The organism is Streptomyces sp. UNOB3_S3, from assembly GCF_020740895.1.
Lineage (GTDB): Bacteria > Actinomycetota > Actinomycetes > Streptomycetales > Streptomycetaceae > Streptomyces.
Genome location: NZ_JAILXP010000009.1, coordinates 1 through 43,659 on the forward strand (window position 1 = coordinate 1; position 43,659 = coordinate 43,659).

A 43,659-nucleotide genomic window follows, 5' to 3' on the forward strand; every position below is an offset into this window, starting at 1 on the left:
GTGTGAAGCGGCGGGGAAGGCTGGGAAGGGGGATGCGGGCAGGAGCGCGGTGGCGCGCTCAGTGGTGGAGGATCTTCGACAGGAAGTCCTTGGCCCGGTCGCTGCGCGGGTTGCTGAAGAACTGGTCCGGCCGCGCCTCCTCGACGATGCGGCCGTCCGCCATGAAGACCACGCGGTTCGCGGCGGAGCGGGCGAAGCCCATCTCGTGGGTGACGACGACCATGGTCATGCCGTCCCGGGCGAGCTGCTGCATGACCTCCAGCACCTCGTTGATCATCTCCGGGTCCAGGGCCGAGGTCGGCTCGTCGAAGAGCATCACCTTCGGGTCCATGGCCAGCGCCCGGGCGATCGCCACACGCTGCTGCTGGCCACCGGAGAGCTGGGCGGGGTACTTCTCCGCCTGGGCGCCCACGCCCACCCGGTCGAGCAGGGAACGGGCCGTGGCCTCGGCCGACTTCCGGTCCTTCCTGCGGACCTTCACCTGCCCCAGGGTCACGTTCTCCAGCACGGTCTTGTGGGCGAAGAGATTGAACGACTGGAAGACCATGCCCACGTCGGCGCGCAGCCGCGCCAGCTCTCTGCCCTCCTGGGGCAGGGGCTTCCCGTCGATGGTGATGGAGCCGGAGTCCGTCGTCTCCAGCCGGTTGATCGTGCGGCACAGGGTCGACTTGCCCGAACCCGACGGCCCGATGACGACCACGACTTCGCCGCGGGCGATGGTCAGGTCGATGTCCTGGAGCACGTGCAGCGCGCCGAAATGCTTGTTGACCTTGTCCAGGACGACCAGGGCGTCCGCGGCGGGCGCCACGTCCTTGGTCACCGATATCTCGTTCATCGGCGCTCCTCGCTCCGTCCTCCTCGGTTGGGGAGGACCCTAATGAGCGGGGAAGACCAGCGTCATTACATCTGAGCTGAAATTGAGCATAACGATCCGGACTCAAGTGGACACACAGCGTCAGTCAGCCGGAAGTCATCGGTCCGGTGTACCGGCTGGATAACGGATGCCCTCGCGCGGGCAGGAACCCCTTGACGTACCGGGAGCGCATCGGCGTGGATGCGGTGATACCGCACCGAGCCGCGCGGAGGGGGACGATGAGACTGCTGCTCGTGGAGGACGACGACCACGTCGCCGCGGCCCTGTCCGCCGTCCTGGCCCGGCACGGCTTCGACGTCACCCACGCCCGGAGCGGCGAGGAGGCCCTCCGGGCCCTGCTCCCGGACGAACGGTCGCCCTTCGGCGTCGTCCTGCTCGACCTCGGACTGCCCGACCAGGACGGCTTCGAGGTCTGCGGCGGGATCCGCAAGCGCACCACCACGCCCGTCATCATGGTGACCGCCCGCGCCGACACCCGCTCGAAGATCCACGGCCTGAACCTCGGCGCCGACGACTACGTGGTCAAGCCCTACGACACCGGCGAACTGCTCGCCCGTATCCACGCCGTCGCCCGGCGCATCCCCCACCAGGAGAGCGCACCGGGCCAGTCGCGCGCCCCCGAGGGCGACCCGAGCGTCCTCAGCCTGGGCGCCCTGACCGTCGAGCTCCCCAACCGCCGTGTCTGCGTGGACGGCTCGGCCGTCGCCCTCACCCGCAAGGAGTTCGACCTGCTGGCGCTGCTCGCCCAGCGCCCGGGGGTGGTCTTCCGCAGGGAACAGATCATCAGCGAGGTGTGGCGCACCAGCTGGGAAGGGACCGGACGCACCCTGGAGGTGCACATCGCCTCGCTGCGCGCCAAGTTGCGGATGCCCGCCCTCATCGAGACCGTACGGGGCGTCGGCTACAAGATCGTCGTCCCGGTCCGGTAGTCGCGGCATCCCGTGCGTGCCCGACTCCTCCCCCTGCTCATCGTGCTGATGGCGGGCATCCTGATGACCCTCGGCCTTCCGCTGGCCGCCGGCACGGCCGCCGTGCGCCAGCAGCGGGTCGTCGTCGACCGCATCGACGACACCGCCCGCTTCGCCGCCCTCGCCCAGTTCGTCGGCTACCGCACCCCCGGGCCGCCCGAGGGCGGCGACAGCGGCGACCGGCAGCTCAGCCTCCAGCACGAACTCGCCCGCTACGAGAAGCTGTACGGCATCCGCGCCGGCGTCTTCTCCCGTGAGGGAAAGCCCCTGACGGTCGCCCCCGCGGGCTGGGTCCTGCCCCGGAGCGGCAAGAGCTGGGCGGCCTTCCAGGACGCGCTGGCCGGGCGCCGCAGCCGTGACCCCGGACAGATCTGGCCCTGGCGCGAGGACCGGCTCACCGTCGCCTCGCCCGTCATCCGCGACAGCGACGTCGTCGCCGTCGTCGTCACGGACTCGCCCACCGGCCGGCTGCGCTCCCTCATCCTGCGCGACTGGCTGCTGATCGCGGCCGGCGAGACGGCGGCGATGCTCGTGGCGGTCGCGGCGGCGTTCCGGCTCACCGGATGGGTGCTCAAGCCCGTACGCACCCTCGACGTCGCCGCCCACGACATCGCCACCGGCCGGATGAAGTCCCGCGTCGTCGCCGACAGCGGCCCCCCGGAACTGCGCAGACTGGCGCGCTCCTTCAACGAGATGGCCGACAACGTCGAGGACGTCCTGGAACAACAGCGCGCCTTCGTCGCCGACGCCTCGCACCAGCTGCGCAACCCGCTCTCCGCCCTGCTGCTGCGCATCGACCTGCTGGCGCTCGACCTGCCCGAGGGGCACGAGGAGGTCTCCTCGGTGCGCGCCGAGGGCAAACGGCTGGCCCGGGTCCTGGACGATCTGCTGGACCTCGCCCTGGCCGAGCACGCCCCCGGCGACACCCAGCTCACCGACATAGCCGAGCTCGTCACCGACCGGGTGGGCGCCTGGTCCCCGGTCGCCGATCGCGAGAAGATCGCCCTCACCTACCGGGGGCCCGCCGCGGCGACCGGCTGGGCCGACCCGGTCGCCCTCTCCAGCGCGCTCGACGCGATCGTGGACAACGCGCTCAAGTTCACGCCCGAGAACGCCCGGGTCGAGGTCACCGTCGCCGTGTCCGGCGACCGGGTCGACATCACGGTGGCCGACGGCGGCCCCGGCCTCACCGAGGAGGAGCTCACCCGCATCGGCGACCGCTTCTGGCGCAGCGGCCGCCACCAGAACGTCTCCGGTTCCGGCCTCGGGCTGTCCATCTCCCGCGCCCTGCTCGCCACCGGCGGGGCCACCCTCTCGTACGAGCCGAACAGGCCGACCGGACTGCGCGCGACGATCGCCGTCCCGCGCCACGGCGGCTGAGCGGACAGCGTGCGGAGTGGACGGCGTGCGGAGCGGACGGCTTCGCGACCGGAAAGATGTTTACGGCTTGGCCGACAGGTAATAGCGGCGCGCTCCGGAGTGGAGCTCCAGGGGGTCGGTGAAGATGGCCGTGCGGAGGTCCACTTTCTGCGCGGCGTTCACCTTGCTGCCGATGTGGTCGCGGCTCTTTATCACCGTGCGGGTGACGCTCTCGGTGAGATCCGCGTCGGTGTTGTCCATGGTGACGAGGAGGTTCGCGATGGCGATCGTCTGGACGACGCCGGGGGCGTTCAGCTCGGGGTAGGCGTCCGTCGGCATCATCGCCGACCGGTAGTAGCGCGTCTGCCGTCCCATCCGGTGGAGGGGCTCGATGAGGTCCCCGAGCTGGACGAGCCGTATCGGCAGCCGCTCTCCCAGGGCCTTGACCGCGCCGGTGGAGAGCCCGCCGGACCAGAAGAACGCGTCGAGCTCGCCCTTCTCCAGCAGCCCCGGCATCCGGTCGATGCCCACCCGCACCGGTGTGATGTCCTTCTCGAAGTCGAGGCGGGCGGCCTGGAGCAGCCGCCGGGTGATCAGCTGCACCCCCGAGCCGTCCGCGCCCACCCCCACCCGCAGCCGCGCGAGGTCCCGGGTGGACTTCACGGGGGAGTCCTTGCGCACCACCAGCTGCATGTAGTCGTCGTAGAGCCGCGCGCACGCCCGCAGCCGTCCGGCACCCGGCTGCTTGCGGTCCCGGTAGGTGGCCACCGCGTCGGCCGTGGCGAAGGTGAAGTCGGCCTTGCCGCTGGTGAGCTGCCGCAGATTGTCGAGGGAGCCCTGGCTGTGCCGCAGCCGCACCTTCAGGGTCGGCAGGTCCCTGGCCAGGTCCTCCTTGAGGACGTCGCCGTACTTCTCGTACACCCCGGTCGGCACCCCCGTCGCGACCGTGATCTCCCCGGCCGGCTCCGGACCCCGGTCGGGCGGCCACAACGACCACAGCAGCAGGGCGAGCACGGCGGCCGCCACCGCGCCCGCCCGCACGGCGCGGCGCCCGCCCGGGCGCGCGAATCGGGGAAGCACGCTCGGATCCTGCCAGTCCGCCGCCGTGCCGACCAGGCCCCGGCGACGAGTGGCGCGGGGCGGTGATCACCGGGCGGAGCGCGGCGTGGGGGAATCGCGTGGGCGCGGTGTCCGAGCGACCACGTACCCTGGTCGATTGAGATGAGTGCGAAGACATACGAGGTGCGCACCTAGACCTCGGCACTTTCACAAACGGCGCCGTCGGCGCTGCCGTAGCGTCTCCGCAGGTCAGGGCCGGTGCGCACACCGAGCAGGGCTGGCCTCAGCGGTTTACTGTCGAAGTGTGGAGTTCCGCATCACGGCGGGGGAGGAGGCCGTCCTCCTCCTGATCGCCAGCCGTTTGGACGCAGGGGACACTCCGACCGTCGAGGAGCTGTCCGCCGCCGTTGGCCGTGACGTCCGCGTGGAGGTCGCCTCACTGAGCCAAAAGGGCTGGATCGGCGTCCGCGGCGACACGGTCCTCGCGCTATCCCCTATGGCCCTCCAGGCCGTGAGGAACCTGCGCTTCGGGTACCGAGGCGAGGTGTAGAAAAGCCCCGCCCTGCCTAAGCCGGGCGGGCAAGCTCTGGGGAGCTCGGATTCGAACGCGCCGTCACAGGTGGTCCCGAATCAAGCTCTGACCGGTGAATCACACCCTGTATGGGCCCCTTCGGTGCAATCGCTTCGGCAGGCTGGCAGCGATCACTACGGGATGGGGGGATTTGATGCTCATGAGGATGCGTGTCGGTATGGCCGCGCTGGTGGCAGCGGGATCGCTGCTGGTGCCGGTCGCTGCGGGCACCACGGCTCAAGCGGCTATCGCGGGGTGTGCCCACCACACCACGGGCACGTGCAAGGCTGGCAGTCACCACCCGGAGGGGGCTACCGCGCAGTGCAAAGACAAGACCTACTCCTACAGCGCCCACTTCCGCGGGACCTGCTCACACCATCGTGGGGTGCGCTACTGGTACAAGTAGGTACTCCTGACCTTTCCAGCGCCCTGCACTGAGGCAGGTACGCCAAAACCCCGCCTGGGGTGACCAGGCGGGGCAGGAATTGCAGGGCGGTGCTACTCAGCGCGGGTTGAGGAGGCTCTGTTGGTCCTCGGGGGACGGTCCGACCGGAACCGTGGGGGCGCAGTCGGGGCAGGCGCTGATCGTGTGCCCGGGGCCGCTTCCGGTGTCACGCCAGCCGACCGTCACAGGGGCCTCAGTGAGCCTGCCGCAGCGGCAGCAGCGTGTGATGCTCATGCGGTCACCGCCACCGCGTCGAAAAGCGACCCCCTGTAACTGTAGGGGTAGTCCCGGCCCTCCCACGCCGCTTCGACGGCCCGACGGCGCTCGCACCGCTGCCGCTCCTCCTCGGCGCGTTCCCGCTCCCACTCGACCAGGTACCTGGGGATCAGGGGGCGTGTGGCGTGCGGGGTGAGATGGCGTGTGAGGTGGTGGGGCGGGATGACCTGCTGTCGGCTGCACTCCACGAAGGGCGGCTGGGCTGACGGGGTCGGTGTCGGCGCGGTGGGGATGCGGGGTCGGGTGTACCTGTGGGCTCCGCGGGCGGGCAGTAGCAGGCGGAGCGCCCATAAGAGGGCGCGGGCGATACGATCGCGCATGAGTCGTTCAGCTCCCAACAAGCTGGTCGGCTAAGCCCCGATAGACCGATTAGGCCCGGTCTGTCGGGGTGTTTCTGTTTCCGGGTGGTGACGCTACGCTTCTTAGCTAGCCTTGTCCATGCTTCATCACCCTTGACCAGTCTTTATTGGTCATGGCTGGTGATGGTTAGTTGTTTAGGCTCTGCACATGACAGACAGAACGGTCGATCACCGAAGCCCGGTGCCCGTCTATCAGCAGATCGCACGGCACATCATTCGGGATATTGAGGCCGGGGTTCACGAGGTCGATCGCCCCATCCCGTCCATGCCTGATCTCAAGAGGGCATACGGGGTCGCAATGGGTACTGTACGGAAGGCTGTGGAGTACCTGGTTGATGAGGGGTACGTCTTCACGGTCCCCAAGCGCGGCACCTACGTCCGCGACCGGTCCAAGACCGCTGGCGACGACCAGGCCAAGCCGGAGTAGCCCGTAGGGTCAGCACGGCCCCCGCTCGCTGCGCCAGGATGGGACGGAGCCCGGTCGGCGGCCTCTGGTGCGAGCGTGGGGCCGGACATGGGCGAGCCCCGAACCTATTGCGGCGCTGATGAATCAGCTGAGTTCGGGCCCTCGGGCCCTTGTGATGTGGCGCGGGTGAGGGAGAGGCAGCGTCGAGACCTTCCCGCACCCGTCGCAGTTGATATTCAGGAGAAGCCCTCTCCCGATCCCTCGCATGACACTGGGCCATGTTTTACGGCCCTGGCACTCAGCGCATGGCGCGCCGGTGTACTGCTCAATGCCCCTATACAGGGCATTGATCTGATTTGTATTCAAATGTTGTCACCTGCTGGATTCCGGGTTCCACTGGTGCGAGTCCAGCGTCCCACGGAACGGGCTCCGTCTGGGCCGGAATTGCAAGAGGCTCACTAACTGCACACGTGTAGCAGTCTCCTGCGGGTAAAGCCCCGCCCGTACGCCCTGGTGAGGGATGCGCGGGCGGGGCATTGTTCAGTCCCGGTGGCTTAGAACCAGGTGAAGCGAGGTGCCTCGGGGGGCAGGGCAGCAGTCCCGTAGCCCCCGCAGGCGTAGCACCAGATCGGGTTTTGCAACCCGTCTGACGTCGTCATCCGGAACCACCTGGAGCCCTTGCACGCACCGCACGGGACGGTGGCCGGATCGATCGTCGGCAACGGCCTGTGACAGATCACGTCCGAACGGGCGCTCACGAAGAACCATTCATTGCATTCCGCAATGGGGAGCCCCAGATCGGCCCACCGTGACGTCTCGGCCGGAACGAGGACGGGCGCCCTCAGCTGCCGGGCCCGTTGCACGTCGGGCAGTTGAGGTCCCCGATCCACCCCGACCCGCCGCAGTCCTTGCAGTTGGGGTCCGTGCGCACCGGGCTGGGTGTTGCGGAGACGTTCCCTATCCATGTCATCCTTCGGTCTCCTTGGAGGCAGGCGCGGAATCAGAGTCCCACGCATCGGATTGTGTTGACGGTGCTTCTTCCGAACTGTGGTGCACTCGTCCGGCCATCTCGTGGCGTGGCCAATGGCCGGGCGGGCGGGGTGCCCCGCTCCGATCACCCGTGCGGGGGCCGCTTGTGGCAGCCGTGACCGGAGCGGGAGCGGTGGTGCTGCCTCGGCCGCTCGCGACTCGGTCGGGGCGATACCCGCCTCTCTGTGATCCCCGTCGGCACTCGGGGGATGGCATCGACAGAGGGGGCGGGGTGGTGTCCGCTCCTCTGCGACTGCGGCCCCCGTGGGAGTGCGGCACGGGTCGGATGGCATCGGCAGAGAGGCGGACGGATGGGGGCATGCAGTGAGTCGTGCTAGTCGGTGGAGACCGCCCCGATCAGGTCGGTGGCCTCGTTCTCGTTCTGGTCGGTGGACGGGGCGTCCGTCTCGGTGACGGTCTCCGTGGCGGTCTCTTCGGGTTCGGTCTCGTCGGCCGCGGGCATGCGACGTCTCCTTTTATTCGTGTTGGCTCCGGCCCGGGTGAGCTCGGAGTACTCGCCTTTCACGGGGCGAGCGGCCGGCGGGGGCCGGGCCGCCACGTTCAAGGACTTGCTACCGAGGGCCTGATAGGTGGCGTATCGCTGTACTCCGCAGCGGCAGGTGGCGACGCCGCGATCGGTCAGCCATGCCGTCGACGGGTGAGAACAGGGGATCGGCCTGTGGAGGAGGCGGTGCCCCGCGCCCGCCGGGCGCCATTCGACGCAGGGGGACACGGCCGGGATGTCCGGCGGGCGTGGGCGACTACTGGGGGCGGGCTGGTCGAGCGAGTACGCGGTCAGCTTCACGAGCGGGAGGCCGACGGTGATCTCCAGTCTCTTTTTATCGCGCAAACGCTCCATCGCGTGTTCGTACTGGCGATCGTCGGCCGCCCACGACCGCAGGGCCTGAGCTGGGTCCGGGGTACCGACAGGAAGGCCAAGGCGCAACACCCCCAGGCGCAAGGGATCCCCGGGAGCAGGGTCCAGCCGGTCAGCGAGGAGGATCGCGTGCCATCGAAGCCAGCGGACGGCGAGGCGCGGTGTGGTGGTCGGCTCCCCAGCGAGGCTGGTGATGCTCTCGCTGCCGATAGCGGCGATCAGCTCGCACCAGAACCGGTATTCGAGCCTCGGGATACTGGAACGTCCGGGACTACTGGGCTTCGTAATCACCGGAGCCCCCGGTGGCGCGTACGCCAGCTCCTGTCCGCCACGCTGGCCTGAATCTCGATGTCCAGGGATACCGGACCGACATCCGCAGCCTTCACCTTCCACTGCGTGCCAGCCGCAGGCGTCCTCAGTTCGTACTGGAACCCGTCCCAGTCCACTACGACGCCGATGCAGTTACGACGGGAGTCTCGAACAACCTCATCGACCTTGAACAAGGACTCTTCGATCGAGCCACCGGCGGGGACCAGGTAATGGGCGAAGGCGTCGCGTTTTTTCAGCCAGTCGCGCAGGACGATCTTCGCGGCGGGGCGGTAAGCGATCTCGGACTCGTCGGGCGCGATAAGACCTGCGACCTGATAGTTCGTGATGAGCCGTTTGACCTTCGGCCACGACTTCCGGTCCGTACGCGTGGTGGTGACGCTGACGGTGTCGTGGAGCTCGGCGTGCACAACCCAGTCACGAGCTTCAGCCTGCTCGTGCAGGGCCTTCATCGTGGCGTCGAGGTGGAGGTCGGAGGGGGCGCAGGTGTAGAGAACCACCGTCACCCGCTCGCCCCAGCCCGTGGAGGCTGTGGCCAAGGCTCGGCGGCGGTTGATGTCGCTCGGCGTACGGGTCATACGCGTAACCGTCCCGCTACCGAGCCCAGTGGTACAGAAACGCAGCGGACGACTCTGGGAACTTGTCTCTCATGAACTCGTATGCGACGGACGACAGTTGAAGCACGAACGCCAAGCGGTCGTCCGTCACATACCAGTGGAGCCGTTTGGAGACTCGGGTGGTGAGTTCAGAGGGCTGACCTTGCGGTCGCCGGCGGGAATCCGTGCGTCACGCTGGAGCGCATTCCGATGAGTTCCGTGACTCGCCGCAGGCGGGCAGTAGAGGCCTGTCCGACCTTGGCGACGATCACACTCGGGAGAGCCTGGTGGCGAGCCCACTGGGGCGCGCCCGTGAGCGTTGCCTCCAGCGTATCGAGGGAGGCATCCCAGAGGTTCGCGTCGGCCTGAGCCATCGCCTTGTCCATCGCGTACCGGTTCTGGGCTGCTTCGGTTAGCTGTGATACGTCCCTGATCCCCTTGATCAACTTCAGGGCCTTCCCAGTCTGCCCCAACGCCACGTTGATCCCGACTGCCTGAGTAGAGGCTGTGACAGGTCCGAAAAGGGTGCCGTACGCCTTGTGCTCGGAGACCATCCGAGCCCCCGTGGCGTGCGACTGCGACAGGTAGTCCGCGGTGCGTTCCTTGTCCTTGAGGCGGCTGGCAACAACCGCAGCGAAGTTGATGTGACTCCCGTACACGGTGAGCTGTTCAGGGGTGGCTTTGGAGAACCTGGGCTCGGTGTCGGTCGCGGCCTTTTCGGCGAGCTGGAGCGCTGCCGGGAGTCGGGCGTCCCGAAGGTAGATCCACGAGCGCCCCGAGGTCACGATGGCCGGCTGGAGCTCATCGGCGCAGCGCTCGGCCGCGAACTGGGCGTGCCCGATGGCCGCATAGGCGAGATCACGGGCCCCCATGAGGTTGGACACGTACGCAGACAGGCGGTAGGCATCGGCCAGGAGCCCCCAAGCCTCGTCCACGCTACCGGCGGGCTGGTTGTGCCGATGCATGGCGGCCTGCTGAAGGAGCGGGGCGGCCAGGGCGCCAGCGTCGACATAGTGCCCCTTCCAGTACAGCGCCCAGCACCTGTTGATGGCCGCTCGGATGCCCGCAGCTCCGTCGGCTTCCTCAAGGTGATCGGGCAGGAGGCCCGCGGCCGTGTCGTGCACGACCTGCGACAAGGTTCGCACCATCGTTCGGTCAGCTTGCTCCATGGCCCGACGCGGTGCCTGCTGCCCGAGGACCACTGACGTGTCGACGCCTAGCGCGTCCGCGATCAACATGAGCGTGTTGAGCGTCAAGGCCTTGTCCTGCTCGGCCTTCTGGACAGTGACGACGGAGAGTCCTGTCATCTCGGCAAGGGCGGACTGAGTGACATCCTTGCCCCGGAGGATCTTGATCCTTTGGCCGGTGGTGTAGTCGCTCCACTGCATGCTCGGCAACTCCGTTCTGGGACATGTCTGTTCTTGAACGGTACCCGTTTACCTTCAGGTCCTGCGGCCGAAGCCGGGGCCGCAATCACTCCGTAAGAAGCGTGCGCTTCCGCCCTGCGTGAGCCGGCTGGCTTCCCGCGGGCTAGGTCGGCCGAGACCCAAGGGACCCACGGCAAGGTCAGATAGTGGACAGCCCTGATAGGCAGCCCCCTCTTTGAAGAGGGGGTTTCTCATTGTCTTGATTAGTTATATAGGACCGCCCCACAAATAACGTAGGTGTGACCCGGGTGGCTTGGTGACACCCACGGGCCGATCTGTGGCCGAGGTCACCAACCAGTGGCCGTTTTGCAGCCCTCAGTCGACTCGCCGGCCCAGGACCCCCGGCGAAACCGCCGCAAACTTCCCCGCCTCAAGCGGTATTCACGCCCATGCCGACATGAAAAGCCCTCAGGAATTGCCGGAATGGGGAATCTTCATACCCGTACACGGTCGGAAAGAGGCACCCCCGGTGGGTCCTTTTCTTTTCTTTCCAAGCATTACCCCCGGGTCCCAAAAGGGCCTCTGACCTGCGGAAACACAGCTTTTAGAGGGGTTTGGAGGGGGGTTTGGGATTAGGCTCCAATTCAAAGATTGTGGCGTGGATCACCCTCAATTTCTGGTGCGGGGAATTGTTGGTGATGTAGAAAGGGATCACGGTTTTATTGCTCACCTGATCGGGTGGGCTCAACCGGGCGGCTGGAGAGAACGTGCCGCTAACGAACTAAGACTTATGGCGCTCCCCACGGTGTGGGTCGCAGCGCCTCCGAGAAACGCGTGTGGTGCGGCCTGGGGCCGCTCCTGGATACCTGTGGGGTGGATATGTCGAAGCGTCGTGTTGTGGCCGGTGTGCTGGCCGCTGTGGTGCTGATGGTGGGGACGGGGACGGCGGGGTCCGTGGCGGGTGAGTCGGGCAAGCGGGCGGCGGTTGAGCGCGTGTCGGTGGATGCGTTCAACGAGGGGTTCGACGAGGCCCTGTGCAGGCCGATCCGGGGCAACGACCGCACGGATGGCGGCGGCTGGATCGTGGACGGCGCAGGGAACGTGTGCGGCGAGTACGAGCCCAAGTGACTGCAAGGCCTTGTGGGGACCAGAGAGAGGAGTGGGACGGTGCTGAGTGAGGCGCAGTACAAGATCGTGCAGCGTGCCAGCTGGGGCCTGCTGCGCGTGCAGTACGAGATGGGGTCAAGCGTCGTCCGCTCGTACTCCCGTGAGGTGGACCACCGAATCACCGGGATCAAGGGCGAGCGGCGGGGCGCGGTCCGCAAGGACTCGGTGGAGAAGCTGATTCGGGAGGGTCTGCTCACCCGTGAGGGCACCGGGTTCCACGTGCGGCTGACGGACTCTGGTCGTGCTGCGCTGGCCGCGTACGAGAGCCCGCAGGAGACGATGGCTGAGCCGGATTCGGAGCCGGAGGAGAGCGAGCCCACGGCGACCGAGGACCAGGAGCCGACCCCTGCCCCGGAGGAGCTTTCAGGGTCGGTCACGCTTAAGTGGTCGAAGCAGCCCGGTGGTTGGGGCGTCACGGCGTCTTGGTGTGACATGTTCTTTTGGGTGCTCCAGAAGAAGGGGCGGTTCTACGTGAGCCGTACCAGGGAGCGGCACGACCGGCCCTCTGAGTGGTCACGTCGCGTGAAGGGGCACGGTGACATGCGTACGCGGCAGGACGCGGAAGCCGCGATGATCGCGCACATCCGCAAGCGCCAGACTGCCGAGGCTGAGTACCTGCGGGAGATCGCGGAGGCGGAGAAGCGGAACGCCCCCGTGTGGGTGTCGACGCTGGACAAGGGGCCGTTCAAGGCGCCTCGGCGCATGCGGCCGGAGAAGGTTGTGGCCGAGTGGGGTGACGCGGTGACGTTCGAGGTGATCGAGGAGACCCCGGAGGAGCCGCAGAAGCAGATGGAGCCTGCGCCGGTTGCTCCCTGGCGTGACGCGGTGCCGGGTGAGCCGGTCGACGTCGAGACGTCCGAGGGCACGGTGCAGGTGCGCTACGCGGGATACGACCGCGAGTGCCGTTGGGAGCACTGCGGGTGCGACGACGACGCGTGCTCGTGCCCTCCGCGCCCGGTGATGCTGTGCGACGGGGAGAGCCAGCCGTACGCGTGGGAGGCCTGCCCGGAGTGCATGGCAGGCATGCTCTTGGTGTCGGCGGATGTGATCCTTGCCGCCCTGCCCAGTGCGACGGCGGCCGGTTCCGCAGAGTTGCGTCACCCGCCGTTGGTCGGCCCTCTGCGCATGTCGCTGGTGTGGCAGGTGGAGGAGCTGGAGCCCGGCTATGAGCGGGTGGTCTTCCTGGGGCAGGAGTTCCGTCTCCTCTCCGATGGAGTTGGGCGCTATCAGTTCTTCACGGCGGCGGGGCAACGGCTGTGCGGGCCGTTGGCGTGGGCGCCTCGTGAGACGGCCCTGTCCAACATCGAGTCCTTCGCTTTCGCGGGCGTACCGCGTGAGGCCCTGCGGCTGGTGCGGCTGAATGAGGAGACGCGCGTTCACTGCGTGATGTGTGAGCCCGGGTTCGCCTGGGGCCGGGACAAGTCAGCGAAGGCCGTGGTGGAGATCGCGGGCGCCGGTGAGGTGTTCGTGTGCGATGGCCCGTTCCACCTGGGGATTCTCGGGCTCGTGCCCGACGAGTACACGGACGGGCTTTCCCCCGACGCCGAGCGAGCGGCGTTGGCGCAGTACACGGCCTGGGTCGGTGGCCAAGGCGAGCGTCCGTTGACGGTCGCGGAGCGAGGCGCCCAGCCGAGGCGGAAGGCGGCGCGTGCCGCCAAGCGGAAGAACACAGTGGGTCAGGCGGGCGCACAGGCGATGGAGACGGGGAACAAGCACGTGAAGGCGCCGAAGGTCAGCGACATCACGTTCGACGGCGATAAGGGCCGTGAGCTGGCCGAACTCCTGGGCCACACCTATCGAGTAACCATGTTGGCGGGCACGTACGACGCCGTGCACGTCGCTTCGGGTGAGCGGGTGTGCAGGTATGAGAAGTCCCGCCCGGTCATGAAGCGGGCGATCCTCGCGGACGCGGTGGAGCGTGGCCAGCGGCAGACCGACGGTGTGGTCGTCAAGGTCGCGGCCCCGTCCGTGGTGGTGGAGACGACACGGGAAGAGTCGGTCTCTGAGTACGGGTGGGAGCAGTACGGGCAGCGGTTTGCCGTCGGTGACGTGGTGTGCTCGGGGCACCCGCGTGCGGAGGGGGACACGGGCGTTGTGGTCTCCGTGCGGGAGCGCGGCGACGGCGAGCAGATCGCGGGCGTGCGCTGGGACGGGAGAGCGGTCTCCTACGAGCAGTGGTCGGGAACGCTGGTGTCTGTGCCGGTGACGGTGGTGGAGCGGGCCGAGGGCCCGCAGGCCCTCACGAACGCCCCCGCACCGACAGCGGACCTGACGGATGTGGTGGACGCGGAAATCGTCGAGGAGCAGCCGCAACGGGTGCCGCTGTCGTACGCGGACTTGGAGGGCAAGGCGCTGGGCGACTTCGCCGCGCCCGAGGATTTGGCGGACCTGGAGCGGCTGGCCGGGGTGTGGCCGGTGCGGTGGCTGTTCGAGGGTAAGCGGCGGGCGGTGAACCAGTTCGGAGGCTGTGGGGGGTGGTGCGTCGGCATCCGTGAAATTCTCGGCGCTGATCTCGACATGGTGTGCATCGACCTCAGCGCGGACGCGGTGGCGACGTCGGAGGCAGCGGGATGCAACGCGATTCAGGCGGACGTGACCACGCTGGACCCGGAACACCCCGCCCTGCGCTGGACAGAGTTCCTGATCTCCTCCCCGCCGTGTACCGACTGGACGCCCGCAGGTAAGAGGCTGGGGCACCTCCCGGAGAACCTGGCTGTCCTGGAGGAGGCCATTAACCGCGCTGCCTGGGCCGCAGGGAATTACGAGTGGGGGGAGACCGGGGAGGAGGACGAGGACCACCCCGACTGGGACCCGGAGTTCCCGCCCCACTACGGCCCGCCGTCCGGGGAGACGTGGGACGAGGTCCGCGCGATCACCGACGCCATGACCGCGCCCACGGCCAAGCTGATGCTTGAACCGGTGATCTGGGCGTTGGCTCTGTGGCGCCAAGGGGCGCCCCTGCACACGATCGCCCTGGAGCAGTCCGGAGCCCTGCCGGAAGACGTTCAGGAGGCCCTGTCAACTGAGCTGTACTCGGCCGGGTGGGAGTGCGTGGACTGGGCGGAGGTGGACGCGGCGGACCTCGGTTCCCCGAGTCACCGGCGGCGCAGACTGATGCTCGCCTCTCGTTACTACAACCGTCGTATGCCCGAGTTGCCTGGCCTGACGACCACGGGCGACACGGCGACCGGACTCGACCCGGAAGCGGTCGTGATTACCCGGGGCAACCGCAAGACCTCCGGCGGCAATGGCTTCTCCATGGGCCGCACGGTGCCGGGCATCACATCGAAGATCCGGGGTTGGTACAAGCAGGACGACCCGGAGTTCCGGTTCACCCTCGGGCAGGTCGCCAAGCTTGTCACGCTGCCCGCCGACTACCCGTTCACGGGGAGCCGCACGAGCGCCTGTCAGCAGGCGGCGGACATCGTGGCCCCAGTCGTGAGCGCGGCCGTCATGGGCACACTGCTCGGGGTGCCGTGGCTGCCATCCCTGGAACGGTACTTGGGCGAGCTCTACCCGGACGTCCACGGCACCCCCGCCGCCGAGCCCGTCGACACGGGCGAGGAAGAGCACCAGGACGACGGCCCGACGGTCCGCTACACCCCCAACAGCGTGATGGTGCCGGACACTGCGCCAGAAATTCTCAGGTGGGCCGCCTGCCACATCGAAAACGTCGGCCTGCACCAGGGGCGCGGCCTGTTCAACGGGCCAGGGCGCACGGTGACGTTGGCGTGTCACCCTCGCGGCGCTGTGTCTGTCGCTGCGGGCAGGGGCCGGTTTGCGGCGGGCCGCACTTACGATCACGATGCGATCTGGGCAGCGGAGCGCGAGGCGCTGCGCCTGCTTGCCGAGCACGTCACCGGACAGCCGATGGAGCTGCTCACCGACTCGGCTGCGGTACGGGCGTGTTACTGGCGCCCGGTCGATAAGTGGGGCATGGCCGAGGGGCGTACTGCGGCCGAGGTGGCCGATGTGCTGCGCGCGGTGGCGGCCGGTGCTGCCCCGGCTGCTGACACCGGAGAAATTCCGGCCCAGGCCCCAGCCGGCGACGGGGGCAAGGATTCCTCGCTTGCCGACACGGAGGAATCCGAGGACCCGCGCGCCAAGATGGATCTCCTGCCCGGTGAGGAAATCGTGGGGTATCGGGGCGGCTGGCACGGTGAGTACGAGGTGAAGGTGCCGGGTGGGACCTACACGTACGCCTTGAGGGATCTGGGCGCATCCAAGCGAGGCACTGCGAACAACGGTTGGCGTTACTCCCTGCGCTGCTATACCGACGGCGGCCGGATCGGCACGGACGACGTCAAGCCGTTCAAGGCTGTGCCGTATCCGGCGGACATCATGCCCGCGATCCGCAAGCACGCGGCGAAGCAGCAGAAGGCCAAGGAGCAGACCGTGAGGTCGGGGGAACAGCCGGAGGGGTCGCTCGCGGAGCGCCTGCGTGCCGAGATCGAAGCGCAGCCGAAGCCGGGGCGCATGGCCGCCTTGCTGACCAAGCATTACGGGCCCGACTGGCGCCCCTTGGACACGGGCTACGCCGGGACGGAGGGGCGGGAGTTCGGGGACGCGGACGAGGAGGAGCCGCAGGTGGCTGTGCGCGGCATAGCCCAGGTTTCCTCGGCGGCGCGTGCGGCTGCGTGGCGACTCGCGGCCGGTAAGTCGCGGCCTGACCGGGAGCCCGAGCCCGAAGCCGGCGAGGCCCCACAGGATTTTCTGCTTGCCGACACGACACAAGATCAGGAGAACACGGTGAAGGTTCCGATGAAGGAGACGGTTGGCGGGCGTCTGCGTCAGGTGCGCCCGGCCCGGCAGAAGCTCGCGGCCGTTCGTCAGACGGCGGTCCGGCGTGTTCGGGAGGTGCTGCCTCCGGCTGCTGCACGGGCACGTGAGGCCGGGCAGCGGATCGCTCAGACCGTTCGGGCCCGCCTCGACAAGCCCACCGTCGTCCCCACCTCCTACCGTGCCCCGGTCGGCCTGAATGTCCAGCAGCCCCCCGCGTCCGCGACGGGCGCCACAGTCCCCGCTTCGGTGGAGCCGGTGGAGCCGACGTTCTGTGACGCGCACGTGGCGCGGGACGGGTCGCAGGTCGAGGCCACCACGATGCTGTCGCTCGGCGAGCGGGACTGGGACCTGTGCGACGAACACGCCGAGAAGTTCGCCGGGCTCCTGGTGGAAGCCCTCGGCGAGCCCGGCCACGACAACACCCCGCCGTCGGCGGACGTCCAGGACGACCAACTCGCTCCGGCGACGGACGAGGTTGCCGACGACCAGGAGCACGGTGTAGAGGGCGACGGTGACGACCTGGACGTCCACGAGCAGGCGTCGGTGATGATCTGCGGAGAGGTGCCCGGCTACTCCTGGGACGACGCACGCGACGCCGTGCGCAACGCGGGCTACCGGGTGGCAGGACGGGCCGACGAGACCACCGTCCTGATCATCTGCGGACGGAACGCGGAGAACAACGCCACCAAGCTCCGCGACGCCCGCGAACGCGGGATCCCCTGCATGGATGCCACCCGCCCCGGACGGTTCAAGAACGCTGTTCTCTCTGGGGAGTTCACCGGTGGTGACCGGCTGCCCGAGCCGGTGAAGGCCATCGGCTCCGGTATGAGCGAGCGGGAGAAGAACGACCGTATCCGCGAGTGGGGCAGGAGCCAGGGCTACGAGCTGAAGGACCGGGGGCGCCTCCCGCAGAACGTGAGGGTCGCCTACGACCAAGCCCACGAGCTCCAGGCCGCCTAGCCCACCGTGCGGCCGGTCGCAGGGGCGGCCGGCCGCCGTCAGCCGAAGATTTTTCGAAGGAACGAGATGACAACCCCGATCTTCTACGGGCCGATCGGCCGCGCCGTCCGCGCCGTCGCCCCCTTCGCCGAGACCGACCCGCTCGGCATCTACGTGGCCGCCCTGGCGATGTGGTCGGCCGCCATCGGCGGCACGGTCACCGTGGGCTCCCGAGGCAACGCTCGCCCCGTCCTCCTGTGGTCCGCCCTCGTCGGCAAGTCCAGCCGGGGCAAGGGCACCGCGCGATGGGCTGCTGAACACGTCGTCGGCGAGGCCCTGGGTCGCTTCCTGGAAACACACACCACCTCGGCCCTCAGCTCGGGGGCGAGCCTGGTCAATCACCTGTGGAAGCAGCAGGAAGCCACCGAGGAGACCGAGCGCGGCAGGGACGTGCGGGCCCTGGTGCTGGAAGAGGAATGGTCGGAGGTGCTGAAGCGGGCGAAGCGCGATGCGTCGTACACCACCAAACTCCGGCTCGCCTGGGACGGAGCCACCCTCCGCAATACGACCAAGGACGAGGCACAGGAGGTTAAGAACCCCGCGCTCGTACTGCACGCCCACATCACGCCGTCCGACTGGGCCACCTACGTGGCACTGTCCGACGCGGCCGGAGGCTCGTACAACCGAGTCCTCCCCTTCCTGCTGGGCGCTGTGCCCATGCTCGATGACGATGACGCGCCCCTGCCGCCGGTCGACGGCGACGCCCTGAGCGACGCCTACGCGTGGGCAACCGCGCGCCCCCGCCAGATCACCCTGGCACCCGAGGCCCGGCCGCTGTGGCGGACCGTACGACGCTACGCACGCATCCTCAGCGAGACCCTGCCCGAGGACGAAGCCGTCTTCATCGAACGGACCGCCGAACACACGCTCCGTACGGCGGCTTGCCTGGCTGCCTCCGAATGCTCCGAGACCATCACCAAGGACATGCTGAACGCCGCCTTCACCCTCGTCCGCCGCTCCGTCCAGGACGCTGTCCGTATCGTGCGGAAGGCCGCTGCCCGGAAGGTGGGACGCCAGCCGCGCACCCTTATGGACAAGGTTCGGGCTCGGATCGAAATGCATGGCGGCCGGGCAACGAGTTCCCAGGTCCTCCCGTATGTCGGTGCCACGGCCGAACAGGTCAAATCCCTGCCCGGCATCGTGGTCACCACGGAGCGGCTAGGGAACGGGGGACGCCCGGCCGTCTTCTTCTCCTTCACCGACACACAAGACCAGCGTCCACCGGCCGAGCCCACGCCCGCACGACCGGCCGCACCGGGACCTGCCCCGCAGGCAACCCGCGCGCCCCAGCCTGCGCTTCGCCTCGTCACCCCGGTGCCGAAAACCCCGAGGGCCCGGCCGGCGAGGCCGCAGCCTGCCCGACCGGAAAACCCATTCCTCGCCGTGCTGTAAGAGGCCTGAAACGAAAAAACGGCCCCGCCCATCCAATGGATGGGCGGGGCTCAGTCATTTTTCTCAGATAAGGGGCAAAGGCTATTCGGTACTAATTCTGTCTCTGGTTAGTTAGTTGGCTTTGCTGGTACTCGGAGAGCGCTATTCGAGGCCACCCGGGCCAATTCCTCGAAAGCCTCCATTGTCTTGGCGTTCTCCACCCGCTGTGTGACCTCACCAGCACCCAGGAGCGCAGCAATCAGGGTCAGAACAGCCTCTTGCGGAATGGCGACGTACTGAGCGACAAGGGCCACGGCCGCAGCCGCGATGCTGTACAGCCTTGCCGGGTGCTCGCGGGCGATTTCTATGAGCGGGGAAGCGGCGGCCGGGCCTCGATGGCGGCCCTGCTTCGGTATCGACGCCATTAGGCCGCCCGCCCGAAGTCGCGCTTCAGTCGGGCCAGCTGGAGCGTGCCCGGAATACCGTCCGCATCTGTGCCACCGTCGCCGATCTTGGTCTGGTACTTCCGCATGGACTCGGTGTCCGCAGAAGTCCACACCGGGCCAGGGCCCTCCTTATAAGTAGAGCAGCCTGCGGCGACGAGCATCCGGCCAAGAGCCGTGATGTGGTCGCCCTTCGCTCCCGGACCGTAAGAGAGGCCGTCGATGACGACCTGGCGGTTGGTGCCGGACGGAGTGCTCGGGCGGGAACCGCCGGCCGGGATGTCATCCTCCGAGGCCTCACGGCCGAAGAAAACAACACCATCGCGGCCCTTCCATTCCGGATCAGCTGTGACGATGCCCTCCGGGTAGGCCGGGTATCCGTAGCCGTAGACGTAGCTCGACTTTCGGGGGCGGGCCTTTCGGTAGACGCCGTCACCCTCCGCGCTACCGCTGTCGTTGGTGTTGCCCTCGACCGTGTAAATGGTGTCGTCCGTGTAGCTGGTGACGATGCCGACATGCGTGCCGCCGCCGGATCCGAAGTACACGACGGCTCCGACAGCCGGGTACTCCGAGAATCGGCCCCGGTCCTCAAACCAGGAAACGCCCTCGTAGCAAGAGGCGGTGACCGGCGCGATGTCGCTCGCTCCGGCTTCCTGGAAGACCCAGCTGACGAAGGTGGAGCACCACGGCTGTTCGTCGCTCCATTCCAGGCCGGGGACGGCCGGGCTGTACTTCTGGGAGTTGTCCCAGTGGCCGCCAGAGAATCCCTCCTGATAGCCCACCTCTCCCCGGGCAGTGTCGAGCACCTTCTGTGCAACAGACATACGAACTCCTTTAACTGGGAATGAAAAAGCCCGCACCAGCGGGCATCAAATGGGGGGTTAGTTAGTTCACGCAGTGGTGGGATGAAGGATCCGGGCCGGGTCCAAGGCGGTCAGGAGAGCGATCAGCCGCCCGTTCTCCTGCTCGATCCTCTTCAGCCGCTCCTTGATCTCCGCCAGATCCTCTTGAAGCCGGTCGGCTCGGGCCTTCTGGGCCTCCGCCTCGTCCTTCCACACCTCGGCGGTCTTGGCCTCCTTGGAGGCCTTCACGACGACGTAGCCGCCGATCACGGTCGCCAGGATCCCGACGATTCCGAAGAGATCCAGGATCAGGGTCGATGTAGCGATACGGGTACCTGACTATCTGCTGGTGCCGGGTGCGATGAGCACCGCGGAAAAACGGTTCAGTTGGCCGCTGGCCCGGGAGCCGGCCGACACCTCCCACGCACCCGTGCCCGGTGCGGCCAGGGCCCGGAGGCTGAGCCGGTCGCCCTTGGCGGCGACCACCGGTCCGCGCACGGAGCACGTGAGGTACGTGCCGCCCACGACGATGGGGTGGGTGGAACGGAGCCAGTCCTTCTCGACCTGGCCGGTCTGGGCGACGACGGCGAGGCGGAGGGCGGGCCGCTTGGACGTGTCCTTGGGGGACAGGGCGGTGAAGTCGGCGGTGATGAAGTAGGTGCCGCTCGTCGGCACGGTGAAGGTGTCCGCGGTGGTGGTCCAGCCGCCGGCCGCGTCGATGACGTCCCACTTCAAGGTTTTAAAAACGCCGGTGTCCGGGACACTGGTGATCGTGCTGACGCCCGCTGCGAAGAACCGGGGCGGGCTGGCCAGCTGCCGGTGGACGTCGCGCACGCGGGCGTTCATCGCGGTGGCGTCGGCCAGGCCCCGGGGGGTCCAGGAAGAGAAATCCACACCTCACCCCTTCATGGAGGTGGCACCGGGGGCGAGCATCACCGCGGACAGGCCGTTCCACCGCTCGGTACGGAGGTCGGTGCCGTAGTCTTGCCAGGTGACATCGGTGCCCGTGCCGAGGAAGTCGACGCCGAGGAAGTCGCCCTTGCTCAGGAAGACGAGCCCCGTGCTGCTGATGCTGGTCGGGTAGGTCGAGCGGGTGTTCTGCCGCTGGCGCAGGAACAACAGCGACCCATTGCGCAGAAGGTTCACCTGGTAGGAGCCGAAAGCCCCCTCGGGGCCATCGCGCTGCGTGGCCAGAGTGAGGGCCACCAGGTAGACGCCCGTGGCCGGGGCGGTGACTGCGGTGCCATCTCTGCTGAGCACCCACCCGCCGGACTCCTCGAACCCGGCCATCGACCAGCCGACCCGAAGAGCCTGGTTCGGCGGCGTGCTGTAAGGCAGCGGCCGGGCCACAGACACTCGCGGCGGGTTGTACAGCGCCCGGATCGGGTCGCTGATGCGGGCCGTCATTGTCGCCGGGGTGACCTGTTCGCCGTCCCGCCACTCCCCGGCAGGGGCGAACGGCGTCGCCGCCGCCGAGAACGAGGTGGTCGGGGCGGCCATCCACGCGGTGAAAGCGCCTTCCCCTTCCCCGGTTTGCACGGCGTAGGCCGGGCTGGGCGAGCCTGATTCGAGATAGACCGCGACCGCGAGGGCGTCGCCGGCCGCCAGGTGAACGACGGTGGCGGCCGAGACGGTCTGGACGTCGTTGGACTGCTGGATGATCTCCCGGACCGTGACCACGCTGACCGTTCCGGTCGAGGTGCGCCGGTAGAGGTAGACGATGACCCCGTCGCCGGCCGCCTGGGTGGCGCCGGATTTCACGCTCACACTGCCCGACACGACATAGACGCCCGTGTCGGGGACGGTGAACCAACGGCGCTCGGCGTCGGACGAGAAGGTGTTGGTGTCGGCGGTGGACCACCGGATGACGGTGGAGGAGCCCCGGGTGATGCTCTGGCCGGGTGCCGCTCCCCGGCACGACATCCGCGGCGGGTCGGCGAGGTACCGCAGCGGATCACGGACCTGGGCGTTCAGTTTGCGGGCCGTGATGGTCTCGCGCTGGGCCCACGATTCGATGGGGGGTGCTGCCATATCACTCCAAGAATGTGGTGGAGCCGAGGACCGAGGCGCGGTCGTCGCCCAGGATCCAGGTGGGCTTGCCATCGCTCCGCCCCGGAACCGTGATCACCGCCACGGCGGCCGTGTCGACGGTCGTGTCCAGACGAAGGGCGCCAGGAGAGGCGCCAGCACCAGGGGTGTCGGCGGTCAGAAGATTGATCTGCTGGGCACCGAACTGGCCGAGGCGCTGCGCGCGCGGGATGACGCCGTTGGGCCAGGCCGCCCCGGTCAGTGAGTCGGAGACCGCCAGGACCGCGTACAAGGTCGTGAAGTCCTGCGAGGCGCCCAGCGGAACGGTGTTCACGCGCTGATGCTCGCTGATACTCGCCACCGGGGTCAGGGAGAGGCCAGCTGCGTCCCCACCCCGGTAGGACAAGTTCATCAGTGCTGTACTCGGGCTGCCGGTGACATCCCACACGGTGGATGTGCCACGTGAGGGCTCCCACGGCCACACCGCGACGTGTAAACGGATGCCTGAGCGCAAGGTGTAGAGGGTCGGCAGGACACCGGACGGCGATAGCAGCCGGGGAAACCGGGCCGGGCCGCCCTGCTGGGCGCAGATCGACACCACGATGTCGTTGGTCCGCACGTCCGCCGGGACGGGCAGCTCGACCAGGTCACCGGAGACGACTGCGGAAACACTGCTGGAGTAGGACGGGAACTCGCGCGGCGCCAGCGCCTCGCTGCGCCATTCGGCACCATCGAAGTACAGGGGTGCCACTGTGCGCCACGTCGTGCCGTCGAAGACCTGGGGTGTCTGGTCGACCCATGCCTTGCCGTCGTAGACGAGCAGTTGATTAGCCATACTTCACCCACACGTCCCCCGCTCGCGGGGCGGACGGCGCAAGCGGGCCGGAGAACACGCGTGCGTTGCCGAGGTTCGCGGCGGTGATGGTGCCGCTGCTGATGACGGAGCCGTCCCCCTTGACCTGGAAGACCGCGCCATCGGTCGACGGGCTCGCAGCGGTGGAACTCACGTTGATCACGGTCTGCCCGGCGCCGAAACCGGGGGCGCCGATGCACAGGGGTGCCTTCTTGCCGATCGTGTCGAGGTAGAGGGCCCCGGTGCTGCGCAACCGGGTGCGCTCCGCCCCGTCGGCGGTGCGCAGACGGATCACGTGCCCTGCCGGGTCGTCGGTGACCACGGTTGAGAGCCAGGCATCACCTGTGGGGACCTGGACTTCTGCGCCCCGGGCCGGGAGGTAGGAGGCCAGGCGTTCATCGGTGTAGGCCCGTGACTGGTGGGGGTCGACGTCGAGCAGGTGCTTGCGGAGCCGGTCTCCCACGGTTACCGACACCAGAGCGATCCGGCCCACACCGAAGTCGACCCACAGGCGCTCGGTGTCGTTGGCCGGGCCGTAGAAGGCCGGGATGAAGCCGCGGATGTCGGCCTGGAGCTGGAGGATGGGTGCGCCGTCGGCGTCGGTCAGGTCGGTGATCTGCCGGGCCCCGTCGGAGGGGCCGTCCCAGACCGTTCCCACCGCGCCGGGCACGCGCCGGCCATCGATGTCCTCGGCGACATCGGAGGCCGTACCGCCGAAAAGGTTCCGCGCCATGGGGCCTCCTATTCGCTGTAGATGTTGGTTTCGTAGGTGCCGGAGAAGAAGATGGTCGACCGTCCGGGAAGAACCCGGAGCGCGTCCATTCCCTCAGATACCCTTTCGCTGTTCTGGTGAAAGATGCTGGCGTGGGTGGAACCGCCTCCCGGCCAGCAAAGTGCCTGGAGCTGCACGAAGTTGGCGAGGCCGCCCCGGTATTCCATATTGCGCATGTGGCCGGTGAGGACCTGACCGGTATCGCCGTTGGCCTGTTGCGGCAGAGCGAAGCCGATGGGGTCGTCCTGCCGGTTCCTGATATTCGTGGTCGTCGTGTTGGAGATACTGATCGAGTAATAGACGACGTTCGGGGCGATCCACCGCCAACGGCCCTTATAGACCATGCCGTTGGCTGGGACGTTGACGGCGTTGGCCAGGCCGGGACTGTACATCCGGGACTTGCCCAGGTGCCGGGTGACCATGTACCCGTCGCGGCCCTTGAACGCCTCGTAGGGGGTGTCGCCGCCGTTGTTGTCCATGTCGTAGAGGAACGTGCCGACGGGAAGGAAGTCGGCGTAGGAGCGGGTATTCCAGGGGGATCCCACGGCCGGCGGCATGTCGAACGGAGCACGCAGGGAAAGCTGTGGGGAGCCGTCCTTGGCCGGGACGTCGACCTCGTAGAGCACCATTTCCCACTGCTGGCCCGGGATGCGCTTGGGCAGCGGAGCGATCGGGGAGGCACTGGGCTGCCCCTTGACGACCGACAGATTCACCGAGCCTTGTGCCAGGTCGGCCCGCAGGACCACAGTGTCCTTACGGGCCTTGTCGGTGGGGTTGGCTTCCACCGTCAGGGACGCGGAGGCGGTCAGTTGGTAGTAGAAGCCCCCGACCCATGCGCGGCCGGGCTGGATTTCGATCGTGCGGCCGTTGATGACGGCGGCGGAGAAAGGCAGGGCGCCGGAGGCGTACGACTCGCTCGTGAGCCGGAAGTCCACCCGGTCACCGCCCCACATGGCGGCCATCGCCTGCCACTGGACTTCGGACACCATCTCGGTGCCGCCGGTCTTGCTCGACTGGGAAAACGGATAGCTGGTCTCTGCCAAGTGCTCACATCCTCGCTTCGAGTTTCCGCAGGCGCTCCCGCATCTGGAACACGGTGTTGTACAGATTCAGGGGCGATCCGGTGCCCTGGTCACCGATCTTCGGTGTGACCGCGGAGACACGGCCGCCGTCCTCGACGGTGATGTTCACCTCTCGGACGATGTCTGTGTACTCCTCGCCGTCCACGGCCACGGTGACCTTGTCACCCACGAAGTAGTCACGGCCAAACTTCAACTGCTGCGTATCGATGGGGTAAATCTGAAAATTTCCGTTGCGGGCCCCTTCCCGCAGCACGCTGTCAGCCGCATCAACGACAGCCTTCTTCGCGGCCTCGAAGTCGGCGTCCGACACCTCGGCTTTCGCCTTGACCGGCTTGCCCGTCGCAGGGTCCGTTTTCAGGGGGAGGTCCCGGCGGTCAACGAACTGTTCGACCTGGACACCCCACTCCTTCTCGGCCTCCTCGTCGACCTTCTGAAAGATGTACCGATCGGCGCCTTCGCCCTGACAGGCGACGATGGCCCGGGTGACGCGCGGGGCTGTCAGCGTCCAGGTGTACTCGCGCAGGTTTCCCAGCTCAGGAGCGAAGCGCACGGTCTTGCTCTTATCGCGCGGCTTGAAGACATCCAGCACGATCCGCTTGCGGTCCGGGTCGTAAACGAACCGGTAACCCACATTCTTCGCCTTGCACCACTCTTCGAGCTTGGCGCCGAGGACGTCGAAGCGGAGACTGTCAGCGACCGTGTCACCGACCAGGGGGTTGGCGCCGATATCGACACCAGCAACCTGCCGGTCCGGTAGGGCCTTGGGGCCGATGGCGTGGTCGAGCTCCCACCACAAGGCCTGACCGGCCGGGCCGCTCGCCCCACGGGAGTCCTTCGCCTGGTACTGCTGACTGATGGGCTTGGACGGATCAGGAAAGGCCAGCCGGCCGTAGGTAAGTTTGTTGTCACACTTGCCGCCAACAAAGACGGATCCCGACCCGGTGTGCTGCTCAACCGTCCAATACCGCTGGAAGAACTCGATCTGACCGGTGAAGATCGGGAAGTCGACGTCGTCTTGCCAGACGATGATTCCACCACCACGCTGCAAGAGCTGCGCTTGGGGCGTGCGGTCCTTCACGAGGATCTGCCAAGTACCTTGCTGACAGAACCGGATGACGAGATCCATTTTGATCCATGTGTCGATTTCCCCAATCCGGTTCAGGTCCTTGTCCCGGACCTCCACGCGATATCCCACACACACCCCATGTCAGTAGCTTTCGAATCGTGGGCGGAGAGTGAGCCGGAGCGAGGCGGGCCCGTTGCCCGCCGTGAGCCGCACACCGACGCTGCTCTTCCCGGGCTGAATAGGCCACAGGGACGGCGAGGCGTCCAGAAGCGGCCAGTAGTTCTTTCCCTGGTCGTCGACCAGGGTCTTACGGCCAGGGCGGGTGTCCACCGTCAGCACACGCCCCGCCGGTACGACGTCGGTCTCCCCGGCCGGCACGCTGATCCCGAAGGACGCGCCCTCGGGGCTGGTGAAGTTGAAGCTGCGTACCGGGCCGCGGATTTCCCACACGGGCCAGGCTTCGACCTCGCCGGGGTTGATGACCGGGATTGCCTGCTCCGCCAGGACTCCGCGACTCAGACGGATGGGGAAGAGCCCTGCGTCCTTTCGTAGGAGTCCCTTTCCCTTGCTGAGATCCCACTCGGCGACGAGGAGGTCGTCCGCGTAGAAATAGGGGTCGAAGGCGGTTAGTTGGATGCCGTATTTGATCCACCGGAATCCGGCGTTGTCGGCGGCCTCGTTGCCCTCCATTCCGGCCTTGTAGTAGCAGTAGAGCTTGCGGACCTGTGAGTCCGCTTCGACGAATTTCAGCACGCAGTATCCGCGTGTGGGGTTCAGTGCGGAAATCAGCTTGCGCTTGAGTTCCTTGAGGGAACGCCGGTCGACGCCGTAGAGGTAGACCGGCAGCATCACCTCACGGGCGGCCACGCGGGCCGACCGGAACATGGAGCCGGGCAGGTTCGGCGAGCTGTCGGCGTGCAGCTCGAACGGGGGCGTGTCCAGGCCACTGGCGCCGGCCTGGAGCAGAATTCCGGGCCATCGCCGGTCGGTGAAGGAGGTGAGGGGGATTTCCTCCCCCTCACCATCGCTTCCGGTGATCGACACGTAGGTGTGCCCCCACGCCATTGGGTGGGGCGGGATCGGTACCGGGTGAGGCCGGTCTTCGAGAACCCGGTCTCGGGTTGCCGGTATCGGAATAAGCACCCTCCTTGTCGATTACACGCCGTGCATCACCTCCGCGTACTGCATGGCCCGCAGCACTGCCTGAGTTGTCGACTCGCTCTTGGCTTCGTGGATGTGGATCTCGTAGGTCCGGCCGCCCAGGAGTTCCTGAGTCTGGCGCGCAGTGTGAACGCGCTCGCCGCCGCGGAAGTCGACGAGCTCGGGTCCCTGCTCGCCCACCAGGCGAAGGCCCGGTGAGGCGGACGTGGTTCCCATCCAGTAGCCGGAGGTGCCGCTCAGAGCCCGGCGCCAGCCGGAGCCATATCGGTCGATCGCGTACGACAGACCGGCGTAGAGGCTCGCGGCCGGGTGGTACTGCCCCAGAGACCGGTACGGGCCCGCATAGGCGTCGAAGGTCGACTTGATGACCTGCATGAGGCCCTTCGACGGGTCACCGGCTACGGCGTTGGAGTCCCAGTTGTTGACGGCGTTGGGGTCGCCGCCGGACTCCACGTCGATGCGGTGGAGCACGAGCGGGACGTCCGCGAGCGAGATTCCACCCCGGCCGCCCAGCTCCTGAATGACCCGTTCGACCAGGGGCCGCCAGCGACCCACGGCATCGCCGGCCAGTCCGGCGAACTCACCAGTGCCCTCCGAGAACCGTGCCAGGGAGCCCGGCCACGGGTTGAGGAACGGGCCCTCACCCGCACCAGGAGCACCGCCACGCGGGCGAAGTGCACCGTCGGCGCGGTTGCCGTACCCGAGCTGACGTCGAAGGCTGCGCGACTCGTTGCCGCCGACCGTTTCGAGCTGGCCACTTTGTTTGCCGGTGACGACGTTGATGTGGCCCCAGTCGCCGGGGCCGAAGCCCCGGTAGACCATGAGGTCACCGGGCCGGGCCGATGCGGTCGGCACCATGGGCATGTGCTCGACCCAGGGGGCCACCGCTGGCCACCGGTCGCCCGGTGTCCCCGTCGGGGAACCGCCGTAGGCCGCGGTTGCCTGTGCGTGGTCGACGATCCAGCTGACGAAGTCGGCGCACCAGGATTCGTAGGCGTCCGAGCCGATGTACTTCCGGCCGGACAGATCGCCGTTCTTCGCCTCCTGGAGGGCCAGCTTGACGACCTGGCCGCCACCGCCGGTGGCGTGTTCGTCGGCCCACTTGCCCCAGACACTCAGCCACGGTTCCGCCTTGCGGAAGGCCGTGGCCTCTAGGTGCCCGGATAGGCCGAAGCCGCCTTCCACCTCCCTCACTGCCGGGGCGATCACGTCGGCCCAGCCCTTACGGACTGCTTCCTCGTAGCCCGCGAACGGGTCGTCCTGGTGCCGCTTCACCCATGCCGCGCCGTCACCGACTATGCCGCCCCGGGCATAGATGTGGCCGCCTCGCCGGGCCTGGTCGTTCCAGCGGTGAATCGTTTCTGTTCCGAGGCTGCGAACGACCTCGGGGCGGAGGATGCCCTCGCCTTCGCTGAGCATGGCGGGCACGGTGTCGATGCCCGGCTGGTAGCCGGGGACCACACCGCCGGTCGAGTAGTGCACCGCCGCGAGCGGGGCCGACGTACCGGCCAGCTTCGCCATCTCCGCGAGCATCGGAACGGCGCCCGCGTTGTACGGGCCGCTCAAGACGCTGCGGGTGGAGCTGTCCACGAAGGACATCGATGTCCGCCACACCTCGCGGATCCGGCCCCCGCTGGACTCGAAAAAGTCCTCAAGGCCGGCCAGGCCCGCCCGGAGACGGCCGAAGTGCCCGAGCGTGCTGGACGTGGACGTCGACACCTGGGCCTGCACGCTGGCCCAGACACCCTCGCTGGAGGCCTGGAAGGCACGTTCCGCACTGGTGAGGGGCCCGGTCAGGTGGCTGATCCAGCGCTCCTCGGCGGGGCGGATCTGCCCGTCCACCGCTGCTCGCACCGACGCCCCGACGCTATCCCAGGACATCGTGGCCGCAGCCTGGTGTGCCCGGACGGCGTCCGTCATGGAGGCCAGGGCCGCCTCGATGCGCTTGACCGCGTCTTCGACGGCCTGAGCGTCCGGCACCGGTGTACCCGGACCGCTGTCCGTACTGGCCTCGGTGAGCCGTCCGCGCTTGGCGTCCGAGTTCAGCCCGAGGACCGTCCGGTACCCGAGAGCTCGAACAGCCTCCGGCCGGAGCACGGCCTCACCCGGGGAGAGCAGGGCCCGTACCGAGTCATGTCCGGGAGCGAATCCCGGGACGATGCCGCCGTCGCGGAACTTCAGCAACCCCTCGGTGTTGGGCATCGCCTCCTTCGCCTGAGCCCACCATTCGCCTAGTACTTCCTTCGCGTACTCGGAGGGGTTGGAGATGATCTCCTGCACGCCGTGGACGGAGTCCTCGACGCTGCCGACGAGGCCCATGACCAGCTGCTTCAGCTGGCCGATCGGCGCCTTCAGTGCCCCCATGGGGTCCTTGAAGAGGTCGACGGCCGTGGAGCCGATGGCCTTTACCGCTTCTTCGAGACCGCCCCAGGCTCCCTTGATGTACGCCCAGATGGACTCGGGCTTGAGCAGGTCGGAGGCGAAGCGCTCGCCGCGCTGGAGGATGTTGCCCGAGCCCTTCCAGACGTCATCCCAGAAATACTCGCCCGCCGTGGGGGCGATGGCACCGGCTGCCAGGCCGACGAGCTGACCGGCACCGGTCGGTACCTTCCTCAGCAGTTTCGGCATGTTCTTCGTGGCGAAGTCCAGCGTGCCGCGGAAACGGCGGGCCGCTCCCTCGCCGCTGGCGCCACCACCACGCTCGGAGCCCCAGGTGATCAGGTTCCGGCTGGTCCGGCCGCCGATGCGGGCGGCCTTGGCGTCGAAGGCAACGGTCTTGCCGAAGAGGCTGACGACCGGTCCCATGTCGATCTTGTCGAGATCGTCGAGGAGGAAGCCCAGGGGGCCGCCCCGGGCGGCGATCCCGCCGCGCGCGAAACGCGACAGCCGGCCGCGGACCGCCAGCTGATTCCAGGTGTGGATCCGGGCGGGGCCCAGGTGCTGTACGACCTCGGGGCGAAGCACGGCTTCACCGGGGCTGAGGATCGCCGGTATGGAGTCCTGCCACGGCGCATAGCCGGGAAGGACGCCACCACGAGCGAACTCCCGCTTCTTCTTCCCTCCCTTCTTTCCGCCTCCGCCACCGGACCCGCCGCCGTCCGTGTCCCGGTTGACCTTGCTGATTCCATCGTCGAGGGCACCGGCCTTCTTGGCCGCATCGTGCAGGGCGTCACCCAGCTTCTCGACCTGGCCCGTCACCGAGGCCAGCGTCCGGGTGTTGAGGTTGGCGATGCGGCCGTTGACCGAGCCCGGGGTCTTCACCGCGCCGATCAGCCCGTACACGGCGTCGACCGCCGAATACAGGCTGGCCTTGCCACCCTTGAACTCATCCCGCAGCGGCTTGAGCGACTTGCGGTTGAGGAGGTTGACGGAGGCGATGACGTCCTTGATCTTGCCCTCGACTGCGCCCGCCTCCGGCACGGTCAGGGTGAACTGGCCCCGCACGTCCTTGAGCGATTTGCCGTTGAGGCGCTCGACACGCTCGGCGGCGTCGCTGATCGTCTGCTTGAGACTGTCGGCTCGCTTCTCCGTCGTCTCCAGCTGCTGCACCCGCAGCGACCCCAGACGACGGCCGTCGAGATCGGTGACCTCCTGGCCCGCCTGCCGGATCGCCGCTTTGAGGGAGTCGGCCTTCTGCTGAAGGTCGGACAGCTTGCGATGGATCTCCGCGAGGCTGGCGCCGTTGACGTGCGTGGTGCCCTCGGTGACGATGCGCCGCACTGCCGTCTGCGCTTGGTCGGCCGAGGACCGGACGCTCTGCCCGACCGAGCCACCCAGGTGATCGATCAGGCTGCCCAAGGGGGCCTGGTCGACCGCACGAAGGGCCCTCTTCAGGGCCTCGATGCGCTCGTCGACCTGGCGGAGCTGCTGCTCGGTCTCCCGCATACCGCGCTGCGCGGTATCCCGGCGGTCGGTGCTGTCCTGCGGGCGCAGACGCTCCGCCGCACTACGACGGGAAGCACGCCGGTTCTCCCGGTACTCCTGCCGCACGTCATCGCGGCGACGGTTGAGACGGATCCCCTCACGCAGCCGGCCACCGGAAATAGCGTCACGGCTGCGCTGGTCGAGATCCCGCATATCCTCACGGCGGTTCCTGCGCCGACGCACCCAGTCGCCAGGGCCGTCGTAGCCGGTCAGCCGCGCCGTCCCGTACCGGGCGTACCCGGCCGCAGTGCGGAAGCGCCCGTTCTCCCGGCCCGCCGCCGCCACACGCGACCGGTTCCGGCGACGAGTCTGGTCCCGCTCCCGGAACCGGTCGCGCTGGGCGTCATAGCCCTCAAGGAACGTTCCGCCGTCGCGCCGGGAGCGGACACCGCCGGCGACCTGGCGGCCGTAGCGCGTAGCGCCCCGCACGCCCCGGCTGGTCCCGGACACCGTGCCGGCCAGCATCTTCGCCGGCGTTGCTGCGAAGGCGAGCAGCTTGCCGAGCTTGCCCGCCGTCTTCGTCAGGACACCGAACGCGAGGAGGAACGGTGCGGCAACCGCGGCCATTTTGGCGGCCTCAAGTACCAGCTTCCGCAGCCCCGGATGCGCTTCGAGGAAGTCGACGGTGTCCTTGCCCCAGTCGGTGAATGTCCCGATGGTGTCGAAGAACTCGGTCAGCATCTCCTTGGCCATCGGCAGCAGCTTCGTGCCGATCTCACCAGCGTCCTTCAGCAGGCCGCCCTCGAAACGGGTGCCGTCCTCGTCCGAGACCTTTTTGCCCATGACGGCAGCGCCAAGACCCGTGTACGCGTACTCGCCGCGGTCATTCTTGGAATAGAAGAGCTTGCCGAGGTTGAACTGGGCCTGTTCCTTCATCTGCTCAATACGGCCACTGATAGTGGCGCTACCCATGCGGTGCGCCGCACCATTCATGCCGGGGTCTTTACGCCACCGCTCCAGCAGACCGTCAATAAGCTGCTCACCGGAAATGCCGCCGGTTTCCTTGGCGTTCTGCATGAAGGCCAGCATCTGGCCTGACGCCTCGTAGGTTTCCGGGAGTTTACGGTCCATGCCGTTCTTCTTGTCCCGGGATTTCATGTCCGCCATTTCCTGGGCGGTGTACTTACGGGTCTTGAACCCCAGGATCTGGGCAAGGGTATTCGAGGGAAGGCCGGTTGCGGCTTCGAGCTGCTTGACATTGCGCAGGTTGGTGCGGCCCATGTCCTGCATGACCTCGATGGCGTACATGCCGCGAGACACCATGGCAGGGTCCATCACACCGCCGTAGGCGGCGGAGTCACCCACCATCTTGACCATGTCCACCGCCTTCTGGGCGGCGTCACTGGAACCCTTCGCATGCCGGACAGGGTCCTTCGACAGGAAGTCGGCGTTGTGCGAGGAATTGGCCCGCACATAGCGGGTGCCATATTTGAGCATGTCATTGACGGAGTAAGGCGTTTCGATGCCGTACTTCGTCATCTGCTCCAGCAGCGAGTTCACGTCTCGCAGCTCGACGCCCATGCCCTTCAAACCGGTCTGGGCCTGAAGCATGGCGTCGGCACTCTTGATGCCGAACGCGGCAGCGGCGGTACTTGCCAGCCCCAGTGGGGCCACCAGGCCCCGCGTGATCAGATGACCGGTCTCCGTCGCCGTCGTGCCAGTCGCCTCGATGTGCTGCGTACTGCGCTTCCACCCCGACCGCATCGCCGCCCACGCCGTGGCCTGCGTCGACTGGACGGCCGCCATGGTGCGCTCGTGCTCGGCCAGCTGCTCCCGCAGGTTCTGCCGAACCGCCTGGGTGATGGCCAGCTGCGAGCCGATCGCGTGGGACTGCTCGGCCTGCCGCTCCGCCATGGTCCGGCGGATCGCCTCACGCTTCTCCCGCTCAGCTTGCTCGGCAGCCTTCGCCGCCTCCCGCGCCATACGGATCTGCGCCTGGTGGATCTCCCGGTCCATCCGGGCCTCGTCCTCCAAGGCCCGCCGGCGCACTGCCGCCGCTTCAGCCTCCTGGCGCTGCCGCTTGGCAAGAATCTGTGCCTGTTCACGTGCGGCTTCGCGAGCGAGACGGGTCTGCGTCTGGTGGATCTCGCGATCCATGCGCGCCTCGTCTTCAAGAGCACGCTTCCGCTCTGACGTGGCGGCCTTCTCCTGCCCCTGCCGCTCCGCAAGAATCCGAGACTGTTCCCGGGCGGACTCCCGGGCAAGGCGGACTTGGGTCTGGTGGATCTCGCGATCCATCCGGGCCTCGTCTTCGAGTGCCCGCTGCCGGGTCGCTGCCGCCGCGCGCTCCTCGCGCTCCCGCTCGGCCACCGCACGTGCCTCGGCACGACGGCGCTCCTCCAGCAGACGGATACGGTCCCGCTCGGCGGTCTGCCAACGCTGGGCGGCATCCCGGGCGGCCTGCGTCTCCAGCCGCACCGTCTCCTGCACCGCACGACGGGTCGCCTGAGAGGTACCAGCCAAGGCCTGGCGCTTGCGCTCCTCCAGCTCCCGGAAGACGCGAAACCGCCGCCCGGCCTGCTGCCCGTACTCACGCGTCAGCTGGGCCTCGATGGCCTCCAGCTTCGCCGCCGTATCGACCGCGGCTTTTTCCGTGTGAACCTTGGCGGCCTTCGCGGCAGCCGCCGCGCTCTTCGGCAGGGCCGAGAAACCGTTCGTCGCAGCGGTGGTGAAAGCCTTGCCCGCAGCCGCGCCGGCCGTCTCCATCTGGCGGGTCAGCTCGGTCCGCATCTTCGCCACGCCCTCTCGGGAAAGCGTGGGGGCGATGTCGATGTAGCCGGAGCCTACTTTGATGGGAATACGGCCGCCGCTGGCGATGTGGTGCCTCCTACATAGTGCTCATCTCCTGGAAGAACTGCGACAGTTCAGCACCTGTGGCAAAGTCCTCCACCGGCTCTTCAGGAGCCACAGAAGCAGCACCGGGCCGGGGCAGCGGATCGGGAGGAGCCAGGGTGCTGGCATTGTCAGAATGCGCCTTCAGGAAGAGGTAGTTGCTTAGCTCCATGGCATCGGAGATACGTGCCATGAGGTGATCCTGCGTAGACCACACCGTGGTCTCGTCCAAGGCGGCCAGGAGCTGTGAGCGGCCTGTCTTGTGCGTCAGCGCTTTGGTGAGGACGCTGACGCGCCGCAGGGACAGCCGCCCACGCCACAGGTCCAGCAGATCAATCCCGAAGTGCTCCAGAAGATCGGCTTCGAGCTCATCAGAGAACTCACGGACCACGTGGACGGTGCGGATTAGTTTCCCGCGTCGTCATACCCCTGGGCCGCGGCCACCTTGTCCGCCAGAACCTGAAAGTCACGGATCGTGGCGCCACTGTCCTTGTACGCCTCCCACTGAGGCGCGCCAAGGATCAGCTTGACCGCCTCCACCTCGTCCTTGGCCTCCAGCAGGCCGATCGGCATATCCAGGGGATGCGGGATGGTGAACTCGATGCCACGGTGCTCGATGATGACCGGGGTCTCGGCGGCCTCGGCCTCCATAGCAGGGGACTTCGACGGGGACGCGGTCTTCGTGCTTGCAGCAGTCAAAAGGAACTCCAATGAAGGTGAGAAAAACAGACGGAGGGCATTGTCATGAGGCTGAGGGTGCCGTGTGGCCACATCACGATCTGAGTAGCGTTCCCGACTCTGACGCGCAACGCTAGGAAGTAGGTCGCAGTTCTGAACTCGCAGGAGGCGAGCCCGTGGATAGCACGCTTATCGGCGTAATAGTGGCCGGGACCCTATCGTTTGGCGCTCTGGTGCACAATACCCTTGATGGCCGCAGGGTCCATGTACGGCAGTCTGAAGAGTTCTATCTCCAGCGATACTGGATGCTGCTCGATGACCTGCCGGCGGAGGCATTGGCAGAAGGAATATCGGGCCCCAAAGACCTCACTCCCCATCTGGAGAGCGTCAGCCTCTTGTACTTGCGGGTAAGCGAGGATGCGTGTGAGGTGCGTGAGCGTGGAGACATATCGGACCTCACGTGGCGCATACGCTCTGCGGCTATGAATAACCAAATTCGCCGTTGGCCGATAAGCAAAATCTGGGAGCGCGTCGAGAAAAAGCGATTCCCTCACTTGGTGAGTCTGGTCAACCAGCGGGGCGTCTATGATCCATGCGAATATTCGTGGATTTTTCGATACCGACTCGGCCTAATTCAACCCATTCTCGGCTTCATTCCATTTATCGCAAAGAAGCGAAAAGCTAGGTAATCGCTTGAGTAGGCTGGTTGATACGTCAGGAGGCCAGGACGAAGCAGGCCTTCGACGTGCCCGCTGAGGTGGTGTCGGTGACCTGGAAGCAGGACGCGACGCCGCGGTGGGTCACCTTGAGCTCCGCGGTCTTCATGCCCTGCGGGACGGTGACATCGACGGTGCCGTCCTTCGTGGCCGTGACCTGGTCCTCGAAGGCGGTCTTATCCGCGCGGAGCAGGGAGACGACGGCCGGCCCGGTCGTACCCGTGACAGCGACCTTCGCGGTCCACGAGGACTTCGTGGCGTCGTTGGTGGCGGAGCCCGGCACCGTCACCGTTGCCTTGAAGGCCTCCGGCTCCACCGGGACGGACGGACGGCCCAGGCCGAGGATGTCGTCCGTAGTGAGCACGTAGCCGAGACCACCCTCGTGATCGAGGGCGTCGATGGTCAGCTCGTACTTCTGGTTTTCGGTGCGCTGGAGCTGGATGGCACCCCGGTCGGAGATCATCGCCCGGGGGATGACGCACCGGTACGGCACGCCCTTCTGGGACCAGTCGACCACGATGGAAATTTCGTTCAGCTCCGGCGTGGAGGACAGGTCCAGCCGGTAGGTGCCGCTGTGCTTGCCCTCGGCGTCCTTCAGCGACTTCCACTCCGCGCCGAAGAAGAGGCCGGTGGTGAGGTCGTTGGTCTCCATCAGCGTGGCCTTGATCTTGAAACTGGCCGACTTGACCGTATACATCACCGGTACGGCGGATTGCCATACATTGACAGGGTCTGTCTCGATGGAGGGGGTGATGGTGACGCCCGACTGGTCCACCCATCCGCAACTGCGGTAGCCCGCAGGCGTGGTCTTGCCGTCGCCGGCGTCGGTGGGGAGCACGGTCGTACCAGAACCAGTACGCGGCGCGGGCGCGAGATAGATGGCCCCGTTGGGGGCGAAGCGGATCTTGGAAGAATCGTTGGCCAAGGAAGCTCCTGAGAGAAAGACGGAAGCCGAGCACTCACCGGCGCTCGGCTGGGAAAGGGGGAAGGGTCAGGCGACGAAGAAGACCGCCACTTCGCCGCGGTAGCAGTGCTCACGGCTGGTGACGTCGGGGTCGTACCGAGGGGAAGAAATCTCCTCGACCTCCAGAACCTCCGCACCGCCGACCACCAGGCCGGGCAGCTCCTCAAGGAGGGCTTCGCGACAGCGGTATGCGAGGTCGACCGCGTGCTTGCGGTCATCGTGATAGACGTCGAAGGTGATGTCCGCGCGGTCCAGGCGGTCACGGATCATGCGGAAGCCGCCCGAGTGCTCCACGTAGATCATGGGCTCACCGGCCTGATGGCCGACGTGATCGCCGGTGATGTACTGCGCGGGCAGCCCTGGGACGGACCACAGGTATGCGATGACGACCTCCACCGGGTCTTGTCTCACTCGATCCGCTCCTTCTCCAGAGCCCGCTTGAGGAACCAACGCCCCTCGTGCTCACGGCCCTTGCGGTCCGTCCAGCCGCGTTCCTGAAGCATCGAGTGACGCATCCGGGCGTCCACCTCGGCGACGACGACGCCGTACCAGCCATACCGGTCCAGAGCCAGAGTCGGCTTGATGTGACGGCCGATCGCGTTCCAGTGCTCCTTGGTCGGACGCCGCGGCCTCGGGGCCGCCGACACGGCCGCCTCTGTCAGCTTGACCGTGTGCAGCTCGACCAGATCCCGCATCTGTACGGAGAGGAAGAACGCCCGCTCCCACTCGGGAGTCAGCCGCAACGTGAACTTGCTCATCGCACCACCCTCCACACACGGATCCGGACATGACGAAGGGACCCCTGCGCCCAGCGGGCGGGCTCCCCGTCGACTTCATAGATCAGGCCCCGCCAGATGACGCGGTCGGCGGAATCGACGTCCGCCTCCACGGGCAAGAAAATGATCAGCCGCTCCTGCGCGGTCTCCCGGGCCGGAGAGCGGACCTCGAAGGCCCGGTCCGGCTGGACACTCGCCCGCCCGGACCACACCACCACCGACCGCTGCCAGTCACGGTGATTGGTGTACGCGGTCGCGGCCAGAGGCGCCCGATGTACCTCGACGAAGTCGTTGAAGAGCGTCGTCCACCGCCTCAGACCCTGTACAGGCCGATGGAGCCGAAGCGTCGGCGGTAGGGGCGGAGGCCTTCGCGAGCAGCTGCGGAAAGCGTCTGCGTGCCGGCGGCGCCCCACTGCACTTCCATGTCGCCGACACGTTCCGAGATGACCCCGGGCTGTACGGCCAGCCACCGGATCACCTCGCCGCAGATGACTGCCCGGACACCAGGAGCGTTCTCCTGATATCTGGAGCCGCAATAGTCCTGCACGAGCGCGGTGACGTCGTGGATGAACGCTTCGATGCGGAATCTGTCTTCAGGAGGGATGGGACGCCCGAGACGCGTAATCACCTCGTCAGCAGTCACAAGCATTATATCAACTCCTAGGGCTAGTAATGGGCTTGAGAACGCGATAAAGTAGGAAAGCCACGTTTGACGCATCGGAGGCTTCCATGCATGCCGTCTTGCTCAATGAGTTGCCAGGCCCAGGGAGGGCCTGGCTGCTCGTTCCTGCCGGTTAGTCACCTCGGTGAGTGACGCCTAGACCGGTAGGGAGCAGAGGTGTTGCGACGGAGGTACGTCAAGTGGTGTCTAGCCCGACTCGGGCTGCAAAGCGGGTTGTCGAGGTTACTTTCCTCATCCTGGGTTCCATGAGCGTGGGAATCATCTCAGGTATCGGCTTGGTTCTCTTCGAGGCGAGCCCTGTCGAGGCGGTCGGCGGTGGAGCCGCGGCCTTTGCAGGCGCCTTCAACGTTGGCATGAAGGCTCTCTCCTACATCAAGCGACTGAACGATTAGTCAAATGAGGCGGCCCATTGCGGGCCGCCTCAGCATGTTCCTCCGGCTCAGGAACCCGCCCCGGCCGGCTTCTCCGTGATCGCGATCTTCAGACCACGCACGAAGCTCTCACCGATGCCGACGCCACGGACCGAGTAGTCCGGGTCTTCCTTGACGGTGGACAGGCCATACATGGTGTCCAGGCCGATGGTGTCCGCCTTCTTCGCGTAGTCGTAATCAATGAGCATGCGGGTGGCGATGCCGCCGATGTTCTGGATGCTGCCGTTCACCGCGCCCATCGGAATGGCGGGGCAGGCCGAGACCAGGATCATCGCGGACTTGTGGAACAGGTACGCCTCAAGACCGAATGAGTTGTGGATCACGATGTCGAAGCCGTAGATGCGGCCGACGATCGCCCGGCGGAGGGCGTTGGTGTCGCCGGAGTAGTCGACGGCGACGAATTCTGGGTCCTTGAGGAGGATCGCCTCGACCTCGGGGCCGGCGATCAGGTACCGCTCCGAGGCGGGAACGTTGGCGAGGTTCATGGCCATGCGGGCATCGACGAGCGCGGTACGAAGCCCCAGGGCACGGGTCTTCATGTTCTCGGCGGTGCCGTCCGCTGCCGGGATGGTGACAGCCACGTCGCCGCCCACGGCCTTCTTCGCCGCCGCGCTGAGGCCGGACCGGGTGATGTTGGTCTTGATGAAATCGGCCGTGGTGTCGTCGAAGTACTCCGCGAAGCCGCGGGTGAGCTTGCTCAGCACCTGGGCGCCGAACTGCCGCAGATCGAAAGCAACCTGCTCCATGCTCAGGGTGGTGGCGTTCTGGGCCAGTGTCGACAACGCCACCGGGAACCTGGACTCGCGGATGAAGCCCTGCGGGGCCAGACGCGGATCGGTGGGAAGAGGACGGTCCGAGGATGCCGCAAGGCGGTCCTTGTCACCCTTGATCGGGTTCTGGATCGGGGCCGTGATCCCGGCGGCCGTCACAGGAATACCTCGGGACTCCCGGTTCACGTTGATCACGTCGCCGAGACCGCCGGTGAAATTCAGCTCCGAGTAACGGGCCGGCAGGCCGCCAAGCGTGAGCTGACGGTCAAGCAGGCCCAGCGCGGCAATGGTGACCTGCTGAGGGTCAAGATTGAAATGGTGGGTTGTGAGAGCCAAAGGCGTAACTCCAAAAGGGCATAAAAAAGGCCCTCCGGCGGCACCGAAGGGCTCTCAAGAATTGTTTAGATGAAGGACTTGCCCGCGATCAGATCCGCGAGCTCGTTGGGGTCCATGCTCGTAACGGCCGGACCGCTACCACCTCGGTAGTACCCGGCGCCCCTCAGCTTGGGGAACTCCGGCTTTGCCGGGGCCTGGCGGGCGATATAAGCGGCGACGGTCTCAGAGTCGGGCCGGCCGTCTTCGCCAAGGAACCGGGCCAGGTCCAGGTAATCGGTCTGCACAGTCACACCAGCAGTGGCGGCCTGGGCCCGGATCTCCGCCTCGGCCAGGGACGACGCGAGCTCGGAAAGCGCCTCCCGGCGGGCATCGTCACGAGCCTGGACAAGGGCCTTCTCCTGATCCGTCATCCGCTCAGTACGCAGCTCCTCCAGCTCCCTCGAAGCCGCCTCCCAGCGCTGCTCGTTCTGCCGGCTCAGCGCCTTCCACTTCTCCAGTTCCGCCTCCGGTCCGGTAGGCGGGGGCGTCTCCGCAGCTACCCCACTGGCCTCTGGAGCGTCGGGGCTCTTCGTCTCGTCCATCGTGGTCTCCATTTCGGCGGTCATCGCTTCTGTTCGTGGATCTTGCGGTTCGCGTTCCCGGAATTCCCCTGCGGCGCCTTCGCAGCCATGCGGGCCGCCCGCGCCTCGCTCGGGGCGCTCACGGCGCCCGGCCCTGCCTGCTGTTCGGGCTGCGGGCCCAGCTTCTGAACCTCCGCCGCGGCCTTCGCGTCCTCCTTCCGCATCGCACGGAAGACGCTGATCTGCGACGGCGTGTACCCGGCGTCAGACCACAACTGCTCTTCAGGAACGTTGAGCTGCTTCAGCTTCAGCAAGGCGTCGATGTGCTGGGATTCGGTGCGGTACTCGGGGTCGCGCCATACGGTTTCCATGGAGTAGGCCTTGGCTCTCTTGTCACCCTTGATGGCGAAGCAGAGGCGGATGACCTTCTCCCATGATTCTCCGAAGTACAGCATGCGTTCCCGGACCCGGGCGACCAGCCCGGCCTCGGAACTGATAATGGCCTCGCCCGACGGTGGAGTTCCGCCGTTCACAAGGAAGTAATGGCTCGGGGTGCGGGAGATGGAACTCATGTGCTGAAGCAGGAGTCCGACCAGATCGCAGTAGTTATTGAGGCTGGCTGCCTCGAACTGCCCGAAACGGGCCTGCGGGTCTTCGGCCTGGAGAAGCTTGTCGACGGCCACCTTGAAGGGCTCAACCGGATTTCCCTGATCGTCCTCCACGATCTCAAGCCCAGTCACGTACCTCTGGGGAAACGCGGCGAACTCGGAGGCGGTCAGAGCGTCCGACACCGTCTTGTTGATCGCGTCCTGGATCGGGATGACGTTGGCAAGGTCGGAATACGGGTCACCGGAAAGCCGCGAGCGGTTGTGAAAGGGGACGACCGGCACGATCCCGAGCGGATTCCGGGACCGGATCCCGTTCTCCCACTCGGCCTGTCCGCGCTTGACCTCGTAGACGTAATCCTCGGTCCACAGCGTGACCCACTGGCGACCCCAGTCATCCGTGTAAAACCGGGCTGCGGCCTCCAGCTCGGTCCGGCTGCCCGGCTTGTACTGGACGACGAGGTTCTCTGCGGACACCGGCTGAATGGCCGGCTCGCCGTCGTCGCCCGGCCACACCAGCACATACGCACGCCCCTGGACCATCGCGTCCAGGTGCACCGCCGTCGACAGGACGTCCATGCTGCTGCGCTGCCAGAACTCCCGGGCCTCCTGGTCAAAACCGGGAGCCTCGGGTATTCGGAACCCCTCGACTACCATGCGCTCGGTGGCGGAGTCGACGATCAGGCCGCAGAAGTTGTCACGCCAGTTCTCGAAGACCTCTCGGAACGCGTCCTTATAACGGGCCTGAGAGAAGGCGAGTTGCTGATGTTCGCCCTCGTAGTACTTGGCGTAGCGCCACATGGCCGGGAGCTGGTTCGTCAGCTTCCCGTGAAGATAGGCAAGCCAGTCGGCCGGTGTCTCCGGCGGGCCGACTGCTGTGTAACCATTCGGCGGGACAATCAGAGGCGCCTCCCCGGGGTAGTTCCTTGACTTGCTGCCCGCCCCCGGACTCGAACCGGGAACCTGCGCGACCTGGGCACGCTGCCTCTACCGGTTGGACTAAAGAATGTCTCGCGACCTTGGGTTTCGTGACACCTACTCTTGATCACGCTCCATAGCCACAGGGAGGCGGGAGTGACAAGCATGGATGGATTCAAAAGTGTGGACGAGGGATCGTTTCTGTATGCCCCGTTCGGGTGATACGCGTGCGATCACGCGTGGACATGGGAAGTCGTACAACCGCTCAAACTAAGTGCCGCGTAGGCACCAGCCGCTTTCATCGAAAGGAAATCGTGTGCGTCGCATCACTGCCGTTTTTCTCATAGCTGTCGCGCTCGTTGGCATCCTCGCGGTACCTGTCAGCGCTGATGAATCTCAGTGTTCCGAGATCGGCCTCAGGGCGCTTCAGATCCACAGTAATTCTGTCGACGCCGTGATCGCCTCCACGCTCTGCCTGGGCCTAGTTCACCCGTTCACGTCGGGCGTCGGGGGCGGCGGCTTTACGTGACAGCCTGCACGGCCAGCTAGACGCGGCAGCCGACTGCCAGTGACGAGACACGCTTTGGGCAGGCAGGAGGGGGCCGTACGGGCTTCCAACCCTGTTCGGCTCACGCCCTTGCGGGCGTCGGTTGCTTATGGGCGGTGCAGCCCCCTCCGGTATCACTGACCTCACGTCGGTCCGACGATCACCTGTAACCGCCAGGTGCACGGCAGCACGGGTCAGCGTGCGCAGGCCGACCGGGGAGCAGTCTCACCCGGCCGGCCCGGTCTGTGGGGAGTGGAGGATCAAAAGCCGACTACGCGGCGTCGTTTGATCTGCATCCGGCCGTCCGCAATCGCGTCGGCGCGCGCCTCGAAGGCGAGAATCGCGCACACGCCCAAGTCGATGACCTTCTTGGAGCGGGGCGACTCCTTGGTAATCAAGATTCCTTGGGGGACCTCGCGCGTGACCGCGTTGAGCACGTGGCGTGTCAGGTCGACGTTCCCGTCATGCTTCACGTCACCGACCGCAACAGCAGAATGCAGCCGCTCGGTGGCCTCGCACATCCGCATGGGTTTGTTGGTCCAGTACTCGTAGACGCGGTCATCGCCGTACTCGATGGCCCACCGGCCCAAGGCCTCTTGCCAGTACGGCGGGTCACCGTAGAACCATTCAACCCGGTACGTGTCGAAGGCCTTCTTGACGGCAGCCTCGACGGCAAGGACGTCGACTTCCCAGTCCGGGTTTTTGGGATTGCGCGGGTTCTCCTGGAGGTGGAGGACAAAGAGCTTGCCGTCCCTCAGCCGGCACCCGACGAGACCGGTCGCGTCGCCGCGGAGACTGCCATCGAACCCGAGGGATATCTGATCCCCGGGGAGGATCGGGTCGTCCTCATCGAAGCAGGAATCCCACTCGGCCTTCTTGAGCCAACCGTCTGCGTTCTCCTGGATGTTGTTCAGGTAGAAGCGGTAGGCCACGGCCGCGCTTGTACGCGGGTCCATAACCGCCGCGACGATGCCGTCAACGTCGACCCAGTGTGAGTCGCCGTACGCGTCGATGACCGCCGCGCGGACAGCGTCCTCGTCTTTGAGGTCGACGTCCCGGACCGCTTCACGGCAGTCGTAGAGAATGCCCGCGGCCCCGAACTCCATCGCGGCCTCGTAGGTCCGCTGCGCGATGGAACCCTCGGTAGGAGAGAACGCGTTGGTCGTCTCGATCAGCCGGCTACCAGCACCAGCAGTTTTTTGGACATTTCTGTCCAAAGTTTCCCAGACGTATACACCCTGGTTGTTTTCAATCCAATGGTGAACCTCGTCGCATAGGACTAACAACAGCTAACAGAATGAGTTGATCTGTCTGAGGGTGATGAGGCAGCAGGCGAGGCGGAGGAAGGCTTCATGGATGTCGGCTCGTCGTTCCCAGCGGATGCGGAGGCGTTTGAAGCCATGCAGCCAGGCGAAACTGCGCTCGACTACCCATCTGTAGGTGCCCAGCCCTGTGCCGTGGCGTGTGCCGCGTCGGGCGATGGCGGGCACGATGCCGCGCTTGCGGACATGGTCACGGTAGATGTCGTGGTCGTAGCCACGGTCGGCGAAGAGCGAGTCCGGCTTCCGGCGGGGATGACCGACGCGTCCGCGCACGGGAGGGATCGCGTCGAGCAAGGGCAGCAGCTGGGTGACGTCGTTGCGGTTGGCACCGGTGAGGATGACCGCGAGCGGGGTGCCGTACCCGTCGGTGATCAGGTGGTGCTTGGAGCCGGCCCGGCCACGGTCGACCGGCGACGGGCCCGTCGCGAGCCCCCTTTTAGGGCCCTGACCTGGCTGGAGTCGACCACGCATCGGGACCAGTCCAGCCTCGCCGCCGCGTTCAGCTCCGCCAGCAGCACC

Annotated in this window: 39 protein-coding genes and 1 pseudogene; 12 read left to right on the forward strand and 28 right to left on the reverse strand. The window is 66.9% G+C overall.

The window, feature by feature from the left end:
* Positions 1–58: 58 nt before the first annotated feature.
* Positions 59–835 (reverse strand): amino acid ABC transporter ATP-binding protein, encoded by a 777-nt coding sequence (locus K6I33_RS02100; RefSeq protein WP_126916400.1) that lies wholly within the window; start codon positions 833–835, stop codon positions 59–61.
* A gap of 257 nt (positions 836–1,092) precedes the next feature.
* Between K6I33_RS02100 and K6I33_RS02105 the strand changes: the two genes are divergently transcribed.
* Together K6I33_RS02105 and K6I33_RS02110 are read left to right on the forward strand one after the other, a co-directional pair.
* Positions 1,093–1,803, forward strand: coding sequence for a response regulator transcription factor (locus K6I33_RS02105; RefSeq protein ID WP_229347921.1), 711 nt, complete (start codon positions 1,093–1,095; stop codon positions 1,801–1,803).
* A 12-nt stretch (positions 1,804–1,815) separates the two neighbouring features.
* Positions 1,816–3,222 (forward strand): HAMP domain-containing sensor histidine kinase, encoded by a 1,407-nt coding sequence (locus K6I33_RS02110; RefSeq protein ID WP_229347922.1) that lies wholly within the window; start codon positions 1,816–1,818, stop codon positions 3,220–3,222.
* Between the two features lie 60 nt (positions 3,223–3,282).
* Here the strand turns inward: K6I33_RS02110 and K6I33_RS02115 are convergent, their stop codons facing one another.
* On the reverse strand, positions 3,283–4,281 hold the full coding sequence (locus K6I33_RS02115; RefSeq protein WP_229347923.1) for a TAXI family TRAP transporter solute-binding subunit: 999 nt from the start codon (positions 4,279–4,281) through the stop codon (positions 3,283–3,285).
* A 283-nt stretch (positions 4,282–4,564) separates the two neighbouring features.
* Between K6I33_RS02115 and K6I33_RS02120 the strand changes: the two genes are divergently transcribed.
* Both K6I33_RS02120 and K6I33_RS02125 read left to right on the forward strand, forming a co-directional pair.
* Positions 4,565–4,810 carry a hypothetical protein gene (locus K6I33_RS02120; protein ID WP_229347924.1) on the forward strand — a complete coding sequence of 82 codons (246 nt, stop codon included), beginning with the start codon at positions 4,565–4,567 and terminating at the stop codon, positions 4,808–4,810.
* 199 nt (positions 4,811–5,009) lie between these two features.
* Positions 5,010–5,237, forward strand: coding sequence for a DUF3761 domain-containing protein (locus K6I33_RS02125; RefSeq protein ID WP_229347925.1), 228 nt, complete (start codon positions 5,010–5,012; stop codon positions 5,235–5,237).
* Positions 5,238–5,506: 269 nt separating this feature from the next.
* On the opposite strand, the gene K6I33_RS02130 is transcribed toward K6I33_RS02125, so the two are convergent.
* A complete protein-coding gene (locus K6I33_RS02130; RefSeq protein ID WP_229347926.1) occupies positions 5,507–5,740 on the reverse strand; it encodes a hypothetical protein in 234 nt (77 codons plus the stop codon).
* Positions 5,741–6,059: 319 nt separating this feature from the next.
* Here K6I33_RS02130 and K6I33_RS02135 point away from each other — a divergent pair, with 319 nt between their 5' ends.
* The gene (locus tag K6I33_RS02135) at positions 6,060–6,338 is read left to right on the forward strand and encodes a winged helix-turn-helix domain-containing protein (protein WP_229347927.1); all 279 of its coding nucleotides are present in this window, start codon (positions 6,060–6,062) and stop codon (positions 6,336–6,338) included.
* 820 nt (positions 6,339–7,158) lie between these two features.
* Here the strand turns inward: K6I33_RS02135 and K6I33_RS35920 are convergent.
* The 4 genes from K6I33_RS35920 to K6I33_RS02145 all read right to left on the reverse strand — a co-directional run bounded on the left by K6I33_RS35920 (position 7,159) and on the right by K6I33_RS02145 (position 10,534).
* Positions 7,159–7,287, reverse strand: coding sequence for a hypothetical protein (locus tag K6I33_RS35920; RefSeq protein WP_275126611.1), 129 nt, complete (start codon positions 7,285–7,287; stop codon positions 7,159–7,161).
* A 393-nt stretch (positions 7,288–7,680) separates the two neighbouring features.
* Complete coding sequence (locus K6I33_RS35925) at positions 7,681–7,809, reverse strand: hypothetical protein (RefSeq protein ID WP_275126612.1); 129 nt, start codon at positions 7,807–7,809, stop codon at positions 7,681–7,683.
* Positions 7,810–8,510: 701 nt separating this feature from the next.
* A complete protein-coding gene (locus K6I33_RS02140; RefSeq protein WP_229347928.1) occupies positions 8,511–9,128 on the reverse strand; it encodes a hypothetical protein in 618 nt (205 codons plus the stop codon).
* A 167-nt stretch (positions 9,129–9,295) separates the two neighbouring features.
* On the reverse strand, positions 9,296–10,534 hold the full coding sequence (locus K6I33_RS02145; protein WP_229347929.1) for a helix-turn-helix domain-containing protein: 1,239 nt from the start codon (positions 10,532–10,534) through the stop codon (positions 9,296–9,298).
* Between the two features lie 858 nt (positions 10,535–11,392).
* On the opposite strand from K6I33_RS02145, the gene K6I33_RS02150 reads away from it, so the two are divergent.
* The 3 genes from K6I33_RS02150 (at position 11,393) to K6I33_RS02160 (ending at position 18,853) form a co-directional block, all read left to right on the forward strand.
* The gene (locus K6I33_RS02150; protein WP_229347930.1) at positions 11,393–11,641 is read left to right on the forward strand and encodes a hypothetical protein; all 249 of its coding nucleotides are present in this window, start codon (positions 11,393–11,395) and stop codon (positions 11,639–11,641) included.
* Positions 11,642–11,680: 39 nt separating this feature from the next.
* Entirely contained in the window at positions 11,681–17,422 is a 5,742-nt protein-coding gene (locus tag K6I33_RS02155; RefSeq protein ID WP_229347931.1) for a DUF6197 family protein, read from the forward strand.
* A 66-nt stretch (positions 17,423–17,488) separates the two neighbouring features.
* Positions 17,489–18,853, forward strand: a complete 1,365-nt coding sequence (locus tag K6I33_RS02160; protein WP_229347932.1) for a DUF3987 domain-containing protein — start codon at positions 17,489–17,491, stop codon at positions 18,851–18,853.
* Between the two features lie 403 nt (positions 18,854–19,256).
* On the opposite strand, the gene K6I33_RS02165 is transcribed toward K6I33_RS02160, so the two are convergent.
* From K6I33_RS02165 to K6I33_RS02220, 12 genes are all read right to left on the reverse strand, one after another.
* Positions 19,257–20,099: a peptidoglycan-binding protein gene (locus K6I33_RS02165; protein WP_229347933.1), complete on the reverse strand. Its 843-nt coding sequence runs from the start codon at positions 20,097–20,099 to the stop codon at positions 19,257–19,259.
* 66 nt (positions 20,100–20,165) lie between these two features.
* Positions 20,166–20,387, reverse strand: coding sequence for a hypothetical protein (locus tag K6I33_RS02170; RefSeq protein ID WP_229347934.1), 222 nt, complete (start codon positions 20,385–20,387; stop codon positions 20,166–20,168).
* Positions 20,388–20,456: 69 nt separating this feature from the next.
* Positions 20,457–21,011 carry a hypothetical protein gene (locus K6I33_RS02175; RefSeq protein WP_229347935.1) on the reverse strand — a complete coding sequence of 185 codons (555 nt, stop codon included), beginning with the start codon at positions 21,009–21,011 and terminating at the stop codon, positions 20,457–20,459.
* A gap of 3 nt (positions 21,012–21,014) precedes the next feature.
* Entirely contained in the window at positions 21,015–22,148 is a 1,134-nt protein-coding gene (locus K6I33_RS02180; RefSeq protein ID WP_229347936.1) for a hypothetical protein, read from the reverse strand.
* A 1-nt stretch (position 22,149) separates the two neighbouring features.
* Positions 22,150–22,980 carry a hypothetical protein gene (locus tag K6I33_RS02185; RefSeq protein WP_229347937.1) on the reverse strand — a complete coding sequence of 277 codons (831 nt, stop codon included), beginning with the start codon at positions 22,978–22,980 and terminating at the stop codon, positions 22,150–22,152.
* Positions 22,973–23,731 (reverse strand): hypothetical protein, encoded by a 759-nt coding sequence (locus K6I33_RS02190; protein WP_229347938.1) that lies wholly within the window; start codon positions 23,729–23,731, stop codon positions 22,973–22,975. The genes K6I33_RS02185 and K6I33_RS02190 overlap by 8 nt, the downstream gene beginning before the upstream one ends.
* 8 nt (positions 23,732–23,739) lie before the next feature.
* Positions 23,740–24,813 (reverse strand): hypothetical protein, encoded by a 1,074-nt coding sequence (locus K6I33_RS02195; RefSeq protein ID WP_229347939.1) that lies wholly within the window; start codon positions 24,811–24,813, stop codon positions 23,740–23,742.
* A gap of 4 nt (positions 24,814–24,817) precedes the next feature.
* Entirely contained in the window at positions 24,818–26,035 is a 1,218-nt protein-coding gene (locus K6I33_RS02200; RefSeq protein ID WP_229347940.1) for a siphovirus ReqiPepy6 Gp37-like family protein, read from the reverse strand.
* A 24-nt stretch (positions 26,036–26,059) separates the two neighbouring features.
* On the reverse strand, positions 26,060–27,061 hold the full coding sequence (locus K6I33_RS02205) for a phage tail domain-containing protein (protein WP_229347941.1): 1,002 nt from the start codon (positions 27,059–27,061) through the stop codon (positions 26,060–26,062).
* Between the two features lie 12 nt (positions 27,062–27,073).
* Positions 27,074–33,733 (reverse strand): CHAP domain-containing protein, encoded by a 6,660-nt coding sequence (locus tag K6I33_RS02210; RefSeq protein WP_229347956.1) that lies wholly within the window; start codon positions 33,731–33,733, stop codon positions 27,074–27,076.
* Between the two features lie 97 nt (positions 33,734–33,830).
* Entirely contained in the window at positions 33,831–34,226 is a 396-nt protein-coding gene (locus K6I33_RS02215) for a hypothetical protein (protein WP_229347942.1), read from the reverse strand.
* Positions 34,227–34,240: 14 nt separating this feature from the next.
* A complete protein-coding gene (locus tag K6I33_RS02220; RefSeq protein ID WP_229347943.1) occupies positions 34,241–34,486 on the reverse strand; it encodes a hypothetical protein in 246 nt (81 codons plus the stop codon).
* A gap of 203 nt (positions 34,487–34,689) precedes the next feature.
* Here K6I33_RS02220 and K6I33_RS02225 point away from each other — a divergent pair, with 203 nt between their 5' ends.
* The gene (locus K6I33_RS02225; protein WP_229347944.1) at positions 34,690–35,202 is read left to right on the forward strand and encodes a hypothetical protein; all 513 of its coding nucleotides are present in this window, start codon (positions 34,690–34,692) and stop codon (positions 35,200–35,202) included.
* 25 nt (positions 35,203–35,227) lie between these two features.
* On the opposite strand, the gene K6I33_RS02230 is transcribed toward K6I33_RS02225, so the two are convergent.
* From K6I33_RS02230 to K6I33_RS02240, 3 genes are all read right to left on the reverse strand, one after another.
* Entirely contained in the window at positions 35,228–36,154 is a 927-nt protein-coding gene (locus K6I33_RS02230; RefSeq protein WP_229347945.1) for a hypothetical protein, read from the reverse strand.
* A 66-nt stretch (positions 36,155–36,220) separates the two neighbouring features.
* A complete protein-coding gene (locus K6I33_RS02235; protein ID WP_229347946.1) occupies positions 36,221–36,604 on the reverse strand; it encodes a hypothetical protein in 384 nt (127 codons plus the stop codon).
* Positions 36,601–36,951 carry a hypothetical protein gene (locus tag K6I33_RS02240; protein WP_229347947.1) on the reverse strand — a complete coding sequence of 117 codons (351 nt, stop codon included), beginning with the start codon at positions 36,949–36,951 and terminating at the stop codon, positions 36,601–36,603. The genes K6I33_RS02235 and K6I33_RS02240 overlap by 4 nt, the downstream gene beginning before the upstream one ends.
* Positions 36,952–37,047: 96 nt before the next feature.
* Here K6I33_RS02240 and K6I33_RS02245 point away from each other — a divergent pair, with 96 nt between their 5' ends.
* Positions 37,048–37,209, forward strand: a complete 162-nt coding sequence (locus K6I33_RS02245) for a hypothetical protein (RefSeq protein ID WP_229347948.1) — start codon at positions 37,048–37,050, stop codon at positions 37,207–37,209.
* Between the two features lie 73 nt (positions 37,210–37,282).
* On the opposite strand, the gene K6I33_RS02250 is transcribed toward K6I33_RS02245, so the two are convergent.
* Positions 37,283–37,612 (reverse strand): hypothetical protein, encoded by a 330-nt coding sequence (locus tag K6I33_RS02250; RefSeq protein ID WP_374283017.1) that lies wholly within the window; start codon positions 37,610–37,612, stop codon positions 37,283–37,285.
* A 284-nt stretch (positions 37,613–37,896) separates the two neighbouring features.
* Between K6I33_RS02250 and K6I33_RS02255 the strand changes: the two genes are divergently transcribed.
* Positions 37,897–38,043 (forward strand): hypothetical protein, encoded by a 147-nt coding sequence (locus K6I33_RS02255; protein WP_229347950.1) that lies wholly within the window; start codon positions 37,897–37,899, stop codon positions 38,041–38,043.
* 47 nt (positions 38,044–38,090) lie between these two features.
* Here the strand turns inward: K6I33_RS02255 and K6I33_RS02260 are convergent, their stop codons facing one another.
* From K6I33_RS02260 to K6I33_RS02270, 3 genes are all read right to left on the reverse strand, one after another.
* The gene (locus K6I33_RS02260) at positions 38,091–39,188 is read right to left on the reverse strand and encodes a hypothetical protein (protein WP_229347951.1); all 1,098 of its coding nucleotides are present in this window, start codon (positions 39,186–39,188) and stop codon (positions 38,091–38,093) included.
* A gap of 65 nt (positions 39,189–39,253) precedes the next feature.
* Positions 39,254–39,769, reverse strand: coding sequence for a hypothetical protein (locus tag K6I33_RS02265; protein WP_229347952.1), 516 nt, complete (start codon positions 39,767–39,769; stop codon positions 39,254–39,256).
* 20 nt (positions 39,770–39,789) lie between these two features.
* The gene (locus tag K6I33_RS02270) at positions 39,790–41,175 is read right to left on the reverse strand and encodes a phage portal protein (RefSeq protein WP_374283024.1); all 1,386 of its coding nucleotides are present in this window, start codon (positions 41,173–41,175) and stop codon (positions 39,790–39,792) included.
* Between the two features lie 412 nt (positions 41,176–41,587).
* Here K6I33_RS02270 and K6I33_RS36235 point away from each other — a divergent pair, with 412 nt between their 5' ends.
* On the forward strand, positions 41,588–41,800 hold the full coding sequence (locus K6I33_RS36235; protein WP_229347954.1) for a gamma-glutamyltransferase: 213 nt from the start codon (positions 41,588–41,590) through the stop codon (positions 41,798–41,800).
* Positions 41,801–42,078: 278 nt separating this feature from the next.
* Here the strand turns inward: K6I33_RS36235 and K6I33_RS02280 are convergent, their stop codons facing one another.
* Both K6I33_RS02280 and K6I33_RS02285 read right to left on the reverse strand, forming a co-directional pair.
* Positions 42,079–42,924: a phage terminase family protein gene (locus K6I33_RS02280; RefSeq protein ID WP_229347955.1), complete on the reverse strand. Its 846-nt coding sequence runs from the start codon at positions 42,922–42,924 to the stop codon at positions 42,079–42,081.
* 183 nt (positions 42,925–43,107) lie between these two features.
* A pseudogene (locus K6I33_RS02285) lies at positions 43,108–43,659 on the reverse strand (IS5 family transposase); the annotation flags it as partial.

What these genes read in the sequence shown, in the direction of transcription:
- K6I33_RS02190 (WP_229347938.1), bottom strand. Translation starts at nt 23,731, where the DNA reads ATGGCGCGGAACCTTTTCGGCGGTACGGCCTCCGATGTCGCCGAGGAC.
- K6I33_RS02245 (WP_229347948.1), top strand. Translation starts at nt 37,048, where the DNA reads ATGACGCGGTCGGCGGAATCGACGTCCGCCTCCACGGGCAAGAAAATG.
- K6I33_RS02220 (WP_229347943.1), bottom strand. Translation starts at nt 34,486, where the DNA reads ATGGAGGCCGAGGCCGCCGAGACCCCGGTCATCATCGAGCACCGTGGC.
- K6I33_RS35925 (WP_275126612.1), bottom strand. Translation starts at nt 7,809, where the DNA reads ATGCCCGCGGCCGACGAGACCGAACCCGAAGAGACCGCCACGGAGACC.
- K6I33_RS02165 (WP_229347933.1), bottom strand. Translation starts at nt 20,099, where the DNA reads ATGTCTGTTGCACAGAAGGTGCTCGACACTGCCCGGGGAGAGGTGGGC.
- K6I33_RS02255 (WP_229347950.1), top strand. Translation starts at nt 37,897, where the DNA reads ATGAGCGTGGGAATCATCTCAGGTATCGGCTTGGTTCTCTTCGAGGCG.
- K6I33_RS02265 (WP_229347952.1), bottom strand. Translation starts at nt 39,769, where the DNA reads ATGGACGAGACGAAGAGCCCCGACGCTCCAGAGGCCAGTGGGGTAGCT.
- K6I33_RS02145 (WP_229347929.1), bottom strand. Translation starts at nt 10,534, where the DNA reads ATGCAGTGGAGCGACTACACCACCGGCCAAAGGATCAAGATCCTCCGG.
- K6I33_RS02280 (WP_229347955.1), bottom strand. Translation starts at nt 42,924, where the DNA reads ATGGAGTTCGGGGCCGCGGGCATTCTCTACGACTGCCGTGAAGCGGTC.
- K6I33_RS02100 (WP_126916400.1), bottom strand. Translation starts at nt 835, where the DNA reads ATGAACGAGATATCGGTGACCAAGGACGTGGCGCCCGCCGCGGACGCC.
- K6I33_RS35920 (WP_275126611.1), bottom strand. Translation starts at nt 7,287, where the DNA reads ATGACATGGATAGGGAACGTCTCCGCAACACCCAGCCCGGTGCGCACG.
- K6I33_RS02105 (WP_229347921.1), top strand. Translation starts at nt 1,093, where the DNA reads ATGAGACTGCTGCTCGTGGAGGACGACGACCACGTCGCCGCGGCCCTG.
- K6I33_RS02180 (WP_229347936.1), bottom strand. Translation starts at nt 22,148, where the DNA reads ATGGCAGCACCCCCCATCGAATCGTGGGCCCAGCGCGAGACCATCACG.
- K6I33_RS02150 (WP_229347930.1), top strand. Translation starts at nt 11,393, where the DNA reads ATGTCGAAGCGTCGTGTTGTGGCCGGTGTGCTGGCCGCTGTGGTGCTG.
- K6I33_RS02140 (WP_229347928.1), bottom strand. Translation starts at nt 9,128, where the DNA reads ATGACCCGTACGCCGAGCGACATCAACCGCCGCCGAGCCTTGGCCACA.
- K6I33_RS02160 (WP_229347932.1), top strand. Translation starts at nt 17,489, where the DNA reads ATGACAACCCCGATCTTCTACGGGCCGATCGGCCGCGCCGTCCGCGCC.
- K6I33_RS02135 (WP_229347927.1), top strand. Translation starts at nt 6,060, where the DNA reads ATGACAGACAGAACGGTCGATCACCGAAGCCCGGTGCCCGTCTATCAG.
- K6I33_RS02185 (WP_229347937.1), bottom strand. Translation starts at nt 22,980, where the DNA reads ATGGCTAATCAACTGCTCGTCTACGACGGCAAGGCATGGGTCGACCAG.
- K6I33_RS02240 (WP_229347947.1), bottom strand. Translation starts at nt 36,951, where the DNA reads ATGAGCAAGTTCACGTTGCGGCTGACTCCCGAGTGGGAGCGGGCGTTC.
- K6I33_RS02125 (WP_229347925.1), top strand. Translation starts at nt 5,010, where the DNA reads ATGGCCGCGCTGGTGGCAGCGGGATCGCTGCTGGTGCCGGTCGCTGCG.
- K6I33_RS02210 (WP_229347956.1), bottom strand. Translation starts at nt 33,733, where the DNA reads ATGCGGACCGAGCTGACCCGCCAGATGGAGACGGCCGGCGCGGCTGCG.